Annotated in this window: 50 protein-coding genes and 5 pseudogenes (1 of these 55 cut by a window edge); 25 read left to right on the top strand and 30 right to left on the bottom strand. The window is 56.0% G+C overall.

Annotation, left to right across the window (positions count from 1 at the left end; all coding sequences use genetic code 11):
* The 3 genes from RMR21_RS01725 to RMR21_RS01715 all read right to left on the bottom strand — a co-directional run.
* On the bottom strand, nt 1–100 hold the 5' portion of the coding sequence (locus RMR21_RS01725) for an FAD-dependent oxidoreductase (protein ID WP_498669007.1). 2117 nt of this gene lie to the left of the window's left edge; 100 of the gene's 2217 nt are visible here — the first part of the coding sequence; its start codon is at nt 98–100; its stop codon lies off the left edge, out of view.
* A 254-nt stretch (nt 101–354) separates the two neighbouring features.
* The gene (locus RMR21_RS01720; protein ID WP_498669006.1) at nt 355–1563 is read right to left on the bottom strand and encodes an acetyl-CoA C-acetyltransferase; all 1209 of its coding nucleotides are present in this window, start codon (nt 1561–1563) and stop codon (nt 355–357) included.
* A 37-nt stretch (nt 1564–1600) separates the two neighbouring features.
* Nucleotides 1601–3397, bottom strand: coding sequence for an acyl-CoA dehydrogenase C-terminal domain-containing protein (locus RMR21_RS01715; protein ID WP_498669005.1), 1797 nt, complete (start codon nt 3395–3397; stop codon nt 1601–1603).
* A 364-nt stretch (nt 3398–3761) separates the two neighbouring features.
* Between RMR21_RS01715 and RMR21_RS01710 the strand changes: the two genes are divergently transcribed.
* From RMR21_RS01710 to RMR21_RS01695, 4 genes are all read left to right on the top strand, one after another.
* Nucleotides 3762–7505, top strand: coding sequence for a peptidoglycan-binding protein (locus RMR21_RS01710; protein ID WP_498669004.1), 3744 nt, complete (start codon nt 3762–3764; stop codon nt 7503–7505).
* Nucleotides 7506–7703: 198 nt separating this feature from the next.
* Nucleotides 7704–8630, top strand: coding sequence for a sulfite exporter TauE/SafE family protein (locus RMR21_RS01705; protein ID WP_174152039.1), 927 nt, complete (start codon nt 7704–7706; stop codon nt 8628–8630).
* Nucleotides 8627–9448: a TIGR02186 family protein gene (locus tag RMR21_RS01700; protein ID WP_498669003.1), complete on the top strand. Its 822-nt coding sequence runs from the start codon at nt 8627–8629 to the stop codon at nt 9446–9448. The genes RMR21_RS01705 and RMR21_RS01700 overlap by 4 nt, the downstream gene beginning before the upstream one ends.
* Before the next feature lie 70 nt (nt 9449–9518).
* Nucleotides 9519–10802 carry a histidine-type phosphatase gene (locus RMR21_RS01695; RefSeq protein ID WP_498669002.1) on the top strand — a complete coding sequence of 428 codons (1284 nt, stop codon included), beginning with the start codon at nt 9519–9521 and terminating at the stop codon, nt 10800–10802.
* A gap of 7 nt (nt 10803–10809) precedes the next feature.
* Here RMR21_RS01695 and pdeM read toward each other — a convergent pair whose 3' ends face one another.
* The 5 genes from pdeM to RMR21_RS01670 form a co-directional block, all read right to left on the bottom strand.
* On the bottom strand, nt 10810–11538 hold the full coding sequence (gene pdeM, locus RMR21_RS01690) for a ligase-associated DNA damage response endonuclease PdeM (protein WP_498669001.1): 729 nt from the start codon (nt 11536–11538) through the stop codon (nt 10810–10812).
* 38 nt (nt 11539–11576) lie between these two features.
* Complete coding sequence (locus RMR21_RS01685) at nt 11577–14075, bottom strand: ligase-associated DNA damage response DEXH box helicase (protein ID WP_498669000.1); 2499 nt, start codon at nt 14073–14075, stop codon at nt 11577–11579.
* Nucleotides 14076–14135: 60 nt separating this feature from the next.
* Nucleotides 14136–14777: a YitT family protein gene (locus RMR21_RS01680; protein WP_498668999.1), complete on the bottom strand. Its 642-nt coding sequence runs from the start codon at nt 14775–14777 to the stop codon at nt 14136–14138.
* A 58-nt stretch (nt 14778–14835) separates the two neighbouring features.
* The gene (locus RMR21_RS01675) at nt 14836–15447 is read right to left on the bottom strand and encodes a YitT family protein (RefSeq protein ID WP_498670210.1); all 612 of its coding nucleotides are present in this window, start codon (nt 15445–15447) and stop codon (nt 14836–14838) included.
* A 200-nt stretch (nt 15448–15647) separates the two neighbouring features.
* Nucleotides 15648–16592, bottom strand: coding sequence for a class I SAM-dependent methyltransferase (locus tag RMR21_RS01670; protein WP_498668998.1), 945 nt, complete (start codon nt 16590–16592; stop codon nt 15648–15650).
* 156 nt (nt 16593–16748) lie between these two features.
* Here RMR21_RS01670 and RMR21_RS01665 point away from each other — a divergent pair, with 156 nt between their 5' ends.
* On the top strand, nt 16749–17015 hold the full coding sequence (locus RMR21_RS01665) for a DUF6460 domain-containing protein (protein ID WP_498668997.1): 267 nt from the start codon (nt 16749–16751) through the stop codon (nt 17013–17015).
* On the top strand, nt 17015–17512 hold the full coding sequence (locus tag RMR21_RS01660) for a CAP domain-containing protein (RefSeq protein ID WP_498668996.1): 498 nt from the start codon (nt 17015–17017) through the stop codon (nt 17510–17512). The genes RMR21_RS01665 and RMR21_RS01660 overlap by 1 nt, the downstream gene beginning before the upstream one ends.
* 138 nt (nt 17513–17650) lie before the next feature.
* On the opposite strand, the gene RMR21_RS01655 is transcribed toward RMR21_RS01660, so the two are convergent.
* Both RMR21_RS01655 and RMR21_RS01650 read right to left on the bottom strand, forming a co-directional pair.
* Entirely contained in the window at nt 17651–18739 is a 1089-nt protein-coding gene (locus RMR21_RS01655; protein WP_498670209.1) for a quinone-dependent dihydroorotate dehydrogenase, read from the bottom strand.
* Nucleotides 18739–19104: a DUF952 domain-containing protein gene (locus tag RMR21_RS01650; RefSeq protein WP_498668995.1), complete on the bottom strand. Its 366-nt coding sequence runs from the start codon at nt 19102–19104 to the stop codon at nt 18739–18741. Before RMR21_RS01650 ends, RMR21_RS01655 begins: the two co-directional genes overlap by 1 nt.
* A gap of 224 nt (nt 19105–19328) precedes the next feature.
* Here RMR21_RS01650 and RMR21_RS01645 point away from each other — a divergent pair, with 224 nt between their 5' ends.
* Both RMR21_RS01645 and RMR21_RS01640 read left to right on the top strand, forming a co-directional pair.
* Nucleotides 19329–19979 carry a response regulator transcription factor gene (locus RMR21_RS01645; protein WP_498668994.1) on the top strand — a complete coding sequence of 217 codons (651 nt, stop codon included), beginning with the start codon at nt 19329–19331 and terminating at the stop codon, nt 19977–19979.
* Between the two features lie 110 nt (nt 19980–20089).
* Entirely contained in the window at nt 20090–20755 is a 666-nt protein-coding gene (locus tag RMR21_RS01640) for a S24 family peptidase (protein ID WP_498668993.1), read from the top strand.
* 7 nt (nt 20756–20762) lie between these two features.
* Here RMR21_RS01640 and RMR21_RS01635 read toward each other — a convergent pair whose 3' ends face one another.
* Nucleotides 20763–21524, bottom strand: a complete 762-nt coding sequence (locus RMR21_RS01635; protein WP_498670208.1) for a transporter substrate-binding domain-containing protein — start codon at nt 21522–21524, stop codon at nt 20763–20765.
* Nucleotides 21525–21698: 174 nt separating this feature from the next.
* On the opposite strand from RMR21_RS01635, the gene RMR21_RS01630 reads away from it, so the two are divergent.
* The gene (locus RMR21_RS01630; protein ID WP_498668992.1) at nt 21699–23633 is read left to right on the top strand and encodes a glycosyltransferase family 2 protein; all 1935 of its coding nucleotides are present in this window, start codon (nt 21699–21701) and stop codon (nt 23631–23633) included.
* A gap of 39 nt (nt 23634–23672) precedes the next feature.
* Here RMR21_RS01630 and RMR21_RS01625 read toward each other — a convergent pair whose 3' ends face one another.
* On the bottom strand, nt 23673–23996 hold the full coding sequence (locus tag RMR21_RS01625; protein ID WP_498668991.1) for a BA14K family protein: 324 nt from the start codon (nt 23994–23996) through the stop codon (nt 23673–23675).
* Between the two features lie 656 nt (nt 23997–24652).
* On the opposite strand from RMR21_RS01625, the gene RMR21_RS01620 reads away from it, so the two are divergent.
* The 13 genes from RMR21_RS01620 (at nt 24653) to RMR21_RS01560 (ending at nt 41401) form a co-directional block, all read left to right on the top strand.
* Nucleotides 24653–25351, top strand: a complete 699-nt coding sequence (locus RMR21_RS01620) for a helix-turn-helix transcriptional regulator (RefSeq protein ID WP_498668990.1) — start codon at nt 24653–24655, stop codon at nt 25349–25351.
* A gap of 222 nt (nt 25352–25573) precedes the next feature.
* The gene (locus RMR21_RS01615) at nt 25574–26893 is read left to right on the top strand and encodes a nucleotide sugar dehydrogenase (protein ID WP_498668989.1); all 1320 of its coding nucleotides are present in this window, start codon (nt 25574–25576) and stop codon (nt 26891–26893) included.
* On the top strand, nt 26874–28355 hold the full coding sequence (locus RMR21_RS01610) for a glycosyltransferase (RefSeq protein ID WP_498668988.1): 1482 nt from the start codon (nt 26874–26876) through the stop codon (nt 28353–28355). Before RMR21_RS01615 ends, RMR21_RS01610 begins: the two co-directional genes overlap by 20 nt.
* 22 nt (nt 28356–28377) lie before the next feature.
* Nucleotides 28378–29496 (top strand): hypothetical protein, encoded by a 1119-nt coding sequence (locus tag RMR21_RS01605; protein WP_498668987.1) that lies wholly within the window; start codon nt 28378–28380, stop codon nt 29494–29496.
* Between the two features lie 2 nt (nt 29497–29498).
* Complete coding sequence (locus tag RMR21_RS01600) at nt 29499–30956, top strand: mannose-1-phosphate guanylyltransferase/mannose-6-phosphate isomerase (protein WP_498668986.1); 1458 nt, start codon at nt 29499–29501, stop codon at nt 30954–30956.
* On the top strand, nt 30949–32349 hold the full coding sequence (locus RMR21_RS01595; RefSeq protein ID WP_498668985.1) for a right-handed parallel beta-helix repeat-containing protein: 1401 nt from the start codon (nt 30949–30951) through the stop codon (nt 32347–32349). Before RMR21_RS01600 ends, RMR21_RS01595 begins: the two co-directional genes overlap by 8 nt.
* A 1-nt stretch (nt 32350) precedes the next feature.
* The gene (locus RMR21_RS01590) at nt 32351–33784 is read left to right on the top strand and encodes an MBOAT family O-acyltransferase (RefSeq protein WP_498668984.1); all 1434 of its coding nucleotides are present in this window, start codon (nt 32351–32353) and stop codon (nt 33782–33784) included.
* A 10-nt stretch (nt 33785–33794) separates the two neighbouring features.
* Nucleotides 33795–34913, top strand: coding sequence for an alginate O-acetyltransferase AlgX-related protein (locus tag RMR21_RS01585; RefSeq protein ID WP_498668982.1), 1119 nt, complete (start codon nt 33795–33797; stop codon nt 34911–34913).
* The gene (locus RMR21_RS01580; RefSeq protein WP_498668981.1) at nt 34900–35658 is read left to right on the top strand and encodes a hypothetical protein; all 759 of its coding nucleotides are present in this window, start codon (nt 34900–34902) and stop codon (nt 35656–35658) included. The genes RMR21_RS01585 and RMR21_RS01580 overlap by 14 nt, the downstream gene beginning before the upstream one ends.
* Nucleotides 35651–36985: an alginate O-acetyltransferase AlgX-related protein gene (locus RMR21_RS01575; protein WP_498668980.1), complete on the top strand. Its 1335-nt coding sequence runs from the start codon at nt 35651–35653 to the stop codon at nt 36983–36985. Before RMR21_RS01580 ends, RMR21_RS01575 begins: the two co-directional genes overlap by 8 nt.
* A gap of 1 nt (nt 36986) precedes the next feature.
* Entirely contained in the window at nt 36987–37610 is a 624-nt protein-coding gene (locus RMR21_RS01570; protein ID WP_498668979.1) for an alginate O-acetyltransferase AlgF, read from the top strand.
* Between the two features lie 9 nt (nt 37611–37619).
* A complete protein-coding gene (locus tag RMR21_RS01565; protein WP_498668978.1) occupies nt 37620–40355 on the top strand; it encodes an SEL1-like repeat protein in 2736 nt (911 codons plus the stop codon).
* Between the two features lie 11 nt (nt 40356–40366).
* Entirely contained in the window at nt 40367–41401 is a 1035-nt protein-coding gene (locus tag RMR21_RS01560; RefSeq protein ID WP_498668977.1) for an alginate lyase family protein, read from the top strand.
* A gap of 39 nt (nt 41402–41440) precedes the next feature.
* On the opposite strand, the pseudogene RMR21_RS01555 reads toward RMR21_RS01560, so the two are convergent.
* Nucleotides 41441–41699: pseudogene (locus RMR21_RS01555) on the bottom strand (transposase); the annotation flags it as partial.
* 168 nt (nt 41700–41867) lie between these two features.
* Between RMR21_RS01555 and RMR21_RS01550 the strand changes: the two are divergent.
* Complete coding sequence (locus RMR21_RS01550) at nt 41868–42053, top strand: hypothetical protein (RefSeq protein ID WP_498668976.1); 186 nt, start codon at nt 41868–41870, stop codon at nt 42051–42053.
* 3 nt (nt 42054–42056) lie between these two features.
* Here RMR21_RS01550 and RMR21_RS01545 read toward each other — a convergent pair.
* From RMR21_RS01545 to tnpB (RMR21_RS01535), 3 genes and pseudogenes are all read right to left on the bottom strand, one after another.
* Nucleotides 42057–42610 (bottom strand): annotated as a pseudogene (locus RMR21_RS01545) (integrase core domain-containing protein); the annotation flags it as partial.
* A 26-nt stretch (nt 42611–42636) separates the two neighbouring features.
* On the bottom strand, nt 42637–44292 hold the full coding sequence (tnpC, locus tag RMR21_RS01540) for an IS66 family transposase (RefSeq protein ID WP_498667440.1): 1656 nt from the start codon (nt 44290–44292) through the stop codon (nt 42637–42639).
* Between the two features lie 45 nt (nt 44293–44337).
* Entirely contained in the window at nt 44338–44598 is a 261-nt protein-coding gene (tnpB, locus tag RMR21_RS01535) for an IS66 family insertion sequence element accessory protein TnpB (protein ID WP_498668975.1), read from the bottom strand.
* A 51-nt stretch (nt 44599–44649) separates the two neighbouring features.
* Between tnpB (RMR21_RS01535) and RMR21_RS01530 the strand changes: the two genes are divergently transcribed.
* A protein-coding gene (locus RMR21_RS01530) for an IS3 family transposase (RefSeq protein WP_498668974.1) occupies nt 44650–45839 on the top strand; the annotation gives its coding sequence in 2 pieces (ribosomal slippage) (nt 44650–44902 and nt 44902–45839; 1191 coding nt in all).
* A gap of 15 nt (nt 45840–45854) precedes the next feature.
* Here RMR21_RS01530 and tnpB (RMR21_RS01525) read toward each other — a convergent pair.
* The 11 genes and pseudogenes from tnpB (RMR21_RS01525) to tssI form a co-directional block, all read right to left on the bottom strand.
* Complete coding sequence (gene tnpB / locus RMR21_RS01525) at nt 45855–45959, bottom strand: IS66 family insertion sequence element accessory protein TnpB (protein ID WP_498668973.1); 105 nt, start codon at nt 45957–45959, stop codon at nt 45855–45857.
* The gene (tnpA, locus tag RMR21_RS01520) at nt 45956–46366 is read right to left on the bottom strand and encodes an IS66-like element accessory protein TnpA (RefSeq protein ID WP_498667442.1); all 411 of its coding nucleotides are present in this window, start codon (nt 46364–46366) and stop codon (nt 45956–45958) included. The genes tnpB (RMR21_RS01525) and tnpA overlap by 4 nt, the downstream gene beginning before the upstream one ends.
* A 79-nt stretch (nt 46367–46445) precedes the next feature.
* A pseudogene (locus tag RMR21_RS01515) lies at nt 46446–46985 on the bottom strand (transposase); the annotation flags it as partial.
* Between the two features lie 71 nt (nt 46986–47056).
* Nucleotides 47057–47188 (bottom strand): annotated as a pseudogene (locus tag RMR21_RS01510) (recombinase family protein); the annotation flags it as partial.
* A 220-nt stretch (nt 47189–47408) separates the two neighbouring features.
* Nucleotides 47409–47849: an SMI1/KNR4 family protein gene (locus RMR21_RS01505; protein WP_498668972.1), complete on the bottom strand. Its 441-nt coding sequence runs from the start codon at nt 47847–47849 to the stop codon at nt 47409–47411.
* Between the two features lie 24 nt (nt 47850–47873).
* Complete coding sequence (locus tag RMR21_RS01500) at nt 47874–48311, bottom strand: tetratricopeptide repeat protein (RefSeq protein ID WP_498668971.1); 438 nt, start codon at nt 48309–48311, stop codon at nt 47874–47876.
* Nucleotides 48304–48753: a tetratricopeptide repeat protein gene (locus tag RMR21_RS01495; RefSeq protein WP_498668970.1), complete on the bottom strand. Its 450-nt coding sequence runs from the start codon at nt 48751–48753 to the stop codon at nt 48304–48306. Before RMR21_RS01495 ends, RMR21_RS01500 begins: the two co-directional genes overlap by 8 nt.
* Before the next feature lie 7 nt (nt 48754–48760).
* The gene (locus RMR21_RS01490; RefSeq protein ID WP_498668969.1) at nt 48761–50383 is read right to left on the bottom strand and encodes a PAAR-like domain-containing protein; all 1623 of its coding nucleotides are present in this window, start codon (nt 50381–50383) and stop codon (nt 48761–48763) included.
* A complete protein-coding gene (locus RMR21_RS01485) occupies nt 50383–51438 on the bottom strand; it encodes a DUF2169 family type VI secretion system accessory protein (protein ID WP_498668968.1) in 1056 nt (351 codons plus the stop codon). The genes RMR21_RS01490 and RMR21_RS01485 overlap by 1 nt, the downstream gene beginning before the upstream one ends.
* Before the next feature lie 12 nt (nt 51439–51450).
* Complete coding sequence (locus tag RMR21_RS01480) at nt 51451–51888, bottom strand: hypothetical protein (RefSeq protein WP_498668966.1); 438 nt, start codon at nt 51886–51888, stop codon at nt 51451–51453.
* An 827-nt stretch (nt 51889–52715) separates the two neighbouring features.
* Nucleotides 52716–54819: pseudogene (tssI, locus tag RMR21_RS01475) on the bottom strand (type VI secretion system tip protein TssI/VgrG); the annotation flags it as partial.
* Between the two features lie 206 nt (nt 54820–55025).
* Here tssI and RMR21_RS01470 point away from each other — a divergent pair.
* On the top strand, nt 55026–55973 hold the full coding sequence (locus tag RMR21_RS01470; protein WP_498668965.1) for a hypothetical protein: 948 nt from the start codon (nt 55026–55028) through the stop codon (nt 55971–55973).
* 5 nt (nt 55974–55978) lie between these two features.
* On the opposite strand, the gene RMR21_RS01465 is transcribed toward RMR21_RS01470, so the two are convergent.
* The 3 genes from RMR21_RS01465 to RMR21_RS01455 are packed head-to-tail and all read right to left on the bottom strand — an operon-like array spanning nt 55979 to nt 57555.
* Nucleotides 55979–56602, bottom strand: coding sequence for a hypothetical protein (locus tag RMR21_RS01465; RefSeq protein WP_498668964.1), 624 nt, complete (start codon nt 56600–56602; stop codon nt 55979–55981).
* Nucleotides 56603–56657: 55 nt separating this feature from the next.
* Nucleotides 56658–57311 carry a hypothetical protein gene (locus tag RMR21_RS01460; protein ID WP_498670240.1) on the bottom strand — a complete coding sequence of 218 codons (654 nt, stop codon included), beginning with the start codon at nt 57309–57311 and terminating at the stop codon, nt 56658–56660.
* Nucleotides 57220–57555: a phage portal protein gene (locus RMR21_RS01455; protein WP_498670207.1), complete on the bottom strand. Its 336-nt coding sequence runs from the start codon at nt 57553–57555 to the stop codon at nt 57220–57222. Before RMR21_RS01455 ends, RMR21_RS01460 begins: the two co-directional genes overlap by 92 nt.
* Between the last annotated feature and the right edge of the window lie 116 nt (nt 57556–57671).

Here is a 57671-nt window from a genome sequence, read left to right as displayed (position 1 = left end):
CAGCCGTAAAGACGTTCATGGATTTGTCAGGCATATCCCAGGTAACGAGGGCAATGCCGTCTGCGTCTGTTTCGAGGGTGAAATTTTTGTACGTGCTCATATTGGGATTCCTCTTCCCTGAATTTCTGTGAGTTTAATACAGCCAGACAGCAAACCCGAAGCAACCAAGCACCAGAACGAGAAACACAAGCAGCCCTAGGTTTTGAGCCTTTAGGCTTTGGACATGGTCTCTGGGCGAGATACGAGTCGATGCCTCGTAATCCTGCGCCATGTCCTTATTCAGATTGTGCCGAGCGAGCTGTTGCTCGATTTCGTTCTTTGGTTGGTCGTAAACCTCGCGTCTCATGACAGTGACTAAACCCGCTCGATGACCGTTGCCGTACCCATGCCTGCGCCGATGCAGAGCGTGACCAGCGCGGTGTTGAGATCGCGGCGTTCCAGTTCGTCCAGAACCGTGCCGAGGATCATCGCGCCCGTGGCACCCAGCGGGTGGCCCATGGCAATCGCGCCGCCGTTGACGTTCATCTTGTCATGGCTGATGTCGAAGGCCTGGAGGTAACGCAGCACCACGGCGGCGAAGGCTTCGTTGAGTTCGAACAGGTCGATATCCGCAATCGACATGCCAGTCTTGGCCAGCAGCTTTTCGGTGACATCGACAGGGCCAGTCAGCATCAGCGCCGGGTCGGAGCCGATATTGGCGAAGGAGCGGATGCGGGCGCGTGGTTTCAGACCCATGCTCTCGCCGCCAGCCTTGGAGCCGACAAGAACGGCGGCAGCTCCATCGACGATGCCAGACGAGTTACCCGCATGGTGGACGTAGGTGATGCGCTCCACCTCCGGGTGGGCCATGATGCCGACGGCCTCGAAGCCGCCCATTTCGCCTGGCATCTGGAAGGATGCGTTGAGCGAGGCGAGTGCCTGCATATCTGTGCCGGGGCGCATATGTTCGTCGCGGTCGAGAATGGTGATGCCGTTCTGGTCTTTCACCGGAATGACGGAATTCTTGAAGTAGCCGTTTTCCCAGGCGTGAGCGGCACGCTTCTGGCTTTCGACGGCAAAGGCGTCGACATCATCACGGCTGAAACCGTATTTGGTGGCGATGAGATCGGCCGACACGCCCTGCGGCATGAAATAGGCCGGGAAGCTGACGGACGGATCCATGTACCAGGCGCCGCCGGACATGCCCATGCCGACACGCGACATGCTTTCCACGCCACCGGCAATGACGATCTCATCGGCGCCCGCCGCGATCTTTCCGGCTGCGAAGTTGATGGCATCCAGACCCGATGCGCAAAAACGCGAAATCTGCATCCCCGGTGCCTTGGTGGAATAACCGGCCTCGAAGGCCGCACCCTTGGCAATGACGGCACCCGCATCCATGACCGGATCGACACAACCCATGATGATGTCATCGACGGTTGCGGTATTAAGCCCGTTGCGGTCGCGGATCGCTTCCAGCGTCTTGGCGGCCAGACGAACGGACGGAACTTCGTGCAGCGAACCATCCTTCTTACCGCGTCCACGCGGGGTGCGGACGTGGTCGTAGATATAAACGTCAGTCATGTCTCATCTCCCTGTCGGCATGTGAATGCCGTTATTCTCAAAACGCTTCCGCAGCCAGTTCCATCATCGTGTCGCTACCTGCCTCGATACGGGTCTTGCGCAGCGCGGTTTCCGGCAAGATACGCTCCATGAAAAACTTGGCCGTGACGAGCTTGGTCTTGAGATATTGCTCATCCGACGCAGAACCAGACGACAGAGCAACCTGTGCGGCCTTCGCCATACGAGCCTGCATGTAACCCAATACGACGAGGCCGAAGAGGTGCATGTAGTCGGTGGAACCGGCACCGGCATTATCCGGCTTGGCCATCGCATGCTGCATGAACCACATGGTGGCCGCCTGCAGGTCGTTCAGGCCTTTCTTAAGGCCCTTGGTGTAGAGCGTAAGGCTCTCGTCTGCGCGGTTTTCCTCGCAGAAATCACCGATTTCCTTGAACAGCGCCATGACGGCGCGGCCGCCATTGAGGCCGAGCTTACGGCCCACGAGGTCAAGCGCCTGAATGCCATTGGCGCCTTCATAGATCATGGTGATGCGGGCATCGCGCACATACTGGCTCATGCCGTGTTCTTCGATATAGCCGTGACCGCCGAAGACCTGCTGCGCCATGACGGCGTGATCGAACCCCTTGTCTGTCAGCACACCCTTGAGGATCGGGGTAACGAGGCCGAGAATGTCGTCGGCCGCCTGACGTTCCTTCTCATCGGTGGCGCGATGGGCGATATCTGATTGCAGCGCTGTCCACAAAAGGAACGCACGGCTGGCTTCGTTATAGGCCTTGATGGTCATCAACGTGCGACGGATGTCCGGGTGGACGATGATCGGATCGGCTTTCTTGTCCGGCGCTTTCGCACCGGAGAGGGAACGGCCCTGAATACGCTCGCGCGCATATTCAACGGCGTTTTGATAGGCGATCTCACCAACCGAAAGACCCTGAAGACCAACGCCGAGGCGCGCTTCGTTCATCATCACGAACATGGCCGAAAGGCCCTTGTTCTCGGCGCCGATCAGATAACCGGTCGCGTCATCGTAATTCATGACGCAGGTGGCGTTTCCGTGGATACCCATCTTGTGTTCGAGCGCGCCACAGACGACACCGTTGCGCGTACCGACCGAACCATCATCGTTGACGAGGAACTTCGGCACGATAAACAGCGAAATACCTTTGGTACCCTCTGGCGCGCCTTCGATCCGGGCGAGAACCAGATGGATGATATTGCTGGTCATGGAATGTTCGCCAGCCGAGATGAAAATCTTCTGGCCGGACAGTTTATATGAGCCATCGCCCTGCGGCACGGCTTTGGTGCGCAGAAGACCTAGATCGGTGCCGCAATGCGGTTCGGTCAGGTTCATGGTGCCAGACCATGTGCCCTCAACCATTTTCGGCAGGTAAGTCTGCTTCTGTTCCTCGGAGCCATGCGCCAGAACCGCTGCAATCGCCCCCTGCGTCAGGCCAGGATACATCATCAGCGACAGGTTGGCCGACGACATATATTCGCCGATGGCCGCATGCAGCGTGTAGGGAAGCCCCTGCCCGCCATATTCCGGTGGTACGGCCAAACCAGTCCAGCCACCTTCACAATAGGCGTCGTAAGCTTCCTTGAAACCATCCGGCACGGTAACCGAACCATCGGCGCTCCGCTGACAGCCCTGCTGGTCACCAGACAGGTTCAGCGGGAAGAGCTGCTCCTCGGCTACCTTTGCGGCCTCGCCCGTGATCGCTTCGATCATATCAGGCGTTGCGTCTTCAAAACCGGGCAGATTGTTGTAGCGCTCGATGCCGAGCACGTCATTGAGAATGAAAAGCGTATCTTGAACAGGGGCCTTGTAAACAGGCATTACCGATGATCCTCCGCATCGTTTGCCGGACCACTCCGGCGTCAACATAACAATCACAATATTTGACGTGCGCGTAAACGTCAAATGACATTCGTGAGAAATCTCGCAGCGATTTCAAGCTTGCGCGAAGCTTGCATGACTGCGGTTAATTGGTGGTTTCGTTCACCTTCATGAAGAAAGCGTTAAAACAGCATTTGCTAATTCACTATTTGTTAACCATATTCCGGCCATTGTAGCGTTCGGCGGAACTGCTTCGCGTCCTGAAGAAACCTCCGTCACCCGAGTATTTAAAAAAAGACCTCCGTTCCACAAGCCATTTTGTGGCCGGGATAGAAAACAACAGGGCAATGAAGCGAGCAGGAAGATGAACGGATTGCGATCGAATTCCCCTCAGCACAGCGACAGATCGTCTCTGGATGCGCTCAATCGCACCATCGAGGGGCTGGAAGCCCGGATTGACGATCTTCTTGGCGCAACCGCGACCCGCCCTTCATACGATAATCAAACGACACGCATCGAAGCCGAAAGGCCGATCCCTCAGTCCCGCCCGACCAGAGAGCCCACCTCTAACCGTTTCGATCCCGTCAATGAAATCCGCCAGCGCCAACAGGCGCTTGATGCCCGTTGGGAACGCCAGAAAACCGAATCGCCACGCGCGGAGACCGTGCTCGAGCGCGATCTGGACCGCCGTTATGTCGAGCGTGACTATCGCACCTCAACCGCTATTCCTCCGGCACGTCCGCGCCCCACTGCCCGCTTCGAACGCACCGCCCCTGCCCCCCAACAAAGCGACGCAGCGCTGCGCGAGGTCGCAGAAGCGCTGGTTAGCCTGCGCCAGGAACTGAAGCACGAGATTACCGAAGGTGTCGCCCGCGAGATGCAGGGCGTGCGCTCGGAACTGCGCAACATCCGATCGTTTGCCGAAGACCAGCATTTTGCAGAAGACATTCGCGAGGACGTGGCGCGTCTGGCTGCCAGCATCGAGCGCATGGGCGCAAGCGCATCGCCAGACGCCGAAGCGCTGCGCAGCGAGTTTGAAGAGCTTCGCGTGCTGATGGACCAAGTTGCCCGTGAAGACAGCGTGCACCGCATCGAACGTCGCTGGGAGACGGTTGAGGACACCTTGCGTGGCTTCGATCCTGCGCCGCTGCAGGAGGAAGTCATCGGCCTGGCCTACCGGCTGGATGATATCAAAACACAGCTCGCTTCCATGAACCGCAGCGGCCCGGTGCGTGCACTGGAAGAAAAGCTACTGACCATTGCCAGCGCAGTCGAGCATCTTGGCAAACACATTCAGCCCAATGACCAACTGTTCTCTGAGCATTTCTCCGGCCTAGACCAGCGTCTGGACGAAATCAGCCGCGCCATCGCTGCTGCCGGAAACAGACCAGCCCCTGCTTTCGACCCTGCACTTGCAGAGCGGCTGGAAAGCCGTTTGAGTGCGCTGTCGTCGCAGATCGATACGTTGAAGGATGTTTCCGAGGCGCAGGACAAGCCATCGGACGCGTTGGGCGCACGCCTTGATGCGTTGACGACCCGCATTGAAGAGCTTTCGACCGAACGCAGCGTTTCCGAACTTGGCGAGCGGCTGGATCAGCTTTCCAAAATGATGGAGCGCTCGCAACGCACGTCCAGCCAGCCGGAACTGACATCTGCCCTCACAGATATTTCCCGCAAGATCGATGAGCTTGGCGAAGGCGCCGTCAACGACAAGCTGGCCGAACGATTGGAAAAAATCGCGCGCCGGATCGAGGAGATCGAATCCAAGCCTGCACAGGCGAAGGCTGCGTCTTACGAGACCGCATTCAAGCGCCTTGAAGATCGCTTGAGCGATATTGCCGCCAAGCTGGACGAGACGAAAGCGCCTGTTGGAGCGGACGCAGCTGGGATGTCGCCGGAACTCGACCAGCGCATGGCCGCAATCGAAGACTATATGGCGTCCAGCGATGAATACATCATCGAAGCGGCCCGCCAAGCGGCAGAGGCCGTTCTGGAAGCGCACACGCGCAACAACCTGGCCCAGACAGCCAGCAGCTCCGATATCGCCATTCTGACTGAACTTGCCAACGACCTGCGCAAGCTTGAAGGCTTGAGCCGCAACACGGAAGAGCGCACGCACCGCACCTTTGAGGCACTGCACGAAACACTCGTGCAGATTGCCGGCCGCCTCGACAATCTCGACAACCGCAACGCGCCGCGTATGGCTGCCTCCGTCTCCGCCAACGGCGAGAATGGCTGGGCCGACTATGATGGCGCGCGCATGCCTGCTGCCAGCTTTCCAGAAGATGGCCTCATCGGCAAGCAGGACCATAAGTCTTTCGAAAGCAATCTGTCGCGACAGCTCGATGCTGATATGGCGACAGATACGCTGGTTCCACCTGCAGCCGCAAAGCCCGCAGCCCAAGAAAAGCGCGGCCTGCTGTCCAGCCTGACCAGCCGTTTCAAGTCCAGCGCTGCCAAAACCGAAGAGGCTTCGCAGCCCGAGGTCAACGCACGCACACAGGTTGACCCTACGCCCTCGATCGACCCGGTCGATGCCTTGCAGGCCGATATAGAAACGGAATTGCTGGAGCCCGGCTCCGGTGCTCCGGATATCAAGAAAATCTTGGAGCGTGTGCGCGCCAGCCAGACGGCAGCAGCCCGTGCAGGCGCTGGCGACAGCGACAACCGCGCTGACTTTATTGCCGCTGCCCGCCGCGCCGCACAGGCCGCTGCGCAGGAAAGTGTGCCGGACAAGAGCTTTGCCTCACGTCCACAGCGCACGACGACTGCCGAACAGCAGGGGTCTGCCCTGTCTCGTTATCGCCGTCCGCTTCTGCTCGGTATCGGCGCCATTCTTCTGGCGATGATGGCGGTGCCCGCCGTCAAAACGCTTATCGGTAGCGAACCGGCCTCTGTTGCGGTCGAGCCGAAGGTGATCGAGCCCAAAGCTGCAGAGCCAACGGTAACACCTAGTGCCCGATCCGATGCACCGCCAGCCGGCGTCGAACCAGCCGTGACCATTCCGTCCGATTCGATGATCGACGAGAATGTAAAGGCGGCGGCAGAGCGCATGCAGGTCGGTGCCGACGCGAAGACGGACCAGATCGACCCGCGCCCGATTGGCGGCTCGCCTCTTCCCGAGGAAGCACCTGCCGTTCAAGCACCTGCGCCTGAACGTGGTGCCGATGTTGCAGAACAGGCTCCAGTGCCGGCCACAGCGCCCGCCTTGGACGAGGTCCAGCAGCAAATCATGGCAACGGCTGACACCATCGCCGTGCCAACAGTCATCAAGCCGACATCCCTGTCCGAAGCGGCTGCCAAGGGTGATCGTCAGGCCCTGTTCGAAATCGGCGCTCGTTACACAGACGGTCGCGGCGTTGCAGCCGATCGCGCGGAAGCTGCCAAGTGGTACAAGCTTTCCGCCGACCGCGGTTTTGCGCCTGCGCAATACCGCCTTGGCAACATGTATGAAAAGGCGAACGGCGTAGAGCGCAATCTTTCCGAAGCCAAGCGCTACTACCAGCTTGCCGCAGATCAGGGCAACGCCGGCGCCATGCACAATCTGGCCGTTCTGCTTGCCTCCGATGCTGCCGGTGCCCCTGACTTCAAGGCTGCGGGCGACTGGTTCATCAAGGCATCCAATCTCGGCGTTCGCGACAGCCAGTTCAATCTGGCCATTCTTTACGCACGCGGTAGCGGTGTTCCCCAGAGCCTGGAAGAATCCTACAAGTGGTTTGCCATCGCGGCCCGTGATGGCGATGCCGATGCTGGTCAGAAGCGCGACGATGTTGCCAAGGCCATGCGGCCGGAACAGCTGGCCAGCGCCAAAGCAAAAGTCGAAACCTGGCAGGCAACGCCGATGAACGATGAAACCAACTCGGTGAACCTGCCGGCCGAATGGACTGGCGGCGAAGAGGTCAAGACATCGTCTGTCGACATGCAGAAGGCAATCCGCAACATTCAGGCCATTCTCAACAACAATGGTTTCAAGGCTGGTGAACCAGACGGGAAGCTTGGCCGTGCGACTGTGGCAGCTATCAAGAACTTCCAGAAGTCCATCGGACAGGCGCCGGATGGCCGCATTACCGACGAGCTGGTGACTGCGTTGCTGGCCCGCAACAAGTAATTTTGGTCTTTGCCGATCTTTTCAAATTATCAACGTATTTGCCGTTGAATAATTGACAGTCATGTCCTCCACGGGCATGACCGGTAAAGGCCGCAGGATTTGCTGCCTCCGCCACCCAGACAGATACCGCCTTTCGTGGCAAAGCCCGCCTTCCGGCGGCTTTGTCGTTTTACACGGAACCATGCCCGAGGTCCTGATGTGACTGTCTACCTGCCCATCGCAGAACTATCGGTGAATATCTTCATCATTCTTGGCATGGGCGCCGCTGTGGGTTTTCTGTCCGGCATGTTCGGCGTCGGCGGTGGCTTTCTCATCACTCCGCTTCTCATCTTCTATAACATTCCCCCTGTCGTCGCCGTGGCAACCGGTGCCAACCAGGTGGTCGCTTCTTCCGTTTCAGGATCGATCAGTCACTTCCGGCGCGGCACCTTGGATATGAAGCTCGGCGGCATGCTGCTGATCGGCGGCCTTTGCGGGGCGACGGTGGGTGTTTGGCTGTTTACGCTGTTGCGCAGCATCGGTCAGCTCGATCTCATCATCTCGCTTCTCTACGTCATTTTGCTGAGTACCGTCGGTGCGCTGATGCTGAAAGAAAGCATCTCGGCCATCCGGCGGTCTGCCCGCAACGAAACAGTGACATTGCGCCGCCCCGGTCACCACAACTGGGTCCACCGCCTGCCGTTGAAGATGCGTTTCAAGAAATCGAAACTCTATCTCAGCGTCATCCCCATCATCGTCTTAGGTTTCGGTATCGGCGTGCTGACATCGGTCATGGGCGTCGGCGGTGGGTTCATTATGGTTCCGGCCATGATCTATCTCCTGCGCGTGCCCACCAACGTCGTTGTCGGCACCTCGCTGTTCCAGATCATTTTCGTCACTGCCTACACCACCATCGTCCAGGCGGCGACGAATTTTTCCGTCGATATCGTGCTGGCTTTCATCCTCATGCTAGCGGGCGTGGTCGGCGCCCAATATGGCGTTCGCGTCGGCCAGAAACTGCGTGGTGAGCAGTTGCGTGCATTGCTGGCACTGCTGGTGCTGGCCGTTGGCGTGAGACTTGCGATTTCGCTGGTGCTGAAGCCTGAAGACCTGTTTTCCGTGGCTGTCGGAGGGCTGGGCTATTGATCCGCGCCGCCCTTCTTGCAGCCGCCTTCAGCGCGCTGTGCACGCCTGCCTTTGCGCAGACACCGCCGTTGCCGATTTCACCCGATGCAACCGGCCAGGCCCGAACCTTGCAGGAAAACATCGAGATCGGTGCATCAACGACCGAGATTTCCATCGCCTCTGATTTTCGTGGTGCCGATTTCACCATGTTCGGTGCGCTGAACAATGCCGACCAGCTTTTGCTGGCAATCGGGCAGTATGACATCGTGGTAACGCTGGAAGGCCCCAACGAATATTCCACCGTGCGCAAGAAAAGCCGTGTTGGTGGCATCTGGATCAACACCAGCGCGATCACCTTTGCGCCACTGCCGGAATCCTACTCCATGGCCAGTACCCGCAGTATCGACAATATCGCGACGGCGGGAACCCTTAAGGCCATGGGTCTGGGCGTGGACCATCTGCCATTGCGCAGTGCTGTCTTTTCCGGCGTGCCGGACAATGTCTATGATTTCCAGGAAGCCTATCGTCGCCTGAAACTGTCGAGCGGCATCTATCGCAACGACACCACAGGTGTTCGGCTGGAACGGACGGGACTGTTCTGGGCCACGCTTCGCCTGCCCGCAAACGTGCCGAACGGCGTCCACACGGCGCGCGCCTATCTCTTCAAGAGCGGCATGCCGGTGGCGCAAAAGGAACTGCGACTACGCGTGGTGAAGACCGGCATGGAGCAGGCCATCACAGATGCCGCGCATCAGACCCCAGTGGTTTATGGCTTTCTCTGCGTATTGCTGGCAATTGTGACGGGTTGGGGTGCCAGCATCCTGTTCCGCCGGGACTGAGTGCGGTCACAAAAGGTTCACGAAGCGATCCTATCTGTGGTGTTTGCTTTCATGGCCACAGGACGACGACATGGACATCAAACGGACTTTGTCTGCCGCGTTTCTCCTTTGTCTGATTTCAGCCCCCGCGGTTTGCGAGACGCTCGTCAGTGATAAATATATCGCCGTGATGCGACACGGTGTGCGCCCGCAGACCAGCAGCAAAGAGCTTGCCCGCATGTCGGCAAAGCAGTGGCCCGTGTGGAATACGCCAGATGGCGCGCTGACGCCGCACGGCGCCACGGCAGCGGCGCAACTGGCCAGGTGGGAACACGGTATGCTGGCCGCCAAAGGGCTGGTGCCGGAGACTGGCTGCCCTGCAAGGGAGAGCGTTTTCTCTTGGGGTAACAGCACCGTCCAGCGCACCATCGATACCGGCAATGTCATTCTTTCGACCATGTTTCCGGGCTGCGGCCTGACGGTCGGCCATGCATCCGGCGATGGCCCGGACGCGCTATATGATGCGTCCGAGACGGCACTCGGTGCCGTCGATACAGACACAGCAGAGGCGGCCATTCTGGAAGCGGCGGGCGGCAGTTTCGATGCGGCCAAGCAAAAGGCAGCACCGCTTATGAAGGAGATGGACGCGATCCTCGGATGCGATACAGCCGGTAGCGACTGCTCCTTACAGACCCGACCGTGGTCCATCGAGGTCAAGAAGGCCAAGGGCGACAAGCCCGCAAGCGTCAGCCTGCAAGGACCGCTCGCCGAGGCGGGCACCCTTGCGCAGGTCTTTCTCCTGCAATATGCCAACGGTTTTCCAGCTGATGAAGTGGCCTTCGGCAAGTTACCCGCAGCAGCCGATATCATCCGCTTATCGCAACTGCGGCAGATCAAATATGATCTCGGCAACCGCGTGCCCTACATTGCGCAACGCGATGGTTCGAATTTTCTCAATCAGATCCTTCTGGCGCTGGACAAGAACACGCCAGCGGGTGGCCCACCGGACGCGAAGTTCCTGCTGTTCATGGGCAGCGACACCCAGCAGGCCGAATTGGCGACACTGCTTGGCATCCACTGGAAAATCCCGCCCTATCTGAATGATGAGACGCCGCCGACTGGCGCCTTAACCTTCGAGCGCCTTCATGACGCAGACGGGAAATCCTATGTCCGAATGGGTTTCGTTGCGCCGTCGCTCGACCAGATCCGCAATGCCTCGGTGATCAACGACACATCACCACCCCTTCAGGCTGCGGTAGCCATGCCCGGATGCGAAGGTGACGCCAAAGACGGGGCCTGTCCGCTCGATCGTTTCCTGACACTGGCAAAGGTGAAGATCGACAAAAGCGCCGTCGCGCCGAACGTCTATCACTGAGACGTTATCATCCCAGAAGATTGGCGAAACGCACCGAGTAAATCCGCTCCCGACCGAGCAGATGCGCAACGAGAGACGTGTGATCGAACAGGCCCTGCATTGCCTTATGCCGCAAATCCAGACCGCCGCTCAAGACGCCGAAGGCAGGCATGAGCATACGCGTGCCATCGGTTGCGAAACACGGACGGCGAACCGATTTATCGCGGCGACGCACCGTCGCGGCTGGGTGAAGGTGGCCGGCGATTTCACCTTCGGAGACACCGGATTTCGGCTCATGCCGGAAGACGAGGTTGCCGTAGAACATCTCGTCGGTCGAGGCGCCCGGCAAATCGACGGTACCATCGGGATCGTGGTTGCCGTTGATCCAGATCCACTCACGCCCCTTCGCCATCTCCTTGATGAGGTCACGAAGGGGCAACGGCAAATGCGTTGAGCCGATGCGGTCATGGAAATTATCGCCGAGGCTGACGACGATTTTCGGATCGTAGCGAAAGATAAGAGAGGCAAGGATCTTGAGGGTTGCGATGGTGTCGTAGGGCGGCAAAAGACGTCCACGGCGGGCAAAAGCTGCCCCTTTCTCTAGGTGCAGATCAGACACGACCAGCAAAGACAGGTCCGTCAGATAGAGACCGCCCAGCGGATCGCACCAGCCAGCGACGCCATTGATGGCGGTTTCCGAGCCCAGGCATTCAAAGCCGGTGGCAAATTTGTCGCTCAAGGCAAGTCTGCTCAGCACGTTTCGGTTTTGTCCTTCATCTTCCACTGGCCGATGCATTATGACATCGCATCCGCAATCAGCTCATCGGCGGCTTCGGCCAGCACGTCATCCATAGCTTGGCCCGGTACCGTCTCACGGCCGATTTCCATCATGACTGGAACGGCCAGCGGCGAGACATGCTCCAGAGCGCAATGGGTGGTATGGCCCTTGATTCGTCTTAGCATATCGCCAAGACGGCCAATGTCCAAAAGTCCCGATGCGGCATCGCGCCGCGTGGCCTCCAGCAGGATGTGATCGGGCTCATGGCTGCGAAGAACGTCATAGATAAGATCAGCCGACACCGTGACCTGCCGACCGGTCTTTTCCTTGCCGGGGTGACGTCGCTCGATTAGGCCGGCGATGACGGCGCAATTGCGGAAGGTGCGTTTGAGCATGAAGGATTCGTCCAGCCATGCTTCCAGATCGTCACCCAGCATATCCTCGTCCAACAGGTCGGGCAGCGACAGGCGGTTCGATTGCAGACGCAAGCCGATATCTTCCAGCGCCCAGATGGCCAGAGAATAATCGGTGGCGACGAAGCCCATGGGTTTCGCCCCTGCCCGCTCCAGCCGCCGTGTCAAAAGCATGCCGAGCGTCTGGTGCGCTAGCCGCCCCTCGAACGGATACATGACCATGAAGAAACGTTTGCGGAACGGGAAGGTCTCGACCAGCAACTCATCCCGTTTCGGAATGATCGACTTCTCCTGCTGGATGGCCAGCCAGTCGCGTACCTGATCCGGCAGGGCGTTCCAACGCGCAGGATCGGCCAGCATGGAGCGCACCTGGTCTGCCAGATAGGTGGAGAGCGGAAACTTGCCGCCCGCATAGGACGGGATTTTCGGATCCATGGAAAAGGCCTGGCTGACGAGGCATTCGTTTTCACGGATGCCCTCGAAGCGCAGCACCTTGCCTGCGAAAAGGAAGGTATCGCCCTGCACCAATTGTTCGAGAAAATGCTCCTCTACCTTGCCCAGCGACATGCCACCGCGCCCGACCGTGCCTTTGGCATTACGCTTGACCATGCGGACATTGAGTTCCGCCGCCTCGACGATGGTGCCGAGGTTGAGACGGTACTGCATGGCGACCTGCTGGTTGGACACGCGCCAACGACCATCCTCCATCTGGCGGATACGAGCGTAACGCTCATAGGTGCGCAGCGCGTAGCCGCCAGTCGCGGTAAAATCCACCACGCGGTCGAAGGTTTCGCGGGGTAAGTCGGCATAGGGAGAGGCACTGGTGACTTCGTGGTAAAGCTCATCGGCATCGAACGGCTCGGCGCAGGCCATGCCGAGAACGTGTTGCGCCAGAACATCCAGCGCGCCCTCGGCAATCGAGGGCGTATCCTGCGCGCCGACATAGTTCGCATCCAGGGCTGCCCGGCACTCCATGACCTCGAAACGGTTGGCGGGCACCAGAATGGCCTTGGAGGGTTCATCCATACGGTGATTGGAACGGCCGATGCGCTGGGCAAGGCGGCTAGCGCCCTTCGGCGCGCCGACATGGACTACCAGATCGACGTCACCCCAGTCGATACCGAGATCGAGCGTGGAGGTGGCGACGACCGCCCGCAGCTTGTTGTCAGCCATAGCCGCTTCGACCTTGCGGCGCTGTCCCGCATCCAGCGAGCCGTGATGCAACGCAATCGGCAGATTGTCGTCGTTGATGGTCCAGAGTTCCTGAAAGATGCGCTCCGCTTGCGAGCGCGTGTTGACGAAGATCAGCGTCGTCTTGTGGGCCTTCAGGGCCGGATAGAGATCCTGCATGGCATAACGCGCCGAATGGCCGGACCACGGGATGCGCTCTTCGGTGCCCAAAATGGCGATATCGGGTTTTGCACCGCCATCGACCGTGATGAGACCGGCAGGCGGCTCGCCCTCCACCTGCGGGCTAAGATAGCGTTGCAAATCCATGGGATCGGCCACCGTGGCAGAAAGACCGATCGTGCGCATGGCGGGGGCATGTTTGCGAATGCGGGCAATCGCCAGCGACAGGAGATGACCACGCTTGGAAGTGACAAGCGAGTGTAGCTCATCCAGCACCACATATTTCAGGTCTTTGAAGAAGCGTTCGGCTTCCTTGTTGGCGAGCAGCAGCGAGACCTGTTCCGGCGTCGTCAGCAGAATATCCGGTGGTTTCAGCTTCTGGCGCTGGCGTTTGGATTGCGGCGTGTCGCCGGTGCGGGTTTCGACCGAAATGGGCAGACCCATCTCCGTCACCGGCTTCATGAGATTGCGCTCGATATCCACGGCTAAGGCCTTCAGCGGCGAGATGTAAAGCGTGTGGACGCCAACAAAGGCAGAGCCCGGCGGCACCTTGCCGCGCTGCGCAAGGTCTGTCAGCGACGCCATGAAACCGCCGAGCGTCTTTCCCGCTCCAGTCGGCGCAATCAGCAGCATGTTTTCGCCAGCGTGGGCGCGGGCTGATAACTCCAGCTGGTGGGCGCGCGGGCTCCAGCCCTTTTCGCCGAACCATGTCTGGAACGAAAGAGGCAAGGTGCCGACATCTTGGCCGGTCATGGGAGGCTCTGTGTGTTTCACACCCCTAAAGTAGGGAAAGCGGGTCGAAAAAGAAGGGCCCTACATCGCGATATAGCGGTCGTTTCGGTGATTAACGGCGATGACGAGGTTCATGATCAACGCGCCGAGGATGGAACACAGGATGATGAACGGCGTAGCGACGAAGAAAGCGCAGAAGAGCACCGTACAATCAAATGCCATCTGTGCCAGCCCAGCACGGATGCCAAACCGATCCTGCAGATAGAGCGCCAGAATTCCAAAGCCTCCGAGGCTGGCACGGTGGCGAAACAGCGCCAGCATGCCTGCCGCCACCGTCAAGCCGCCGAACAGAGCCGCGATGACGGGGTTGACGTTTTGTAGCACGATCAGATGCGGAAGATATTCCGACAGGACCGATGTCAGCGCGACGGCACAGAAGGTCTTGATGGTGAAAGAAAGGCCAAGGCGACGAAACGCGATGTAATAAAATGGCAGGTTGGCGAGGAAGAAGAGAAGACCGAAGCTGATATTCGTCGCGTAGTGCAGAAGGAAAGCCACACCCACCACACCGCCAGTCAATAGTCCACCGCCGGACAGAAGTACGACGCCGAGCGAGACAAGCATGCTGCCCGCAATCACGGCCTGTGTGTCTTCGACCACAGAGTGCTTATCCGAGGTGGATGCCCAAAACCTGTTGCGCTTGCGCTCTGCTACATCGCTCATCATCGTTCCCACATTGCGTCTCTCCTCCTTGCGCCGCATGGGGAGAAATTTCAAGCGTTCAACGCACGACGATGTAGCGATCCGAGCGATGGTTGATAGCAAGGAAGAGGTTGAGCACGAAAGCACCGACGATGGAATACAGCACCGTCTCAGGGTTGATGACCGCGAAAGCGGCAATCATCACGCAACTATCGAAGGCAAGCTGAATGAGACCTGCGCGGATGCCGAAACGATCCTGAATGTAAATCGCCAGAATGCCGATGCCGCCAAGACTGGCGCGGTGGCGGTACAGTGCCAGAAGCCCATAGCCCAGAAGCAACCCGCCGAGCAAAGCGGCCCAGAGCGGGTTGATGCTTTCCACCACCATCCACCGGCTTTCCAGTTCCGTCAGCACAGAAACGAAACCAATGGCGATGAAGGTTTTGAGCGAAAAGGCGAGACCAAGACGACGGAAGGAGAGGTAATAGAAGGGCAGATTGACGAGGAAGAACAGCAGGCCGAAGCTGATACCGAAGGCATAGTGAATGAGAAATGCGACACCTGCCGTACCGCCGGTGAGCAGGCCAACCCTGGCAAGGAGATAGAAGCCAAGCGCCGACACGATGCTGCCTGTGACGATCCCTTGGATGTCTTCCAGCGGCGCATGCTTTGCGGGATCGGCACTCCACATGCCATAGACGCTTCTCGTGAATGCCATGCGTGCTACCCCGAAATGAAACTGTGTGTGCTGTTTGAAACTGCATAGCCGTGTCACTTGATTGCAGGTGAGATCGGCTGAATACGCTGTATTTTGCACCGCAACAGGCTGCGTTTCAATATCGATATGTAAGCATGGCTGACCTATCGATAAAAAGGCAAGAAACGAAAAGCTCAGCTAGGTTTTCTGGCAAGAAACAGAATGCCGAAGACGGGTTTTCCGGCGTCCTTGCGAATGGTGGTTTTCTGGACTTCTACCGTTTGCAACCCAAAAACCTCCAAGAGGGTGTTGATGTAGTGTTCCGCATGGGCGTACCGCAGGGATGGCAGTAGGACGAAACCATCTTCATCACCGGCATCTTCCACTGAAAACGCAAATGTGCCGCCGGGTGCCAGCAGTGCCGAAACCAGCGGCATGACGGCTTCCAGACTGCCCAGATACATCATCACATCCGCAGCGGCGACCAGATCGGCGCGGTTCCTGGGCAGTTCATTGCTGAACAGCCCAGACGCTTCTGCTTCCAGCGATAGATCAGCTTGGGCGAGATGGTCATAGATATCCTTCTCCTGCGCCTTCGCCAGCATGTTGGTGGAAATGTCGAAGCCTTCCAGACGCTCTGCCCATGGATGGATTTCCCCACCGAGCAGGCCAGTTCCGCAGCCAATATCCACGACGCAGCAGAATTTTCCGCTTGCCGGTTTTGCTGTTTCGATCAGAGCAGCCAGCTTTTGCGGTACGCTGTAATCCAGTTTCTCCATCAGCGAGGTTTCGAAACGGTCTGCGTAATCGTCAAACAGACCTTCGACATAGCGGCTCGGCGGTTGCTCCGGCGTTTCAGCCGCGCCGAGTACGGCGAGCTTCAGAGGTGCTGCGAAAATGCCTTCACCGTCCAGTTGGGCCACCGTCTCGTAAGCCGCTATGGCCTTTTCCGTCAGTCCGGCTTTTTCACGATAGTCCCCCAGCAGAGACCAGCCTGCCGCCCATTGCGGTGCAAGTTCCAGCGCCTGCTCTATCAACTCTACGGCAGCGGCGTGATCTCCGCTTTCGGCCAGCATGCGGGCATAGTTCGCGCGTCTGTCTGCAATGACATCGCCGGAAGAAAACTGGTTTGGGGCCATGCATGATTTCCTGAAAGATAAAAGTGGGCCCGAAAGAGGTTGGCTCTCTTTTATCAGGCCACAAAAAAACTCAAGTCCTATTTCATGGCAGCGTTGAAAAGCTTGCATATAAGAGGTGCTCTTCATATGTCTTGGCTTGAATCAGGAGAGATGTTGATGGCTGGTGAGGTTGATAAGGTGCTGGGTGACAGTGTAGCGCGCACAATCGTAAAGTTGCTTGTCGTCTCGCTGATCGTTGGTTTCGTCATGGCTGTCTTTGGCCTGACACCCTGGAATATCATTTATGGCATTCGGGATTTCATACTCGATATCTGGCACAGCGGATTCCGCGCCTTGGGCAGCATTGGCGACTATCTGCTGGCGGGCGCCATCATCGTTGTGCCAGTCTTCATAATCCTTCGCCTTTTGAGCTTCCGCCGCTAATGACCCAACAGTCCTTATTCACCTTTTCACGGCGCGGCTTCGTGCTGGTTTCCGCTGGTGCCGCCCTTTCCGCCTGCGTCTCGACGCCCACCAACAAAGGTATCGCCTCGGGTACGCGAGACGAGACCTCTTCGGCGCTGCCCATGGTCAATGAGCTTCGCCGCTCCAAGGGCCTTTCCACGCTCTCTGCCAACAGCGCCGCGCAAAAGGCCGCCATCTATCAGGCCAGCCGCATGGTCAAGGCGCAAAAGATGGCGCACCTAATTGGCCTAACGGACAGCTTTCTCATTCGCATGAAGGATGGCGGGGTGCCGCTTCCAGCAGCTGAAAACGTGGCTGCCGGGCAAGATACTGTCGAGCGCGTGGTCAAAGCCTGGATCGGCTCTCCGCACCATCTGGAAAACATGCTGGGCAATTATGGCGGACTTGGCGTGGCCGTGGCTTACGACGCCAGCGCGAAGAATCGTCCTTATTGGGCGATGGTGCTTTGCGCTTAATATAACAAACGAAGTTTTCCTTGGTCAGGCTCGGGTTTGTCCCGATCACCCGCTACGTTGCGATTTTGGAGACGTGATTGGATCCTCGGGACAAGCCCGAGGATGACGGAGGCGAGGTTGTCACCTCGAATTCATCTCTTAAAGCGTCCGCTCCGCCCATTTCTCCACAGCGCTGTCACGCAACTCTCTGATATTGCCAACCCGCTCACGCTCCACAAGGGTGGAAAGGCCGCGCACGATGCGGCCCGGCAGGGCCGGTCCCTCGTACACCATGCAGGAATAAAGCTGCACGAGGTCGGCACCTGCGCGGATTTTTTCCAGTGCGGTTTCAGCCGATGAAACGCCGCCAACGCCGATGATGGGCATGGCGGGGCCGACGCGCTTGCGCATCTTGGCGAGAACCGTGGTGGACAAATCAAACAGCGGCTTGCCGGAAAGACCACCGGTTTCACCATTGTTCTGGCCGGGTCTGAGGCCCGCACGCGAGAGCGTGGTGTTCGAGACGATCAGGCCATCGAGATTATGCGCCAAGGCTTCTGCGGCGATATCGTCCAGCCCTTCCTCGGTCAAATCGGGTGCGATCTTCAGGAACACCGGAATGGGGCGGTTCAGCTTTTCCACTTCCGCATCGCGCGTCTCCAGCACGGCTTTGAGGAGTGCGGACAGGCTGTCGCGCGCCTGCAGATCGCGCAGGCCGGGCGTGTTGGGAGAAGAGATATTGGCGGTGAAGTAGGATGCGACCGTCGCGAAGGTTTCGATGCCCTTCACATAATCGGCGATGCGATCTTCGCTGTCCTTGTTGGCACCGATATTGATGCCGACGAGGCCGCGAAGCCCTGCCGCGATCAGCCGGGCAAGTGCCGCCGCATGGCCTTCATTGTTGAAGCCAAGGCGGTTGATGACGGCTTCATTTTCCACAAGGCGGAAAATGCGCGGCTTGGGATTGCCCGACTGCGCAAGCGGCGTCACCGTGCCGATTTCGGTAAAACCGAAGCCGAGCCTCAAAAGCTGGCCCGGCACTTCGGCGTTCTTGTCATAGCCCGCCGCCATGCCGAGCGGATTGGGGAAAACGAGCCCCGCAACGGTCTGTTGCAAGCGCGGATCGTGCGGCACGTGGCAAGTGGGAATGAAGCCTGAGCGCAATGCAGTGATGGACATGCCATGCGCCACTTCAGGGTCCATCAGAAAAAGACCGCGCCGACCGATCGAGGAAAAAATTCCGCTCATCATGCAATCTCCGGAAACTGGTGGGCACCGTCATCATCCAGCGTCAGCGGCGTTTCCCACAAAACCGCACTCAAGGGCAATGATGCGTAAAGATGCGGAAATCGGTCGCCACCCCGGGAGGTTTCGAATACCAGCTTATCGCCTAAGGCCGCGCCATCGACGGCGACCAGTAGGAGATCGTCCTGACCGGCGAAATGCTTGAGCGCTGTTTCCTTAACCTGGGCTGCGGTGGAAAAATGGATATAACCATCTATGAGGTCGATGGCCGCACCCTCGAAAACACCCGCCTGCTTGGCATCCCGCCACAGGTCGCTCGGGACGATTTTATAAATGACCTGATTGATAATCGGGGGCGTTTCACTCATGCGGCGTCTCCTTCTTATCAAGGCGGTTTGCCGCAAATGCCCGGGGTTGTCCACCGCTTCACGCAGTTTTTTGGGCATTGACGGCGCGCGATCAGCATTGTTCACCATTGAGCGCTTGTGTTGCGTCGTTATTTACGCAATCCTTGGTTTGTGGGGTATTCACGTCTGGTGACGTCCACCGAGAAATGATGCGCACATGAAATGCTCTTGGGAGGGGGCGCGGCATGTCACAGATGACCATCATCATCGCAGATGACCATCCTCTGTTTCGCGGCGCTCTGCGTCAGGCGGTAACAGGGCTGGAGGGCAATAATACCATCATAGAGGCTGGCGATTTCGAAGCGGCAAAAATGGCCGCCGCAGATCAGCCGAATGCCGATCTCATGCTGCTTGACCTTGCCATGCCAGGCGTCAGCGGGTTTTCCGGGCTGATGGCGTTGAGGGCCGAGTTTTCCAGCCTACCGATTGTCATCGTATCGGCTACGGATGATCCAGCGACCATGCGCCGTGCCATAGAACTCGGGGCCTCCGGCTTCATTTCCAAATCCTCAGGCATTGAGGACCTGCGCGCAGGTATGCGGGCGGTGCTGGAGGGTGATGTCTGGATACCGGCGTCCTGTCAGTCCGGGCAGGATCACGACCCTGACATGGCCGACCTCATCAACCGGCTGCGCACTTTGACACCTCAGCAAAACCGTGTGCTGGGCATGTTGGGCGAAGGCTTGCTCAACAAGCAAATTGCCTATGAGCTCAGCGTTTCGGAAGCCACGATCAAAGCGCATGTCTCGGCGATATTGTTGAAACTGAAAGTCGATAGCCGCACACAGGCCGTCATTCAGCTTTCCAAGATCAATATGTCGACTTTGGTTGCATAAAAACAAGGATTTTATTCCTTTAATACTTTACTCCGAAGGCATAATTGGCTAGGTTTTGCGTTATATTAAAGCGAGCCGCGTGACGACGCCGCTCCACCCGGGCCCTGAACATGCTGTCACACGATGATATCTGGAGTGCAATCGATACGCTTGCCGATCGGAACCAGCTTTCGCCGTCCGGCTTGGCGCGCAAAGCGGGGCTTGACCCGACATCCTTCAACAAATCCAAACGGGTAGGACCGGACGGGCGCCAACGCTGGCCCTCCACAGAATCCATCTCGAAGGTTCTGGACGCGACGGGCGCGACGATCGATCAGTTCTTTGGCTATGCCATGGGGCACGCGAACAAAAACGCATTGCCTGATGGCAATTTTCCACCACAGACAGGGGCTATCCCTCTCATCGGTTTTGCTCAGGCAGGCTCAGGCGGCTTTTTCGATGATGGTGGTTTTCCTGCAGGCCAAGGCTGGGACGTAGTAGACTTTCCCGCCTCCCCCGCCAACAAGGCTGGAGCCTATGCTCTGGAAGTGCAAGGCGACAGCATGATGCCACTGTACCGCGATGGCGATGTGCTGATCGTAGAGCCGGGCGCACAAGTGCGGCGCGGCGACCGCGTGGTGGTGAAAAGCCGGGATGGCGAGGTCATGGCCAAGGTTCTGGCACGCCAAACGGCCAAGACGATCGAGCTTTTTTCGCTTAACCCGGAACATCCCAATCGCAGCTTCGACCTCAAAGAGGTTGAATGGATGGCGCGGATCATCTGGGCCAGCCAGTAGCCCTGGATCAAAACATGCCGTAAGGAAAATAGCGGCGATAGATTTCTTCCAGCCGCCCGTTGCGCGAGAGGGCAGCGAGGGCCTGATCGAAAGCGGGAACCAGCTTGTTTTCCGGATCGACCGTCATGATAGACAGGCCTTCTCCTAAAAAGCGGTCCGACATATAGGGACCATCGAACAGGGTGCAGCAGCCATTCGACGCCGTACCGGCAACCCAGAAAGGCAGACGCAACCCGTCGGCAAAGACCCCATCTATCTTGCCGGATTTCAGTGCCTCATACATCGGCTCATAACCATCGAAGCCGGTGGCCTGAACGGCGGGAAAAAATGCCTTCAACATGGCCTCATGCCGGGAATTGCTGACGACGCCGACCTTTTTTCCCGAGAGTGCGCTAGCCGTTTGTCCTTCCAGCCTGGCCGCCTTATTGACTGCAAAGCGCGCGGGCAAAAGCGTATAGGGCCTGGTAAAGCTGAAGCTTTTTCGCAGATTTGCGCTCGAGGCGATACCTGACATGACAGCCTCCCCCTCGCCCATTTCCACAGCCGCTTCCAATTCATCGAACGGCAGCGCCTGCACCTGACATTTATTCTCTATCTTCAGTTGTGCGCATATTTCACGTGCCAGATCGACATGAAACCCCGTCAGACGCCCGTCCTGATCGGTGAAATTGAAGGGTGGAAAATCCACCGACATCAAGAACCGAACACGCGAGACCGTGGATAAATCCGCACCTGGCATGCGTTCCTGCGCATCGAACAACACAGGCAAGCGCCCGCTTTGCACCAACTCCTGCGCTCTGGGCTGAGCAGGCAGTGAAAAAATCGCCACGCCGATCAATAAAGAAAAAATACTACTGAATTTCAGGGGTGCAACTGCAAGGCGCATGTATATCATCCAAACGGGCATTGTTGGGGCGCCACCGGTTACGGTGGCTGAATGTGTATGTCGCGTTTTGAAGAGTATACACAAGTCTCGCAAAACGCGATGCTGGTGCAGGGCGAAATTCTTGCCTTCGATCCCATATATGATGATCCCTTCATGCTTCTCGGCAAAGCCGCCCCAGAGCGCGACGATATCGCCTTTCTAAAATCGCTCGGGCTCGGAAAACCCCATATAGACCGCTACACCGCAAGAGCAGCACGCAACGGTTCCACGTTCGAAATGGAGTTGCTGGCAGACGGGCTGGTGACGGAAGACGCCTATTTCGGTGCCTTCGCCCGCTTTCTGCGGCTGCCCTTCCATGCCGATCTGGATGCTGCCATCGTTGTAGACACGCCGTTACTCGACATTCAGCTTATCGAGACACGCATGGTGCGCCTTTCGCCCCCTGACGCAAAACCCTATATCGCGGTTACGCCTGACATAGAGAGCATTGAACGACTGAAGGCAGCGCTTGAAACCAATCCGACGGTCGCTGCAGATCTTGTCGTGACGACACCATCAGCCCTTCGAAAAGCGGTGTGGAGGGTGGGCGAGGAGCGACGGACCCGGCAGACCATAAACTCATTGTTCGAGACAGCGCCGCTCTATTCGGCGCGCATTACCCTGCACGGGAAGCAGGGGTTTCTGCTGGGTATCTGCGCGGCACTTCTGTTCGGGTCGATGCTTTTGGCGCCCACACCGACATTTCAGCTTTTACACATTGTGACGGCCGGGCTTTACATGGCGGCCATACTCTTTCGCGCAACCCCAGCCGAGGAAAATTCGAGACGAAATCTTGTTCTTCTCGATCAAACAAACGATGAGCAACTGCCGGTCTACACTATTCTCGTGGCGCTTTACCGTGAGGAGGCGGTGGTGGAACAACTCATCAACGCGCTTCATCGGCTAGACTGGCCGAAATCCTGTCTCGACATCAAGCTCGTCTGCGAAGACGACGATGCCACGACCATAGATGCAATCACCCGACTCAACCCGGCTTATCACATCGAAATTGTCCACGTACCGCCGTCATTGCCACGCACAAAACCAAAAGCGCTGACCTATGCCCTCGCTGGGGCACGCGGAGAGTTCATCGCGATCTATGATGCAGAAGACCGACCCCACCCCAAGCAATTGCGTGAGGCCTACGCCCGCTTTCGCACCGGATCAGACCAGCTCGCATGCCTGCAGGCACCTCTCATTATCAGCAACGCCAGTGCCTCGTGGATCACCGCCTCTTTTTCGCTGGAGTATTCCGCCCTTTTCCGGCGCATGTTGCCCATGCTGGCACGGATGAAGATGCCGCTTCCGCTTGGCGGAACATCAAACCATTTCCGCGCCTCGGTTCTGCGCAAAGTTGGCGCATGGGATCCCTACAATGTTACTGAGGATGCCGATCTCGGGCTTCGGCTCCACCGGCTGGGCTACCAATCCGACGTCATCAGCTGCCAGACACTCGAAGACGCGCCGACCGACATTTTCGTATGGCTGAGCCAGCGCAGCCGATGGTTCAAAGGCTGGCTGCAAAGCTGGCTTGTCATGATGCGATCGCCGTTGGCAATCTCTCGCGAAATGGGGTGGAAAGCCTATCTGGTGTTCCACCTCTTGATTGGCGGTATGCTGCTCTCATCGCTGACGCATCCGATGTTTATTCTCTACATCTTATACATTTTGCGATTGATCTGGATCGAGGGAATATCGGCACTCTCACCGATGCAAATCTTTCTTTTCACGGTTGATATCGTCAACATTGCCGCCAGCTATACGGTCTTTCTACTCATGGGCACACGGGCCATGATTCCGCATGAGCGCAAGTTGATTGGTAGACGCTGGCTCTATACGCCTCTGTACTGGCTCTTGCTGTCAGTCGCAGCGTGGCGCGCGCTTTACGAACTCCGTTACAAACCGTTCGTGTGGAACAAAACACCACATAAGCCGACGTCAAGAAAACATTAAAAAATGAGATCAGTTATACTTTGTTGCTTCAACGCATTGTTAGTATGGCGACGTGCATACTGCACGAGTACCATTCTTAGCCTGGTATGTATTGTCGATCGCGTGGTAGGAAACGTACGCTTTAGCGCACCACTTCACATGATTGATTTCCTGCTCGGAAAGATTAAACCCGGTCGAGCCTGCATTTCCAGAGGTGCCTCCGGTGAAGGCAACGGGAGAGTTATCATATCCCGAAGCCTGCGCCACCGCCTGATTTTCGTACGCAGGCGCTATGAGGCTAAGTGCGCTCGCGGGCGACGTAAAGCTCGCTGTCAGACCAGCGCTCAGTGCAAATGCAGAAATGATTTTTACCATATTGATCATTGGTAATTCCTTTTCTCTTCGGGAAACCAACGTAGGTCGAACGGATTTTGTTCCAACTGAAGAAAGATTAGCAGAAGTAGAAGTAGATAACGCCCCAAGTGGCGACGTTAAGGTTTAGGACCGATGCCGATCTGAGGCGGGGTTCAATGAACGTAAGAAGCAGGTTCAAATTAGACGCCACGCAGCACTGGCGCGTGAAGAGTTTATGACCACGTTCCTTCAAACTCAAAAATTCCAGAAATTTGGAGCGGGTGAAGTGAATCGAAATTCACAAACAACGGTATGAAAAAGGCTGGCTCACAAATACAGTTCCGAGATGCCTAAGCGCGCGCCTTATCGGTGCAGCCTTAAACTGGCAGAACCAAATAAAGCTCAGAGCTACGTCGAGGACCACTCTGAAATACAACTTAATAATTAAAAATTTCACTCTTCATTCATTATGCAATCTAAAGTAACAAATATTATTAAAACAAGCGACTAATAATGTAATGTTTTCTTCTATATTTATATTGACATATATTTGAAATCAATGCAGCTTAAAAGTGCTCTCTTGTAAATATGATAATATCTTCGGTAACGCTCTGCATCTTAGGGGATGGAGGCAGGTCGTTCTATTTAATTTTTGGGAGGAAGTTTCGCTATAGTGGGGGACTTCAATGATTGATCAGAACAGGCTCCGGGTTGCGACTGTGGGAGCTAATAGAGAGACTATAACAAGACTTCGCGACAACGTTTCACTCAGTGGAACGGCAATATTCGTTGATGAGATACGCGGACTCGAAAAACTTTCTGAGTTCGTTATCAGAACGTTGCCGGATATTGTTGTGGTGGGGATAGGAGACCAGCTATCCGAATTTGATGGACACATCGTCGTGCGCGGACTGCGCAGTGCGCGTAGCACTGCGTCGGTAATTTGTGTTGTGAACGACGATCTCGTCGAGACCGTACCGGATATCTATGCGGCGGGCATACACAATATCCTGCTTGTGTCTGACATAGCCATGGAGTTTTCTCGCGCAATCGGCATCATTGGCGGCGGCGGCAACTATATCAGCCGCCGTATATTCGGTCTTATTCGTGAGCCTAACATCCGCTCGTTCTATGCCGCCCTTAACAACACATCCTTAGCATCGATAGGCGCTGAATCCGGGCCGCTTAGTCGGCGTGAGGAAATGGTGCTGAAATTATTCGCTTTCGGCTTCAGTACAAAAGAAATCGCCGCTGAATTACGAGTCAGTACCAAGACTGTTGAGACATATAAAGCGCGTGCTTCAGATAAACTAGATTTGAGATCTCGTGTCGCAATAGTAAAATATGGATGCACTAGCGGCTGGTTCTCGGTCCTGTTGAGCTAATTATTCAAAAATATTTCTATATTTGGACTGCGTCGAAATATCGACGCGGTCTATTGCTGTTTTCATCGATTATTTGGTTAATTTAATCTTAAAATTTCGCTTTTTCCTGACTTGAACAGGATTTTTACCGACATAAGCTGACACACATGGGCCGAACACGAAGTAGAGAGCCGTGCCTCGGACCCGCTAGGTGAACCAAGCTATGACGGGAGCAACGTCCAAATGGCGCGTATCAGTATATTTGGCATCGGTTATGTGGGGGTAGTTTCGGCTGCATGTCTTGCCAGTGATGGGCATGACGTTGTTGCAGTCGACGTTGACCCCAACAAAGTCGACAAGGTCAACCGCGGCGAAACGCCGATCGTCGAGCCTGGTCTCGACATCATGATTAGAAAAACGGTGGAGCTCGGGAAACTCCGGGCATCGCTGGATATCGCAGAGGCCATCGCTGACACGGACGTATCGTTCGTTTGCGTTGGCACGCCAAGCGATCCGGATGGCGGCGTGGGCTTGGCTTATGTCAAGCAGGCCTGCATCCAGATCGGCAAGGAAATCTCTTCCAAGGGACGCTACCATTCCGTCGTGATCCGCTCGACAATCGTTCCGGGAACGATGGAAACGGTGTGCATACCACTTCTCGAACAGGCATCAGGACTGGTCGCAGGCGTCGATTTCGGCGTCGGTTACTACCCGGAATTTCTGCGCGAAAGCACGGCAATCGAAGACAATTACAATCCTGGCCTGATCGTCTTTGGCGCACTGGATGAGCCAACGCTTGATGTCCTGAAGGAGGTTAACTCCGGGCTCCCATGCGAGCTCAGCATTGTCTCGATCGCGACGGCGGAGATGATCAAATACACCAGCAATTCCTGGCGCGCGACCAAGGTTACGTTCGCCAACGAAATTGGCAATATCGCCAAGTCCCTGGGTATTGATGGCCAGCAGGTCATGCGTGTCCTTTGCTCGGATGGCAAGGTGAGCATGTCGCCTTACTTCATGCGGCCAGGCTTTGCGTTTGGCGGATCCTGCCTTCCAAAAGACGTGCGAGCACTGCGCCATCTCGCAGCCGCCAACGCTACCAAGACGCCGCTTCTTGATGCGGTGCTTGTCGCCAATGCCCGGCAGATCGAACGTGCTGAGACGATGGTCGAAAATACCGGCGGAAAATCGGTCGGTCTTGTCGGCATCAGCTTCAAGGCGGGAACGGACGACCTTCGCGAAAGTCCACTGGCAGATCTTGCCGCCCGTCTCATCGCCAAGGGTTATGGCCTGAAGGTCTATGATCCGAGCGTTCGCGAGGCCTACGACAACCAGATGACGGGGTCCGGGCGCGGCAACAATACCATTCCTGATCTTCAGGACCGCCTCGTTGAAGGCATTGGCGAGTTGATCGACACATCGGACATCATCCTCATCGGCAATCGTTACGATGAGACTGTTGATCCGTTGAGCGAGGCCGTTACCGAAAAGTCCTGCGTCGATCTTGCGCGTCTGACGGCAAGCCTTCGTTCGAACGGTCGGTATGAAGGCATTTGCTGGTGAGGTCGTAACGATGATGAGACATGCGCTCTATTTGACGACAGTTTGCCTTCTGCTGCTGTTCATTCCTTTTGAGGAACTCTCCAAACATATCGGTCTTGCGTTGACCATCGGTGTCATCGGCGCTTGGCGTTATAGCTGGGGCGCCGTCAACTTCGTCAGAGCGCATGTCTTCGTTCGTTTCGTACACCCGCGCCGCCGCGCGTTGGTGGAAGGTCTTTACAGACAACAGCAGGTGCCCGCCCATGCTTTCTTTCTGGCGACCAGCTACAAGATCGAGCCTGAAATCTCGACCACTGTCTACCGGTCCATCTTTGCCGCTGCTGGAGCATCAAGAGGGGGAGCAACAGTCGTGGCTTCCGTGGTTGAAGGCGCGGATGAACGCCTGATCCGCAGCATCTTCGAACTGACCCCAAACATGCAGGGGAAAGTCCGCTTGATTGTTGACCGTATTGCCGGAACAGGCAAACGTGATGCGCTTGCAACATCTCTGCGTATTATCGCACGCCAATGCCCGAGTGAAAGAGACGTCGTCATCTTTGTAGACGGCGATAGCTGTCCACCTCTCGATATCGTTGAAAAGTCTGCACCTTTCTTTTGTGATGACAAAGTCGGAGCTCTGACGACGGACGAGCGATGCGAAGTGCCGCAACCAGGTCTGTTCCGCGATTGGTTCAACCTGCGTTTCACGCAGCGCCAGATGATGATGTCGTCGATGGGTCTTTCGCGACGTATCCTGACATTGACGGGCAGAATGTCTGTTTTCCGGGCGACACTTGCTTGCAACAGCGACTTCATCCGCATGGTGGAACGCGACAGCATGGACCACTGGCGTCTGGGACGAGTGACGTTTCTGACCGGTGATGACAAGTCGACTTGGTTCTGGTTGCTGAAAAATGGTTGGCGGATGCTTTATCTTCCAGATGTCAGCAGCTTGTCGATGGAAACGCAGCCACATCCGGGTTTCGTGCAGTCTGCGGTGGTTCTGATGGTGCGCTGGTTCGGCAATATGCTGCGCACCAATGGGCGAGCGCTAGCCCTCGGCCCTGGCCAGATCGGTGCTTTCACATGGTGGTCGCTGCTCGACCAACGCGTGTCGATGTGGACGACCTTGTTGGGTCCGGCAACAGTTCTGGTTTCTGCAATCTTTGTTCATCCGCTGATCCTGGCGGCCTACATCACCTGGGTGATGATCACGCGCTATATCTATTGTCTGGCCATTATGAGTTTCCGGCCAAACTTCCCGATCAGCTATCCCTTCCTACTGTATTTTGGTCAGCTGGTTGGTGCCGCGGTGAAAACCTTCGTGCTGTTCCGCCTCGACCGTCAGAAGTGGACACGGCAGTCCGCCAGCAAAACGAAGGTGCGACAGCCACTGTCGCTGCGGCTGAGATCCCTCACTTCAATCTATCTTCATGCAGTTGCCACGGGTTGGCTGCTGCTCACCGCAATCGCACTGAGTTGAACCCAAGCAACAAGGAACGCGCATGACTACGATCGAGCACACTGGCCAAGAGCGGTCAAAAGAGGTTTTTTCGGAAGCGGCATCGGCTTTGCATTCCGGCAATGAGCACCCCTCCATCAACCTTCCTTTCAGCGTCGTCATCGATGGTCGGAGCTATGACGGTATTTCGGTGTCCATGGCGCAAGCCAAGGTCAGTGGCCTTGCTGCCCCGGGGCTGACGCAGGCAGCACGTCTGGCGATGTTCCGTTTCGACTTCGGCGCGTTTGTCTTTTCACTTCCCATCGCCGTCATCGTCGATGCGGCAGATTCAGAGACTGGACAGCTCGCCTTGACCTTTTCGGAGCCCGCAGGCCCTCACATGCCTCAGCTTCGTTACATCCTGAACGCCTGGCTGGCAGGTGATGTCGTCAACCTGCATGATATGTTGCAAGCCAAGTCAAGACTGCCGAAGACTGCTGGTGGCGCGAGCGCTCATATGACGTCCGGTCGATTGCTGAGCAAGCTGCTGGGCATCACCGTTTCCGCCGTCGCGTCCGTTCTTTTCATTTTCGGCGCTTCGGCGCTGGTGTCCAATCGAGTCTACCAGCAAAATATCGACGGGCCGGCTCTCGCAGTGTGGGACGGGTCGGTGTTGCGTGCGACGGCATCCGGTCAGCTCTCCTTCTTCGCCAGCAACCCGGCGATCAATCAACCGCTTTATACGATTGAAAGTTCGTCCGGAGCATCGGTCACGGCGGTGATGCCATGCGACTGCACGTTGAGAGATCAGTACGTTGATCAAGGTGCAACAGTTCTCGCAGGGGATCCCGTGGCGCAGTTGAGCAGCGCTGGCGATACGCTGGTGGTCGAGGCCCGCTTCTCGTCCAAGGACCTCAATGCGCTATCCGACGATGCTGCTATCAAGATGACCATGGCGGATGGCACCGTCCTGCCCGCTCGTTTGAACAATGTGAAATCCAAGGGGGCGAACGTCGACCCCTCCCCAACGATGGTTGTCACGCTAAAGCCTGAAGCAGCCATTCAACCTTCCAACGCCAACAAGCCGGTGCGCGTGTCCATCGATACAACGCCCACCTGGCTCGCCGCGATCAACGATGCGGGTACGCGGTTGATCGCGCCAATCAGCAACTGGAAACGATGACCATGAAAACCTCCAAAATCTATCCTCTGATTCTTTGTGGTGGTTCAGGAACCCGGCTGTGGCCGATGTCACGCGAGGAACAGCCCAAACAGTTCCAGTCGATTGAAGGCAAGGGCTCCATGTCCTTCTTTCAGCAGACCGTCCAGCGCCACCGTGGCGGTATGTTTGCAACGCCGATCGTGTCTGTTGGCGAGCGCCATCTGGAGACGGCATCCCGCCAACTGGCCGAGATCCAGTGCAAGGCGCATATCATCACCGAGCCGATGGCTCGTAACACCGGTCCCGCAGTGCTGGCCGCATCCATGTACGTGGCTGGTGCGGAGCCGGATTCTGTCATTGTCGTTCTTCCCTCGGATCATGTCATTCAGGGCGATCTCAACGGCATTGTAAAGTCGATGCACAAGGCAGCGCTTGACGGCTTGATCGTCACATTTGGCATCCGCCCGACATTTGCTGAAACCGGTTACGGGTACATCATGGATGGGGGCGTTTTCGATAATTATCCAGGTCTTCACCGGGTCGAGCGCTTTATCGAGAAGCCCGAGTTGAGCGTTGCCCATTCGTTGTTCGAAACGGGTTCGGCATATTGGGCGTCCGGCATCAGCATGTTTCGCGCCGACAAGCTCGTTAGCGAGTACCGTTTGCATGACCCTGCCACTTACGAAGCGTTGCAGACATCTTTGAATGATGCGGAACCTCTGTCCGGCAACCGTGGCATTGCTCTTTCGGCCAAGAGCTTTCTGAAGGCCCTTAACCTGCCAACGGAGAAAGCAATCTTCGAGAGGACAACCGATATCGCGCTCGCACCAGCCGACATCAAATGGGACGATGTCGGGGCTTGGAATTCGCTGCACTCCATCGGTCAGAAATGTGAAAACGGTAACGTCATTTCCGGCGATGTGGTGATGCACGACACGCAGGATTCCCTAGTCAGAGGAGGGGATCGGCTCATTGCGGTCGTCGGTATGACGGATGTGATCGTTGTGGACACCGATGATGCAGTTCTGATTGCCTCGAAGCACCGCTCACAGGACGTCAAGAAAATCGTCGAAAAACTGGTCCTGTCGAAACGTTCGGAAGTCAGCACCCACCGTAACCAGTTCATGGAATGGGGAACGTTCAAGTCCATTCACACCGCAAACGGTGTCACTATGAATTTGCTGACGATTGCACCTGGAAAGCAGGCTCGCATTCTGGGGGGCTCCAATCGAAGCCACATCGTCACGGTTTTAAGCGGCACGGTTCACTTGAAGTCGGGCGCTATGGGTATGCCGGTTCACGCAGGCAGCGCTGAAATGTTCCTCAGTGCCGATTACGCGCTGGTCAGCAATTATTCCGACTTGCCTGCCGAACTCATCGAAATCACCTGCGAGATCAAACCTTCTATTCAGCAATTGCCGCTTCCCACAATGTCGGTGGGCGCTTTGCAGCAGGCGATTGGAGTGGAAGATTATGTCTAAAGCTCTGATCCAGGCATTGATCTTGTGTGCCACTTTTTCTGCCGTTTCACCGCAGCCATCTCGGGCCACGGATGCGACAAGCACTTTGCCGATACCAGCAGCATCTCAACAACGGCTTAGCACCGCAAAATTCGGCACGGTCATACCTATTGCCACGGTCGGTGCAAGTCAGGGGCTGTTTGGCGAACTCGAAAAACACGTCGATCCAAACATCACGGCCATTGTGATCGAGAGCGGTATTTTCACCTTATCCGACCTGGTTGTTATCGCTGCCGGAAAACACTTGGAGGGCACGGTTCAAAAACGGGATGACATTTTTCAGATCATGGCACCGCTGGTGATCTGGAAAGGCGCAGAACTTCGCATCGGGAAGGGCGAACGGCTTCTTCTCAACGGAGCGAAGTCAGCACTCATCCTCAACGCTGGAACGTTGATAATCACAGAGGCTTCGATAGACGCCAGCGCGTCCTTGCAGCAAGGCAATCCCTTCAGGCCGTTCATCCTCACCGTTGCTGAAGGCGGTGCGTCAATCAAAGGCAGCCACATTAGCAATCTCGGTTTTGGGTCGTTCGCGGAAGCATCGGGGCTGTCCTTTCTTGGGCGTGGGTTCTCTCTCTCCACACCCAATATTCAGGTCGCGAACAACACCATATCCAACCTTGTCAGCCTCAGCTTCGTCAAGGCGAACGGCAGTGTCATCGATGGCAACAGCCTTACCGGCATGCGGTCTTCCGGCATTGTTGTGCAGTCGACATCCAATGTGAATGTGCTGAACAACAACCTAAGCATGTCAAAAGGACATGGCATCCGGATTACGAGCCGCAGCCAGAACGTAAAGCTCCAACGCAACGATATCATGGCCAGTCAAGGCCACGGCATATTCGTGGATGACGGTTCTGTTCTCGTTCACGTGCAAGACAACCGCGTCGAGAAAAGCGAACTTTCCGGCATCGTCATCAAGGGAAGTGGCTGCAGTATCGTTACGGATAACCTTACTGCCCGCAACAAACTCAGTGGCATTCGTGCTGAGGGAAGTTTGAGCGTTGAAATTTTCGGAAATTCCATTGTCAAAAATCACGATGGCATTTCGCTTGAGGAACAGGCTGGAGCGATGTCGACAGACATTCACGACAATCTCTTCTCGCGAAACGCCACCGGTATCCGATCTGACGGGCACGGTGATTTACGGCTCGCAGCTAACGACTTCTCCGCGCAGTGGCCACGCTTGTTCGCAGGCAAAATGGCAGGTGCGACGGGTCGATACCTAAACGCAAACGATGCTCAGCCGAACTCCGCATTCATTGTGAATGGCGAGCAGAGGCCTGCCACCGTCCAACTGGCATCTTTCTCCGCTTTCGGTCTCGCGGCCTGCTACAAAACGATAGGTGGTTGAAATGGTATTTTCTTCCGAAATCTTCCTCTTCATGTACCTACCGTGTTTTCTCATCGCCTACTATCTGACGCCGCCGCGGTTTCGTTCGCTCACGATCTTGATCGGTTCTTACGTTTTTTACGCATGGTGGAGGGTCGACTTTCTCGGCCTGTTGTTTGCAACGACCGTCTGGGTCTATTTTTTCGCAATTTTCATCGAGAAAAATCTTGGCCGTCCATTGGCGAAACCTCTGATGGTCGTTGGCATCACGGGTTGTTTGCTCGTCCTCGGGATATTCAAGTATCTCAATTTCTTCATGGATAGCATTGCAGCCCTTGGCGGAACGACGCCTGAGGCAATGGGCTTTCACTGGCGGCTCATTCTGCCGATCGGCATATCCTTTTATATATTTCAGTCTGTCAGCTACCTCATTGACGTCTATCGGCGCGACACGCCTGCAACCCGGAATTTTATCGATCTTGCGGCGTTCAAGGCACTGTTTCCGCAGCTGGTCGCGGGACCTATTCTGCGGTTTCGCGATCTTGCCGGTCAGTTCAAACATCGTGAGCACAGCCTTCAGAAATTTGCCGATGGAACAGCGCTTTTCACGATTGGTCTCGCCAAAAAGGTGCTGATCGCCGACAGTATCGCACCGCTTGCGAATGCCGTCTTTTCTGACCCATCGCCGACTCTCGTCGAATCCTGGACGGGTGCCATTGCCTACATGCTGCAACTTTATTTCGACTTTTCGGGATACAGCAACATGGCTTGCGGTCTTGGCCTGATGATTGGCTTTCAGTTCGTCAAGAACTTCGACATGCCCTACACGAGCCGCAGCATCACGGAATTCTGGCGTCGCTGGCATATCAGCCTTTCGACATGGCTGCGTGACTATCTCTACATCTCGCTCGGCGGCAGTCGGCTTGGGCCTCTGCGCACCTACGTCAACCTTTTCCTGGTCATGTTGCTGGGTGGCTTGTGGCATGGCGCCAATTGGACATTCGTGATCTGGGGTGCCTGGCATGGCGGCTTGCTGGCGATCGAGCGGGCAACGGGTTGGGACAAACAAGCCACACGTCACTGGGTTTCTTTACCACTGACATTGCTGCTTGTTTTGGTCGGCTGGGTCGTCTTCAGGGCGGAAAATCTGTCGATTGCGGCGAACGTCTATACCGGCATGCTCGGCTTCAACGGTCTGCCACTGACCTCCGCTCTGTCTCTCGCCTTCACCCGCGAAGCGCTGCTGATGCTTGTCGTTGCAACAGCGGTTGCAGCATTCGAGCCGTGGCTGCGTGATCTCTTCCAGCCTGAGCAGGACGTCACCTTTAGCTCCGATGGGACAATGGTCATGCAGACGTCAATTGCCCTGCCCCTGACCATCCTTCTGCTGGGTGTCGTGACGGTTCTGAAGCTTGCGGACAGTGCCTACTCCCCCTTCCTCTATTTCCAATTTTAGGAGCCAGACCATGACGGCTATTCGTTCGTCTCTTGCAATCCAGCTTCTGATACCTGCCGCGCTGTTTGGCTATGCAGCCTTCGCCAACTTCGGCATGCCGGAGCGCTTGCAGCCCGCCCATCTTGAGAACGATCTGTCTCTCACATCGGTTTTGAATGGTGGCGTTACGGTTCATCTGGAGAAACTCTATCGCGACGGTTTACCGCATCGGCAGCTCGCAGTTGAAATGATCGGCGCCGCCCGGTACATTTTACTAGGAGAAGGGCGGCGAGGCGTTGTCGCTGGACAAGACGGCTACCTCTTCACGGATGAGGAATTCCGTTCGCCGGCTAATATCGATGCGTATGTGACGGCCTCCGTCGAACAGATTGTAACGATCTCCAAGACCTTGGGCGAAAAAGGCGTGCAGCTTGCCATGGTTCCGCTGCCAGCCAAAAACGATGTCTACTCAGATGAGGTGGAGCAGGCCGGAGCCTCTTCCTACAGCCAGAAACTCTATGATGATTTTAGGGCAAGACTCGAGGCTCGGGGCGTCAAGACCGTCGATACTCGCTCGGTTCTGATGTCCGCGCGGCAGGATCGCCAAGTGTTTTTGAAGACCGACACACACTGGACACCTGCCGGTGCACAGGCAGTCGCAGGTGCTGTTGCGACACAGGTGCTTGGGGAGACGTCCGGACATTACGAGATTTTGGAAGGCGCCGAGGACCGTATCGAGGGAGATCTGGTCAAATACGTCACCGGCGGTATTTTTGCGTCGCTCGTCGGTCTCGGAAGCGAGACTGTGACGCCCTATCATTTGGCGCAGAAATCGGGTGATCAGCCGGTCGATGATATCTTCGGCAATGCAACGAGCATTCCCGTAGCACTCGTCGGCACAAGCTACAGTGCAAACGAACTCTGGTCCTTCGCATCCTTTCTCTCATTCCAGAGCGGATTGGATGTCGCCAATGCCGCGCTGGTTGGCCAAGGGCCTGTGGCGCCCATGCGCCACTATCTTGCCTCTCTGGAGAACGCTGAATCTCTCCCACAAACCGTGTTGTGGGAGTTTCCGGTCCGTTTTCTGACCGATGCAAAGCTCTGGGCTGACGCGTCAGCAGCCAAGGAGGTCGGCCATGCAAAGCTTTGACACTCCCTGCATTCGGATTTGCAGCGTCGCATTCCTGGCATCTGCCGTGATTTTAGGAGCAGTGTCCGATGGCAACGCCCAACCGCGCCGGAAGGCTGGTTTTATCTCCGGCATTACCCGCACTGACCAGCTTCCCACAACGGAGTTGCGGGATGCCCGTAAACGCATGGTCAAAAACCAGCGCATCTCCTACCGGCAACTTCAGGTTCTAGCAGATCGCGGGGATAGTCTCGCAGCCTTGCTGGTTGCCAAGCAGCTTTATCAAAAACCGGAATTTGCAAAAGATTCCCTGCACTATTTCACCATGGCTGCCGCTGCCGGTCGTTCGGGCGCCGTCAAGCCGCTTGTTGCATTGGTGCGCAAGATACAGCCGGATTCTGCCAATCAGAAGCGTCTCGATGCAGCTGAATCTGCCTTGCGGGCGCATGCCGCGCGTGGCGATGAGGCCGCGTTCGAAGGGCTTATGACCGCTTATCGCTCCGGTACACCTTTCGAAAACAGCCTTGCAAAATATGCCGAGTTCCGCGCCAGCGCTGCCCATCGTGGAAATGCCACTGCCGCGCTTGAAGAGGCGATCAGCCTTATCTCGGCCAGTGGAACCACCGCCAAACGCAGTGAAATCGAAGCCTATCTCGTGGTTGCTGAACGCTCTAGCGACCTGAAGACCCAGAGTGTGGCTGGCGCGCTCCGACGCAAGCTCGCTGTCGCAACGGAAACTCCGACGTCTGGAGATGTGAATGAATAGCATTTTGAACGTTCATACACCGCTCATCATTTCTTTGATGTGCATGGCTTTTTTCTCAACTCCGGTCATTGCTTCGGATTTTGGCTGCACGGGTTTGGAAGAAGATCCTCTCGTGGCATCCGTGGAAGGCAAGGACGGATATTTTTTCCGCGTACTCGCCGACATCCGGATGCAACATCAGTTGGGCGAGCATACCGCAAAGCAACTGGCCGAACTGGCAAGGGCGCTGGAAGCCAATGGTACCACGCTGATCTATGTTCCGATCCCCACCAAAAGCCTGACGATGCCGCAGTATCTACCGGATCGCACCTACGAGTTGGGCTTCAATTACGATATCGCCAAGGTCGCTTATGACGAAACGCTTGGAAAATTGCGCCGTAACGGGGTGGTGACGGTCGATGTCCTCAAAGCCCTTCAAAATAATGACCGCAAGCATCCGCCGTTCCTGCAAGCAGATTTTCACTGGACAGCATGGGGCGCGCAAGCCGCCGCAAGCGAAGTCGCCGCGACTATAAGGGCTTTGCCCGGCGCAGACGGCTTGATGAACGCGACGTTCGAAACGAAGCCTGCCGGTCGCCAGCAGATTATCTCCACCATGCGACGTTTTCTTCAGGCATCGTGCGTGTCTTCTTTGCCAGCTGCTGAAATGGACGCTTTCGAAACGACGGAAGTCATCGCGTCAGGTAGCGCGCAGCTGGATATTTTCGGCAATACGGATGAAGGGGAGCAGGTCGCGCTTGTTGGTACCAGCTTTTCCGATCTCGCTCCGGCAAATTTTGCGGGCTTTCTCTCCCAAGAACTGGGAACATCCGTCAACAATTATGCGGTGTCAGGCGGAAACCAGTTCGGGTCCATCACCGCATATATTACCTCTTTGAATTTTGCAGAAAAGCGGCCGCGTTTCCTGATCTGGGAAAACCCGATCTACAACAATCTCGGTAAATTCGGAGATGCGCCTTTGCGGGAGCTTGCCGCTGCCGCAGTCAAAGTATGCGATGGCGGGGTATCGCCGGAATTTTCCACGTCGACCGAAAATGTACTCGACGTAGCACTGCGGCCCGAAAGTCTTGAAGGCCAGTCTGTCATTCTAGCCTATGCCGGTAATGAGAATAGCCGTTCAGCCATGCTGCGTGTCGGACTTGAAGACGGCGACGTCATTGAAACACAGATTTCACGTCCTGCTCGCGCGGCATCAAGTGGGCGCTACTATTTCCCCTTCGATGCCAGATCCAAATCCGTCAAGAACGTCCAGATTACGTTCGACACCCTGTCTCCCGAAAGTGCCGGTGTGAGCATTTGCCACTCGGCCAGCACAAAGGACAACTGACATGAACAGTAAAACAATGTCTTCTATCGCCGTCCTCATCGCAGGGTTTTCCGTGACGGTTGGTCACGCACAGGATGCCGGACTGTATGGCAAGGCGGCCGATCCCAAAGCTTCCTTTGTACGGGTCGTAAGCTTTGATCAACAAGCCGCGACGATCGGTGGGAAATCCGTGCCGACGCAAGGTGTCTCAGCCTATGTGAATGTCGATGCCGGCCCCGTCGAGATTTCCTCTGGTGGACAAAGTACGGTGATGACGGCCGAGCCTGGCAAATATTACACCATGACGATGGGGATGAACGGTGAGCGCATTTTTAGCGATGCGGTCAAAAACGACCCGGCGAAGGCGCAGCTTTATCTCTACAATCTGAGCGACCTTGCCAGCGCTGACTTGTTTGTACCCGCAGCAAAGGCTGTCGCGCTTAAAGGCGTGGCGGCGGGTGAGAGCAAGGATGTGGCATTAAAGGCGCCGCTGTCGCTGGCCTTCGAGATACAAAAAGACGGTTTAGCTGTTGCGAAGACCGAGACGATCGATCTCAAGCGCAAGGCGGCCTACTCGATCGTCATCACCGGCGCAAATGGTCGCTACAGCGCCGTCGCACTCGAAAACAACCTTTTGCAGCGATAGGAGGCCTTCATGTCTTTTTCTTCCAGAAACCATCGCACGATCGGCTTCCTGCTCTCTTCGGCCATACTCGCGGTTTCGACTGCAACCGGATGGGCCGCGCCGTCAGAGCCGCTTAAAATCGAATTTTTGCCTCCGGCGGTGGAGCCCGCAAATATCTGTGTTCAGCGTGCAACCGATGATGATATCATGAAGCGTTGGACGTCCTGGGACCAGAAGGCGCTGCCGACCACGAAAGGCTGGATCATCCTGCGCGAGGCTCAACGCCTGCGCGACATGGACGCGACGCGTAATTTCCAGATTGTCGATAGCATGATTGCGCGTCTGGGCGAGCGGAGCGATCTGTCTGCCAATGACGTTACGGCGGAACGCATCTCGCTTTACCTGCGTGCGAGCAAAATCACAGAACTTGAGCAGTCCGGCCTCCTGAAAAAGCTTTTCGAGCTTGGCAACGGCATGTCGGCGCGTGAAATGAAAATGGCGGCGGACCTCATCACGGGCGGCATCGTAAAGGATCAAGGCGGGCAAGAGGCAGTCGAAAAACTGCTCGTAAGGGCAGCATCGAACGGGCATGCCGATGCCTTGCTGACGCTGGCGAAGGCGCAACTGGATGGGAAGCCGACACCCGGCTGGGATATGGAGCCGTCATTGGCAATCACCATGGCGCTAGGCTCGATGGTCGGAAAGCTGGACGACAGAATTTGCGAGCGGATAGGGCGTATCGCGCGCGAATTTGAGAAGGGCGAGGTCGTTGCTGCGGATCGTCACATTGCCGAGGCATGGCTGAGGGTCGCAGCCGATTTGGGTGACGGGACGGCGGCTTGGAAAGTCGCCCGCTACCACATGGAAAGTACGGCTATCGAGAAGGATAACGACATTCTGTTGCGTTATCTCAAAATGGCGGCGGACCGCGGTATGATACCGGCCATGGTGGAACTGGCCAAGATTTATAGTGCAGGGGCCATTGTCGAAAAGGACGAAGCGCTTGCCCGCCAATATTTCATCAAGGCTGCGGATGAAGGCAACCGCGCCAGCCTGACCCATCTGGCTGCTCTTTATCGGGCTGATACCGATAATCTCCGCTCCATCGAGGCCTATGAGGAAACGTTACGCAGGCTGTCGGAACTGCCTCAGCCTCCCGCATGGGCATTTTCGAGACTTGGGAATCTGACCCTTGAAAAGAAGGGGCAATGGGCGGGTGAAGCAGAGGCAACCGCCCTGTTTGAACAAGGGGCAAAGCTGCGCGATGTCACATCGATGCACAGCCTCGCGGAAATGCGTCTGCGACACGTCGACGAGCCTGGTCGGTTCAATGAGGCCACAAACTTGCTTCGTTCGGTGCTTGAGAATTTTGGTGTGACCGGCACCGTCAATGATCTGAAGGCAGCCTATCTTTGCCGCAAACCGGGTGGCCCCGATTTTCAGGAAGCTGCCAAGTGGCAACAGATGAACGACGAGGATGCCTCGGCGAACTGGCCGCTCTGGCGTATCGTAAAGCTGGTGCGCCGTCCCGATGCGGTTGAAATTGCAGCCTTACAGTCAGAGGCGCTTTATGGTCGGGCAGATGCACTGGCTGCCTATCTCTATTACCTCAAATCGACTCGTGCCGATGACGCTACGGTCAAGGAATGGACGGCCAAGGTTGCAGCCGATGGTGATGCTGGCGTTGGCCATGCCAAGCTGTTGCTGGCTGCCTCAACAAACGATAAAATGACGCAGGAAGCCCTGAAACTATACGTTTCGGCTGCGGAAACCGGATCGGTCGCCACCCAGGTTGCCTCTGCCATTGCCGTCATCGCTAACCTTCCCGAAAACGAGACGCTGCGAGAACTGGCACTGAGTTACCTGGACAAAGCAAGCGCGCAAGGCAATGGCCGTGCCATGCGCGCCTTGGCGTCATTGCGCGGTACAACCAGTGTTTATGCACAATATATCAGTGTCATCTCGACCAATGGCGATGCGACCGCGTTGATGTTTGCTGCGGAAGCCGAAGACTCCGTCGTTGAAAAAAACCGACTTCTGTCGATGGCGTCCTCCGTCATGGACTGCAACTTCGAAAACAGCTTTGCGTTGGCAAAGGCCTATGTGCCAATCGACCGCACAAAAGCTGAAAGCTGGATGACCGTTGCGAATGAACTGACCGAACGTCGCGGCTGGCGCTTCAGACTTCTTGGAGACTTCGCATCGGATGGACAAGGAAAGAACATTCCTGAAAGAGCGCTCGCTCTTTACGAAGACGCGGTGCGGTTCGGTGATATAAAAGCCGAAATGGTTCTGTTGAGCCACTACTCAGACCCTGCAAAGCAAAGTTACTCGAAGGACAAAGCCGCCAATGTCGTTTTGTCCTCCGTAAAAAATGCCACGCCTGACCAGCTTTACGAGCGCGTCGCACGGATCAAGAAAATGAACGCACCCGTGCGCTCGCTTGTGCTGTCCAAGCTCGATCTCCATACCATCTATAAATCTGCGGCAGAGAGCGGCGATCCGGGTGGTATGAGAGAATATGCCAAGGTCATCGTGGCGGAACCGAGGCCCGGAGAAGATGTCAAACAGGCGCAGATGTTGCTTGTAGCGGCCGCGAGTTTCAACGATGTGCCAGCGATGCTGATATTGGCCCGAAATCACGCCTACGGAATTGGCGGGCCCGTTTCTCTCGATGACGCCCGTATCTGGTTGCGCAAAGCATCCGATCTCGGGAGTGACGAAGCAGCAGAAATGCTTGCAGGCATGAATGCGAAGATCAATTGAGGAACAGTACTATGACCGGATTTATCCTCAAATATGTGGCGCTCGCCGTGGGTTTAGGCACCTGCTTTTTCCAAAACAACGTATCGGCGGCAGAAGAGTGCGCCACGCTTGTGCAGCCCGTCGTGAATATCGACCTGCCCTCGCGATACAAGGATGATGACAAGTCACGATCGGAAATCGATGAGAAACTGAATGCCGAAGTCGAAAAATCGCTCGCGCCGATCGACGGCTTCATTCGCAATCTGGCGGATGCGGCCAATAAAACACTGGACGAAAAGAAGGCCAGCGCTGCGGCAGAATGCATTTTTAGCAGCTTGGCAAGCTGGGCACAGGCTGGTGCGTTAACGCAAGCCGAAACGATGAATGCGCATCTCGCGCTCTCCTCGCGAATTGCCGGTATCTCGGCTGCCTATGCCAGAGCTTTGACTGTCGAAAAACCTTCCGCCACAAATGAGAAATCCATTCAGGACTGGTTGGTCACACTCACAGAAAAACAGATCGTCTATTTTGATACGAAAGCCCCGCCGATGGCGTCCCGGAACAATCACCGGGCATGGGCGGGCCTCGCTGCAGCGCAGGTGGGTGCAATAACAGGGCGGCAAAACCTCATGGACTGGGGAGCGCAGACAAATCAGATGCTGATCTGCTCGGCAGGCCAGAACGGCAGTTTACCTGAGGAAATGAAACGCAAGGACAAAGCGCTTCACTATCAATTGCACGCCGTCGCCCCCATCGTGATGACAGCGCGTATTCTTTATCCCTCAAGACCTGACAGCTTGAGCGTATGTGACGGCAAGCTCGACACGATAGTCGACTTCACGATTTCTGCCTTAGCAAATCCTGAAATCGTCGCGGATATTGCCGGTACAAAACAGAGCTTCCAGACCCGTAAAGAAAAGTTGAAGGCTTTTCAGATCGCCTGGCTTGAACCGTACCTCTTCTTGCAAAATGACGACGTTGCCCTGAGCCTCGCCAAGTCTTACCGGCCCCTCGCCAATTCCTTTCTGGGTGGAAATCTCACTAGGTATTATGAAAATGCCGATTAGGACATTCCCATTGAGAGCACGTCCGTATTATTCCGGTTCCTATCCGCAGGCAGCGAAGTAATGTGCGCATTCTTGGGGTGTGAAGACGACGATGATTTCGCCAACTGTGTTCACAGGTCTTCATGGAACGCTCGGCATTTGCTCTACGTTGCGTTCCGCTCGGAAAAGGCATTTTGGATCGGGTTGCAGGACCGTAGGGCGGCAGGAGCAGCAAGCTAAATCCGGCGACATCGATGGCGAGGCGGACATCCTCGTTTTTGTGGGCAGGTAGATTGTCCATGACGACGATACCACCGGGGATGTGAGGGCTTGGAACGTATCGATCGTCGGTGGCGTAGTAGATTTACCGTCAACCAAGCAATGCGGCAGGTTCAGAACATGGGTCTTGGTCGGAACCCCGAACTTAAAGGCGATATCCACGGCCGAAAGCACAGCCTGCTCGTCGTGCTGGAGGTCGAGCGTCAGAATGCCAAACATCCTCTGCCCGGCAGGTGACGCAAGCATCATTGAGAAAATCGCGATCTTCGCCCGGCTTTTTGAGCAGATCCTGCTGCAGTATTCTGAAGGCTTTCGAAAGCTCGATCAACTGCGCAACGTTGCGAAGAGCGTATGGTTTGGTAATCCCCCCATTCTTAACGGGGCTCCGCAGTAGAACTCACGCGGCCATTTTTAGTTTCTGTGCAGGCGTTATGCCGCCGATGCCCATATTGGGCCGTTCGCTGTTGTAGGTCCATAGCCACTGCGTGGCGAATTCCTGCGCCTCCTCGATGCTTTCAATGATGTACTGGTCAAGCCATTCATGTCGGACGGTGCGGTTGTAGCGCTCGACATAGGCGTTCTGTTGCGGCTTTCCGGGCTGGATGTGGCTCAACGCAATTCCTTGCGTTTCGGCCCATTCCATCAGTTTGCCACTGACATACTCAGGCCCGTTATCCACACGAATGGCGAACGGTTTACCGCGCCATTCGATGATCCGGTTCAGGCTGCGGATGACGCGTTCAGCAGGCAGCGAAAAGTCCACCTCGATACCAGCCCCTCCCGGTTGAAGTCGTCCAGGACATTCAACAGTCGGAATTGCCGACCGTCCTCCAAACGATCCGCCATAAAATCCATGGACCAGACCAGGTTCGGAGCTTCCGGCACGGTCAACGCATCGGGCTTGTCCCGCTTCAAACGCTTGCGTGGCTTGATCCTGAGGTTCAACTCCAGCGTAAGCATCCGGCGAAGGCCGCAGGTCAGGCCGCCTGAGCACTCAGCGTCTTGGGTGTCCAGTTCCACGGCAGGAGTTGCTCAAGCCTTCTGATCGGCGTGTCCGCAATGTTGGCGAGGACGTCTGCAAGCCAGGCCTGCGGGTCGATGTCATTGAGCTTGGCGCTCATGATCAGTGTCGCCATGAACGCCGCACGTTCAGCACCACGATCCGATCCGGCAAACAGCCATGACTTCCTGCCGAGTGCAAAGCCTCTGAGCGCTCGTTCGGCAGCATTGTTCGCCAGGCAAATCCGACCGTCATCGAGGAATGACGTAAAGCCATCCCATCGCTTGAGCATGTAATCTATCGCCTCGGCGACGGGAGAACTGCGCGACAATTTTGCCCGCTCGGTTTGGAGCCAGTCATGCAGCTCTTCTACGAGTGGCTGGCTGTCTTTGCGGCGGCGCTCCAGACGCTGCTCGGCGGCAAGACCGTTGATCTCCCGTTCGATATCGAACAGGGCATCGATCTGTTTGACGGCCTCTAATGCCATTGGCGAGATCGGCGCAGCTTTGCTGCCACGTTTGGCGTTCGCGGCGATGTCGGCCAGCACGAAGAACTTTCGGCGTGAATGTGCCCAGCAGAGTGCTTGGCGCAGAGGCGCGGGATCGCGATCTACCTTGAACAGCGGATTGTAGCCGCCATAAGCATCCGCCTGCAGAATGCCATAGAAGGCCTTCAGGTGGCGTACGGGATGCTCTTGTCGCCGGTCTCGCGACGCGTAGAACAGAGCTGCTGGCGGTGACAGCCCGCCAAACGGCCGGTCATCCCGGACATAGGTCCAGATGCGGCCCGTATCGGTCTTTCCCTTCGCCAGGATCGGTACGGTCGTGTCGTCGCCATGCAGTCGCTCGGCGGCCAGGACATGGGCCTCGATCAACGAATGGATTGGCTTCAGGGCCGCGGCGCACGCGCCGACCTGATCGGCAAGCGTCGACAGGCTGAGGTCGATCCCCTCTCGGGCATAGCGCTCGCTTTGGCGATTGAGCGGCTGATGCTGGGCGAACTTCTCGAACAGGATCATCGCCAGAAGGTTCGGGCCGGCAAAGCCGCGCGGCGTCACGTGGAAGGGTGCTGGCGGCTGCGTGATCTTCTCGCATTCGCGGCAGGAGAACTTCTCCCGCACGGTCTGAATGACTTTCCACTGACGCGGGATGACCTCCAGCGTCTCTGTGATATCCTCACCGAGCTTCGAAAGCTTGGCCGAGCCGCAGCAGGAACAGTTTGTTGGGGCAGCAATGACGACACGTTCGCGTGGCAGATGCTCGGGAAACGGCTTGCGTGACGGACGCTTGCGCTCGAAGACCCTAACGGTCGAGCCCTTGGCAACCATCTCCGCCGCGAGCTCGTCTTCGCCAGCATCAGCCTCCAGTTCCTCGAGCTGCAGTTCCATCTGTTCGAGAAGCCGCGCTTTGCGCTCGGAGCGACTGCCATAAAGCTCCCGGCGGACTTTCTCGATCTCCAGCTTCAACCGCGCGATCAGCGCCTCGGAGTGCGACACGAGCGCCTTTGCACTGGCGGCTTCTGCCTTGGCAGTCGCTGCTTCTACCTCGGCAGCAACACGCCGGGCACGCTCCGCCGCCAGGGCCGCAAGTGCGCTGGCAAGATCGTCGGGAAGCTGTTCGGCCGTATCGTTCATGGACTGATGGAATCATATTCTATCCAGCGATTCCAGCGTTTTTGCTCATCCGGCTGAGGTCGGTCTCCACGTTTTTTTTGGCATCCGCCAGTCGATACCTTCCAGCAAATAACTGAGCTGCGCCGGCGTAATCACGACCGTCCCATCGGCCGCCGACGGCCATATGAAGCGTCCCCGTTCCAGCTTCTTCGTGAACAGGCATGCTCCCTGGCCATCATGCCAGATGACCTTGATCAGGCCGCCGCCACGACCCCGGAAGACGAACAGATGCCCGCACATCGGATCGCGCTTCAGCTGACCTGCCACTGAGAATTTCCTCCAGATTCGATTATAGTCCGGCTCATCGAGGACGGACTTATGAAGAAGCAGAGATTTACGGAAGAGCAGATTATTGGTGTGCTGAAGGAGCAGGAGGCGGGCGTTAAGGCCGCTGATCTTTGCCGCAAGCACGGTATTTCCGAGGCGACCTTTTATAATTGGAAGGCCAAATACGGCGGCATGGAGGTGTCGGAGGCCAAGCGTCTGAAGGCGCTTGAGGACGAGAATGCAAAGCTGAAGAAGTTGTTGGCCGAGCAGATGCTGGATGTTGCCGCTCTTCGTGAGCTTCTTGGAAAAAAATGGTAGGGCCTGCCGCCAAGCGTGAAGCCGTCACGCATCTGAAGGTCACAATGGGGCTTTCGGAGCGGCGGGCCTGCCAGATCATATCTGCCGACCGCAAGACGGTCCGTTATCAATCCAGTCGACCACCTGAGTTAGAGCTGCGAGCGAAGTTGCGCGATCTGGCCAATGAGCGCCGCCGGTTCGGCTATCGTCGATTGTTCGTCTTGCTTCGACGAGACGGAGAGCCGTCTGGTATCAATCGCATCTACCGGCTATATCGCGAGGAAGGTCTTTCCGTGCGCAAGCGGAAAGGCAGGCGTCGTGCTGTCGGTACGCGTGCGCCGATCCTCGTCGAAGCAAAGGCAAATGCCCGCTGGTCGCTGGATTTCGTCCACGACCAGTTCGCCTGCGGCAGACGCTTCCGTGTCCTCAATGTGGTCGACGATGTCACGCGCGAATGCCTGGCGGCGATCCCGGACACATCGATCTCCGGCCGCCGTGTCGCGCGAGAACTGACGACGCTTATCGAGCGACGGGGCAAGCCCGGCATGATTGTCTCAGACAATGGGACCGAACTAACCTCGAATGCCATCCTTGCCTGGTCAAAGGATCATAAGGTTGAGTGGCACTACATTGCGCCGGGAAGACCGATGCAAAACGGCTATGTCGAGAGTTTTAACGGCCGCATGCGCGACGAACTGCTCAATGAAAGTTTGTTCTTTGGGCTCGATCATGCCCGCAGCGCCATTGCGGAATGGGCCGACGACTATAACAATTTCCGGCCGCACTCATCGCTCGGATACCAGACCCCGGCGGACTATGCCGGGATCATCGCCGCAACCGGCTCCAACGCTACGCAAAGTGGAAGCTTCGCGTTGCCGCCGGTTGCTCCCACCGCGCCATTTGGCGTATCAAAAACCGCCGAGGCTCTAATCGCAGCCGGATGAAACTTCAGTGGCAGGTCACAGCGTCTCTTGCACCATCAGCGACAAACCGGGAAAGCCTTTGCGCATGTCCGTATGGCCGGTTGCCAACCAGACCTTCACACTAGCAGGAACAGGGATCATCGTCGCCCCAGCACACAATCGAGAATGCGGCCAAGCGCCTCCGCGTCTATGTCGCTGTCCACGCGGACACGGCGATCGCGGCCCAGCTCAATCGTCACATCGCTACGCTTCCGACGGGGTTGCGATGGGGCTGGCGCTTCTAAGGCGGCGGGCTGGGCTGCCGGCGCGGCCTCCGAAACGATCACGGGCACCAAGGTGCTCGATACCTGCTTCGACGGCTCCTCGATCCGGCAGAGTTCCTTGCGCCACCGAAAGAGCTGGCTAACGTGGATGCCGGCCGCACGGGCAATCTCGGAAAGAACCGCACCAGGCTCAAGGCAGGCTGCAACCAGCCGCTCTTTGTCCTCGCGAGACCAGCGCCGACGGCGCTCGACAGACGTGATCACTTCAATCGGATGCTTGGTCATAGGACTACTCCTAGTGTTTGCACTAGGACTTCCGATGTTCGCATCAACCTCGCAAGACGGCCCTCACCGTGGGCTTACACTCCAGCTCGCGGTAGATGCGGTAGACACGCTTGTGGTTCCAGCGATGTCCTCGGACATTCCGTAGGTATAGAAAGCACAGGCCAAAGCCCCAAGTCTTCTTTGCCCGCGTCAGCCCGATCAGGAGATCGGCGATCTGCTCGTTCTCGTCGTTCAGCTTGGCGCTGTAGCGATAGCAGGTCTCGCTGACCTGGAAGGTGCGGCAGGCAAGCGCAATGCTCACCCCGCGTAATGCCACTGCTTTCCCGGCCATCTCTCGGCGTTGAGATGGCCGCGTCATTTTTTTCCCAAAGCCTCCTTCAGCAGTTCCGCTTGCATGCTCATCTCCGCATACATCTTCTTCAGCCGACGGTTCTCATCCTCCAGAGCTTTCATCTGGCTGATCATCGATGCGTCCATGCCCCCATACTTGGCCCGCCATTTGTAAAATGAGGCCGTGCTCATCCCGTGCTCCCGGCATAGCTCGGGAACGGGAACACCTCCTTCTGCCTGACCGCCGGATGGCCATTATCTGCGGTTCGCTAAATCTGCTCGTCTTCATCAAAAATCTCCTCGATCATAAAGCCCGAGAAAATTCTACTTTTGAAGCCCGTTAATTTGCGGGGGGATTACCCGACTTTCGCGAGCGCCGCCGGATACCTTTTCCGAGCGAACGATCTCGCAGCCTTCATTTCGAAGCCGCTCAAGCTGAACCTCCAAATCCTGATCAATGGTGCTAACGCGTGCGTAACCGATGCGAGCCATATTGTAACCTCAAGGTTTAGGCCTCAGGCTACCCTGTCACAAATAGTCGCTGTCAACCCAGATGTTACACCAAGAACAGTAACATGCCGCCCGTCACGTTAGGGTATACCTTAATGTGACACGACCAACATTGGCGCCCCTCGCCGAATGCTGGTCGTGCATACGAGTAATTCAGCCTATGCCGACTTCGATTACGTTTGAATACGAGTTTTTATTTCATTCAAGAAAAAATCACCGAAGCGATCAGTTCGGGCGGGTTGCTTTCGTCGTTAGATGGCGACCACAAAACTACTGCGTATTCTCCATCGTTTGACCTATTCGACGCATCAAAGCAAAACATAGGGCCGTACCCACTGCTCATAATAGGTACAAGATGGTGAGGGAGCCCAGCAGACTCTCTGTCGTCTAATGTCCGCCACGTCATACTTGACACACAAGTGCCGGGGACTTTATTTGCAATTATCCCATAAAACTCAGCGTCGCTCAATGCGACTACTCCAAGATGTTTGAGAAACGCTTCATCACTTGGTGGAAACTTTAACCCGATCATCTCAGAGGATTTCAGTAAATCGTCTTGGCTTGCGGGGCCAAAAAAATCCGCTTGTGATTTTTTGGCGTCGAGGATTTCTACTGCGTCTTCGAAGCTGCCTAATCCGCTCATTCCATGTCACCAACTAAAGCGGGATTACACGAGCTTTTCATGCACTAGAAATGAAAGATATTTTGGGTCTGACTCACCAAATATCTCCTCACCTTCTAACATATACGCGCGTAGTAGGTGATCCTTTGCCTCATCAGTGAGCCCCAACTCATAAAAAGAGGCTCCGAGTCCGAATTGAACGAACGCATTGGAAAATCCATCACTGCTTGATTCTGCTTCTCTAAATGACAACAATGAGCTGTCGAATTCATTAAGCTGAAGAAACGCGTCTCCGATTGAGGCATTTAACCAAACTGACGCATCCCATATTCGTTTCGGATTTGGCAAAAGGTCAAGCGCCTGTTGCCAGGCACTTATCGCTTCAGTTGAGGAGCCGAGCTCGATATGCTCGTCACCTATTGCTGAAAGACGAACTACCTCTTGGTAAATGTCATCTGGGAGTTCGTTTTGATTTTTACTCACTGTTTGCCTTCTCTTTCAAATAAAATTCCAAATATTGTTTTTGTTCCCCAGCAAATCCTTGCTTTCCAAACAACTCATATATTCTTGAAAACACGTAATACGCTCTCTCTTTGTCTCCAAGTTTGTACATAGCTTCACCTTCAGTCATCAAAACAAGATGATCCTCATGATTTGGATCGCCGTACATTTTCGCCATGATATCGATCCATTTTGAAGCATTGTCCTTATCACCGAGATCGACGTAGTCTTGGACAAAACTAGCTGAAAGGCTTTGAGGGTAATAATCCCACGTTTCCTTGGGTTCCGGTATTAGCTCCCAAGCTTGCAACCCTAGTTGAATGGACACCGCAAGATCGCCGTCCTGGAATCTCGTGCCGGACAACTCTAACAGGTTGTCAATTTGAGCTTTTACGTCTTTCTCTATCTCGGGCTTTCTGGTCATATGATCCTCAATTTGCAGGCGGCAGATACCGAGATGGGGTTTGGCCTCCACGGCTCGAATTTGATGGCCCCCATTCAAACCTATAATTGTCAGAGTTCAACATCCAATCTCGAACTTCTTGTGACCGAGCACCTTGGAAGCGTCCAGTAGTGTTCCAATAATCAACGGCGTCTACGGGATTATGCCCCATATGTGTCTGGGGTGAGTCCACAGGTCTCCACACATTGTTTTCCTTGTCAAAAAACTCATCCTGTCCTCTGCGGTTCGTGCGTAACAAACCCTCCTTACGCGTTCTCTTTCGGACTTCGTTGCCGGTACGTGATGTCTTGGACGGTGTGTTGCCAAGATACTGTCTGCGGAGGCTAACGCGCCGAGTGCTTCTAGCACCCCCCTCTCCACCAAGACTCGCTACAGCTCTGTTGGCGCCTTTAACATTTTTTGCTGCTGTTTCGGCGGCTTCCTCCGCAGCATCAACGGCTGCCTTTTCAGCGGCCTTTACACCAAGCTTCTCGGCGACCTTTGCCGCCCCAGGAATCGGTATCGCGCCTATCGCATGTATTGTGCCCAATATCGGATGGCCTGAAGCGTAGGCACGATATGCTTCGTTCCCTGAAAGCGTGTTTCCAACACCGGGAGCGAAACCTGCGATACCGCTGACTTTCTCACCCCATTGCAACGCTTGGTATCGATCTACACCCCACGACATCAATCTATCTTGGACAGAGCTTTTGATACTCTCTGTCCAAGACGGCTCATATGGCTTAATTTCAGACGGGCCAGAGCCAAGCGAGAAAGGCTGTACATTACCTTTTCCGCTGTTCACATAATCCATTTCCTCGCCGAGTTTATCGTTAGATGCCCAGCCGACGCCGTTCGGATTTGTGTTCCAGCCTCCATCATCCGCACGTTTGTAGCCCTTGGACGCGGCATAATCCGCGATCTGCTCTTCACGGGTTTTACTTTTATCATGCTCATCGTTTCCATCCGGCGCCGGAGAGGTTTGCGTAGATTTGACGTGGATATACTCTCCGGGACAATTACCGCTATTCAGAGTGCAGCGATCGGAATGGCGTTGCACCGGAATGCCATTTGCTCGCACGATAGCCGACGACGTAACTGGCTCAACGACATCTTCAACTGTACCAGACTTTACACCTTTCCCTATGCCGGGCTCGTCACCATAGCAGCAGGAAAACTTCGAATCGTGCCGCTTGATCACCTTGCCGTTGGAGCGGACGTTTGGAGAGTAGTTCGTCTTGTCATCCGCCTTGCCCCAACTCATATATGGAATGGGCTTGTCAGGTGTGCGGCAGACATCCGGTGAAAGACAAACGGCGTAGACATCGCCCTCATCAGGGACTAGCTCCGGGGGATGTGGGTCAGGAGCGGTCGGAGGGGGCTGTTTGGCTTTGGCCACTTCATCTTCGCGAAGTTTCTTTTCAAGTGCTTCGTCTTGAAACTCTACGTACGTATCTACATCGTAAGGGTCTCTAGCCTGATAGAAGTGATTACCGCCGCGGTTCCAGTAAACAGGTTGGTTTGTAACGAGATTATTTCTTCCAATTGCACCTGTGCTGAACGCTTCAGCCGTAACATCTCGCCGATCCAAGGTGATAGGGGTCGTTTGCACTAGGCGGACTCCCTTTTTCGATGCAAAGAAAGAATTGGTAAACCGCGCCGATCAGGCCATGGAAACCCGACACGCCAAGTTAAGAAAACGCGGCCAACGCCAGGGCGCATATCGAAGTGTACGCCATCCAAAACCATAGGGCCGACGTCCATTCCCTCCCCCTGATCTAACGAGATCATCGGTACGATTTCCGGCAGGAACCCACTTAAACGCTCGAACCCCGGCAGAAGACGATGTAATTCAAAAGGCTCGTGACCGTACAGCCATTGGTCCGTGACTTGATCCCGTGGAGCGGCTTGCCAGAAAGAGTAGTTAAAATCCGGTGGTAGAAGTGGGTGGCATCTCTGCAACCACTCATCATCGTATGTTCCAGCGAGGTCAGCTCGATCTTTCCAAAACGGAGAGATCGGACCAAGACCGGCAGGTTTCGGCCTATCGCTAACTGCACGGATTGGCTCAGCCTCATCCTCGATTTGTGGGGCAGGCCAGTCATGCTGCTCTTTAAAGCGGGTCTCGTCCACGAGGCCGATACCGACAGGATTCGCCTCTATCGTTTCATCTTGCAGCCGACCGCCAAACGCCAAACGCCAGTCCAATGGGACATAGGGCACTGGATCCCCTGCGGTCAGCTCCCAGCCGTCCAACGCATCTTCTTGTTGGCGATCTATCAGCCCGCGCCAAGTTTTACGTGTTTTTGCCCTCCAATAACGCGGGCCGTGAACACGCAAACGTTTTTCGATGGGCCCAACCTGCAGGCCACATGTCCATGATGACGAGGGCGCGCCGTTCGGGGGAAAAGCGGCACCTATGAAGGTTACGTCGGTTCCGGGTTTAAACGGTGCGAGGTCTGTGCAGGCCATCTGCGGCGTCTGGTGTGGATCTCCATCGTAGACATCAGACATGACAAGAGGTTGTTGCTCGTCCGCTAGTTTCAAGGGACCACCATTGGTCAGCTTGAATGTTCCCCGTGCGACGACCACACCCATAAGATCGCCGACCAAGTTGTATTGGCGAAAAGCAAGAGCTGGGAATGGTGTGTGATTGTCGACAGACATGGAATCGACCTATTACCGCTTAAGGGAGAAAATAATATTTCTCAGGCAGGCTTCACTGCCTGTTGAAAATCCGAAGGACAGCGATGTCAAACTCGTTTCTTCGCTAAAATACTGGACCGGATTAGGGTTTTCCGGAGATGGGGGAGCATCTATTTTCATCATAGGATAGGCAGCCAAAACGTCATCAAGATCAAAGCATGCGTCAGACTTTAGATGGATAATGAGTATCGCTCCTGCGATTGCGCCCGAACCTTCAATCGGCTCGCGATAGGAAATTTCATCAGTCGGCAAACCTCGTAAATCTACGTCGCGAGCCTGAAATAGGTCGAACGCTGAGGTTTGCCCATCGGGAGTAAGCGTGAAGCCGAATGTCTTCTCCAGCGCGTCCTTCGTGCCAATATTTTTGGAGTTAAGGTCAGAAACAACATTCTGCAAAACTTCCAATGACATCTTATTTCCCGACATATCACTTTTCCCAGAGCGAACCAATTTGACCGTCAATTACTTACCCCCAAAATTTTTATCGTAGGCATCTCCGTAGTAGTCTTTATATAACTGCCCAGTCCGCGAGTTTTTTGTATTGCTCCCCATATCCCTTCCAATGACTGCTCGACCTGTCTCGGTCGACCATTTTCCACTTTGAACGTTGTCAAAAACAATATTGTAAGAGGGGATGCTTGAGGGGTTACCGGCGACGTCAATCTTTGTCTTGCTGTTCCAGTATATTTCCCGCTGAACCTGAATGTTGTTCATGGTGGCTGCACCCTCGCCTGAGAGCATCCCGTTAACATAGGCCGCGCGGCTGGTGGGGTTTTCAGCATATGGATTTACTGCATGACCCGCCTCATGAGACAACGCCATCGCCAATTTTTTCGGATTTTCATAGTTCTCAGCGGCGATTGTGATCACCTTTGCTTTGTCGTCGGTGTAGCTTCCTTTGCCTGCTGGTCCCTTCGCAATGGTCCATCCAAGCTTTTCAAGATTTTGAAGCTGTTGTGTCAATGTTGGTGATTGATTGATCAGCGATTGGCTATTCTTATCAAACGCGCGGTTTGGTTTGGGATTGGCTCCTTTAGTCGCCGGGGCCGGGGCCGGGGCCGGGGCTAATTGACCGGATGGCTTGTTAAGATCAACGACTGAACCATTTAGCTGAGCAGGTCCTGAAGCCGTGAAATTAAAGTTCGTACCGAGAATAATAACGGTGCCGTCTTTTCTCATAATGAACTTTGACGCACCGCATTCGATGACGAACTCTTCTCCGACAATCGTTTTCTTGAATTTCCCGATATTTTCAATCGACGTTTGGCCGACATTGGTAACCTTGCTGACCCCGATCTGCTCCGTTTGTGCGACGCCAACCGACGTGGACTGAAACGCACCGATGATGGTGTTCATAATGCCGGGAAGCGGGAACAGGCTCGATGCATCCGATCCAATACCCGTGCCTGACCCCGCAAGCGCTGTGCCTGCGTCGGAACGGGGGCTTGGGCCGGAGACGACGCCCTCGCGCGATGACATGCCACCAGCGCCGAGGAAGCCAAGCGCCGATGATGCAAGTGACGTGGCAAAAGCTGCAACACCCGGCCCCCCAGCGCCTGCAATCTGGGCGGCCTGACTGAGGAGACCTGCTGTCTGGCCTGACAGCGCCTGCACGCCTGCCATGGCCATCATCGCCATCGGCCCAGTGCCACCGACGACTGTATTCACCGATCCACCGATCTCATGCTTCTGGTTGCCTGAGACCTCTACAGCACGGTTGCCGCCGACGGATGCGACTTCATGACGGTCGATGCGCTTGGTACGGTCGTTCAGGACACGGGTCGTCTGGTCCTTCTGGGCATGGAAGAACTGGTTCTCCTTGCCTGCTTCATCCTCGAAGGTGATTTCGTTGAAGCCATCGCCCTTGTGCGTGTTGGAGCGCAGGACCATGCGGGTCTTGTTGGCGGGAAGGTCGTAAGGCACCGAATTTTTTGGGTTGTTGACCACGCCCGTCACCAGTGGGCGGTCTGGATCACCATCAACAAAGGCGACCATGACCTCCATGCCGATGCGCGGAATGACCTGCGCACCCCATGTGCCTCCGCCCCATGCCTGACTGACCCGAACCCAGCACGTGTCCGTCCCATCCTTCTTGGCCCTGCGGTCCCACGGGAACCACAGCTTGATGCGGCCGTATTGATCCGGGTGGATTTCTTCACCCTCGGGACCCGCGACGATGGCGACCTGCGTGCCCTCGATCTTCGGGCGTTTGGTGGTGCGGTGAGGGGTCAGCGGGACGCGGGCGGGAATGGCCTCAAACTGGTTGCGGTATTCCGGCTCGTTGCTGTTGGTCTCATAGGAGCGGTCCACAATGGTATGGCTGGCCCTGATGATGACGTGCTCTTCGTATTCGTGCTCGGGATGGGCTTCCTCATAAGGGGTAAAGCGGCGACCGGCTTCCAGAATACGCGATGTTGAACCACCGAAGACCCGGTCATGATCGGCCTCTGTCGCCTGGACCCTGAGTTTTTGGGCTCGTTCCGCCTCTTCGACCGTCTTGATCCGGGAAGGGTACTCGTAAAGCTCCCGCTTGGTCGCATCTGGCATTTGTACCAGAGACGGTGTCATCGTGCCCGGCACCATGCTCGGTGTCTCGAAATTCCAGTCTGCGCCAGCGCGCTGGCCCGGCACATAGGAAAAACGACGGGCCCAGTCATTGATGTGGTTGCGATCCGATGATCCCTGTGCCAATCTCACCCTGCCTTCGCCCTGAGCGGACGGCGATGGGTCAAGCCATCCATTGGCGGTATCGGCCACATGCAGCTTGTGAGACCCATCCTCATGGCTGAACCAGTAGAACAGCCCGTCCTCCTGAAAGCGTCTGAAAAGATAGGATAAATCGTCTTCGTTGAACTGCACGCTGTAGATTTGTGCGGGCGGAGGTTTGATGATCCCCGATGTATCCGGTGCGGGAATGCCGTGCTCGGAAAACAGCGTTTCGACGATATCGATCGAGTTCTGGTTCTGCCAGATACGGCAATCGGAACGGCGGGATAAGAGCCACATCTGAGGACGAATGGTCATCGCGTAGGAGCGCAGGCCGCGCGTGATCGGTGGTCCCTCGTGCAGGTCGGTCACCAGACCGTTGAACGGACGGCGGACACCACCACCATCTTCGCCCTGTTGCACTTCGACCGAGACATCAACCAGACGACCGATCAGCTCTTCTGGCTTGACCGCTTCCTTCTTGGCGCGGACATTCAACTGTATCTCGAAGAGTTGTGAAACGCCTTCATTGATCACCATGCGCTCTGGCAGCAACTGGTCTTCGCCCAGCGGCGACTTGACCTTCAAAACACGGCTGGCCTGGATGAATTCGGACGACGAAGGCTGGTCGGTCATGGGGAACCCCGGTGATCGGATGAGATAAATTATCAATCAGCTGTCAAAATCTGGACGGAATGCAATCAATCATTGTGGCAAAACCAAGGAGGTTTGGCCGTTTGTACAACCAATCAGGCGGAAAATCGTTCCCCAGTCCCAAACCCGCCGCAATCTGCCATCTAGTTTTGTGGGGATGGATGCGGTCGGGATAAGAGGATTCGCTGATGGCGCTTGTTGATGTGGACAGCACAATGCCCAAAAGACGGCTGAAGGCGCACAGCCCGCAGACGAAGCATGATGCCGAGGGCTATGGCCTTCATCGTGAAGAGGCCAACGAGCGTCGCGGGGCCGGGTGGTGGGTAAGCCTCAGACGACGCGGGCACAAGATCGTGCGGCTCTTCAAGGACAGCGTCTATGGTTCCGATGAAGCGACTTACTCCGCAGCCCGCGCCTACCGCGATGCGATGATCGAGGCTATACCGCCCGCCACCAATCATGAGCAGGCCGTTCTTCTGCGCAAGACCAACAAGAGCGGCATCTCCGGGGTGCGCCGGATCGAGAGCCGCGAGGGCGACGCGTGGCAGGCGACATTGATGACAAATGACGGTCAGAAGCGCGAGAACTTCTCCGTGTCGAAGTTCGGTGAACTTGCCGCGAAATCGATGGCCATCGCCCAACGCCGCAAATGGCTGGCCGATCTGCCCGTGACACATCTTGCTTATGCCCAACACGCAGCCGACGTGGCGGAAGAGCACTTTGCCGACGATCTTATTCCGGTTAGCGACGTGATGCCGGAGACGCATCTCACAGAGGACGAGATCAAGGCGCGCATCCAGGTGATCAACGACGACTTCGACAGGACGCGACCGAAGCGGCTACGGGTTCGCGTCATGCGATACCATCATAACAGGCTCTCGGTGTTCGTATCGGATGCGGGCAAGTCTGCCAAACGCAAGCTGATGCAGGTTAATACACGCAAGCTTGGCAAGCTTGAGGCTTTGAGCGAGGTCAAATCGAGGATCGAGGCGACGGTTGCGGAAATCTACGACGCGGATACAGCAAGATGGTTTATGGAAGCGCATGGGGAAGCGCTGCTCAAGCCGGAGCAGTTCGATTTAGCCGAAGGGTTCAACGAGCTCGTGTTTATCAACAACGACCGATCCAGCGCCTGATCCGATCATGGGACGCCCGGGCACAGGCGGACCTTGTTGCTCTTCCAGCATTTGCCGTCGCGCTTCATGTCACCCAGATTTGAATGCGCGTGGGTACTTCCCGGCGTCGCATTCCACGTGCCAGAAGCGGTCGAACCATTGATACCAATGTAAGCGAAATACTGGTTACCCTCCATGACAAAGCTGCCCTTGTCGGTGCCATATGGACCCCAGTAGCAAACGCCGTTGATGGCCTTCTTACCATCAACCTCTAGCAGGCAGTTTTTACGATTGGGTGGTGTTTGCTTCGCAGCGGGGTAGGTGTCGGAGGCTTCCGTGTTCGACGCTGGTTTGGCAAAGCACAGCTGGAACTGGGAAAATGGTATTTCGGCGGTAGCCAAGCTTAGAGTGATCGCGTTGTCATTCCAATCAACGATCTTCAGTTCTTTGCCTTTCTTGGCATCATTGAGGATATCGCTCGAAAGTTCATAAAAGCCGTACCATCCAAAATAATCATCGGGATGGCCGTTGGAGATGGAGTCACTGGTCTCATCGATTTTCCAAGAGGTGCGGACCACATCTTTATACGGTCCGTTTTCAACAAATCCGACGAAGTCCTTGCCGGGCGCGCCCATGAAGCCGATGGTCATGTCGCCCTGCTTGGCCTCCACGAAGCAGGTATCACCCCAGTCTTCTTCGCGTTGCTCAAACGTCCAGGACGAGGCCGAAGCAGCAGCGCTCACTGCTGGTGCAAGAGGCGGGTCCCCAAACATAACGCTGCGACCGACGGGGGTAGGCAGCCCGTTGCGACTGTTCTGGCTTTGTGGCGCGGCAAAGGGCGATGTTGTCGAAGCCCGTACCCAGCCCGATAGCATCTGCATAGCTTACCACCGGCAGATACCAAACGGGTTCATTGCCTTGAAAGGTCACGGCCAAAGGTGCTGGTTTATTGGTCGAGATCGCCGTACCCAAAATGGTGGTCACCATGAAGCCACCGCCATCTTCGGCGGTAGCGCCGGGAATCTCGCCGTACAATTCGTCACTGCTGACAACCTTGGAAACGAATTCGATACCACCTGCCCACGCGGTGCCGATTGCAACGTTCGTCGCTTGGCCGACCGACAAATTCCAGTTTTGCTTCGACACGCGAAGTCGGGGGACGATCTTATCGATGCCGATGAGCGTATACTCAATCGCGACCGACTTTCCCGACCATGCCGTGCTGCGAAATGCACAGAACGCCTTTTCGTCAACATCATCAGGTGTGTTAAGGAAAATCTCCAAGCTGTTGCCCTTGTAGTAGGACTGTTCTTCGGCCGCTGCGTCCGAGGTGACCCTCGTAAGACCACCGGTATTCAAGCGTGCCGTTTTGCAAGCGCTTCACACCGACGAGCCCGGGATTAACAGGGGTCAGCGCCAGAACGCCTCGGCTCCCGCGCTCAATCCGGGCGTAGGCGTTACCTCTCAACTCAAGCGACGCGGAGATGAACTCCCAAAAATCCACAGCCGTCTGGTCAAAATTGGGACTGTCATGCAGCAGGCGATACAGAGGATGGTCACGGTAGACCTCGCGATTTCCCTTACTATCGCGCCGGTAAACCATGAGTGGGAGGCTCGCGATCGTTCCAGAAAGCAGGTTTACGCAAGCCCAGGCAGCGGACAGAGACAAAACACTGGAATCTGAAACATGCTCACCGGCGTCGCCAACATTCCCGTGCC

The organism is Agrobacterium sp. rho-8.1, assembly GCF_033957725.1.
Classification (GTDB): Bacteria; Pseudomonadota; Alphaproteobacteria; order Rhizobiales; family Rhizobiaceae; genus Agrobacterium.
This window is presented reverse-complemented; position numbering and strand designations above follow the sequence as displayed.

What these genes read in the sequence shown, in the direction of transcription:
- RMR21_RS01720 (WP_498669006.1), bottom strand. Translation starts at nt 1,563, where the DNA reads ATGACTGACGTTTATATCTACGACCACGTCCGCACCCCGCGTGGACGC.
- RMR21_RS01715 (WP_498669005.1), bottom strand. Translation starts at nt 3,397, where the DNA reads ATGCCTGTTTACAAGGCCCCTGTTCAAGATACGCTTTTCATTCTCAAT.
- RMR21_RS01710 (WP_498669004.1), top strand. Translation starts at nt 3,762, where the DNA reads ATGAACGGATTGCGATCGAATTCCCCTCAGCACAGCGACAGATCGTCT.
- RMR21_RS01695 (WP_498669002.1), top strand. Translation starts at nt 9,519, where the DNA reads ATGGACATCAAACGGACTTTGTCTGCCGCGTTTCTCCTTTGTCTGATT.
- RMR21_RS01685 (WP_498669000.1), bottom strand. Translation starts at nt 14,075, where the DNA reads ATGACCGGCCAAGATGTCGGCACCTTGCCTCTTTCGTTCCAGACATGG.
- RMR21_RS01680 (WP_498668999.1), bottom strand. Translation starts at nt 14,777, where the DNA reads ATGAGCGATGTAGCAGAGCGCAAGCGCAACAGGTTTTGGGCATCCACC.
- RMR21_RS01675 (WP_498670210.1), bottom strand. Translation starts at nt 15,447, where the DNA reads ATGTGGAGTGCCGATCCCGCAAAGCATGCGCCGCTGGAAGACATCCAA.
- RMR21_RS01670 (WP_498668998.1), bottom strand. Translation starts at nt 16,592, where the DNA reads ATGGCCCCAAACCAGTTTTCTTCCGGCGATGTCATTGCAGACAGACGC.
- RMR21_RS01665 (WP_498668997.1), top strand. Translation starts at nt 16,749, where the DNA reads ATGGCTGGTGAGGTTGATAAGGTGCTGGGTGACAGTGTAGCGCGCACA.
- RMR21_RS01660 (WP_498668996.1), top strand. Translation starts at nt 17,015, where the DNA reads ATGACCCAACAGTCCTTATTCACCTTTTCACGGCGCGGCTTCGTGCTG.
- RMR21_RS01655 (WP_498670209.1), bottom strand. Translation starts at nt 18,739, where the DNA reads ATGAGCGGAATTTTTTCCTCGATCGGTCGGCGCGGTCTTTTTCTGATG.
- RMR21_RS01650 (WP_498668995.1), bottom strand. Translation starts at nt 19,104, where the DNA reads ATGAGTGAAACGCCCCCGATTATCAATCAGGTCATTTATAAAATCGTC.
- RMR21_RS01645 (WP_498668994.1), top strand. Translation starts at nt 19,329, where the DNA reads ATGTCACAGATGACCATCATCATCGCAGATGACCATCCTCTGTTTCGC.
- RMR21_RS01640 (WP_498668993.1), top strand. Translation starts at nt 20,090, where the DNA reads ATGCTGTCACACGATGATATCTGGAGTGCAATCGATACGCTTGCCGAT.
- RMR21_RS01630 (WP_498668992.1), top strand. Translation starts at nt 21,699, where the DNA reads ATGTCGCGTTTTGAAGAGTATACACAAGTCTCGCAAAACGCGATGCTG.
- RMR21_RS01625 (WP_498668991.1), bottom strand. Translation starts at nt 23,996, where the DNA reads ATGATCAATATGGTAAAAATCATTTCTGCATTTGCACTGAGCGCTGGT.
- RMR21_RS01620 (WP_498668990.1), top strand. Translation starts at nt 24,653, where the DNA reads ATGATTGATCAGAACAGGCTCCGGGTTGCGACTGTGGGAGCTAATAGA.
- RMR21_RS01615 (WP_498668989.1), top strand. Translation starts at nt 25,574, where the DNA reads ATGGCGCGTATCAGTATATTTGGCATCGGTTATGTGGGGGTAGTTTCG.
- RMR21_RS01610 (WP_498668988.1), top strand. Translation starts at nt 26,874, where the DNA reads ATGAAGGCATTTGCTGGTGAGGTCGTAACGATGATGAGACATGCGCTC.
- RMR21_RS01605 (WP_498668987.1), top strand. Translation starts at nt 28,378, where the DNA reads ATGACTACGATCGAGCACACTGGCCAAGAGCGGTCAAAAGAGGTTTTT.
- RMR21_RS01600 (WP_498668986.1), top strand. Translation starts at nt 29,499, where the DNA reads ATGAAAACCTCCAAAATCTATCCTCTGATTCTTTGTGGTGGTTCAGGA.
- RMR21_RS01595 (WP_498668985.1), top strand. Translation starts at nt 30,949, where the DNA reads ATGTCTAAAGCTCTGATCCAGGCATTGATCTTGTGTGCCACTTTTTCT.
- RMR21_RS01590 (WP_498668984.1), top strand. Translation starts at nt 32,351, where the DNA reads ATGGTATTTTCTTCCGAAATCTTCCTCTTCATGTACCTACCGTGTTTT.
- RMR21_RS01585 (WP_498668982.1), top strand. Translation starts at nt 33,795, where the DNA reads ATGACGGCTATTCGTTCGTCTCTTGCAATCCAGCTTCTGATACCTGCC.
- RMR21_RS01580 (WP_498668981.1), top strand. Translation starts at nt 34,900, where the DNA reads ATGCAAAGCTTTGACACTCCCTGCATTCGGATTTGCAGCGTCGCATTC.
- RMR21_RS01575 (WP_498668980.1), top strand. Translation starts at nt 35,651, where the DNA reads ATGAATAGCATTTTGAACGTTCATACACCGCTCATCATTTCTTTGATG.
- RMR21_RS01570 (WP_498668979.1), top strand. Translation starts at nt 36,987, where the DNA reads ATGAACAGTAAAACAATGTCTTCTATCGCCGTCCTCATCGCAGGGTTT.
- RMR21_RS01565 (WP_498668978.1), top strand. Translation starts at nt 37,620, where the DNA reads ATGTCTTTTTCTTCCAGAAACCATCGCACGATCGGCTTCCTGCTCTCT.
- RMR21_RS01560 (WP_498668977.1), top strand. Translation starts at nt 40,367, where the DNA reads ATGACCGGATTTATCCTCAAATATGTGGCGCTCGCCGTGGGTTTAGGC.
- RMR21_RS01550 (WP_498668976.1), top strand. Translation starts at nt 41,868, where the DNA reads ATGCCAAACATCCTCTGCCCGGCAGGTGACGCAAGCATCATTGAGAAA.
- tnpC (WP_498667440.1), bottom strand. Translation starts at nt 44,292, where the DNA reads ATGAACGATACGGCCGAACAGCTTCCCGACGATCTTGCCAGCGCACTT.
- tnpB (WP_498668973.1), bottom strand. Translation starts at nt 45,959, where the DNA reads ATGATCCCTGTTCCTGCTAGTGTGAAGGTCTGGTTGGCAACCGGCCAT.
- tnpA (WP_498667442.1), bottom strand. Translation starts at nt 46,366, where the DNA reads ATGACCAAGCATCCGATTGAAGTGATCACGTCTGTCGAGCGCCGTCGG.
- RMR21_RS01505 (WP_498668972.1), bottom strand. Translation starts at nt 47,849, where the DNA reads ATGAGCGGATTAGGCAGCTTCGAAGACGCAGTAGAAATCCTCGACGCC.
- RMR21_RS01495 (WP_498668970.1), bottom strand. Translation starts at nt 48,753, where the DNA reads ATGACCAGAAAGCCCGAGATAGAGAAAGACGTAAAAGCTCAAATTGAC.
- RMR21_RS01485 (WP_498668968.1), bottom strand. Translation starts at nt 51,438, where the DNA reads ATGTCTGTCGACAATCACACACCATTCCCAGCTCTTGCTTTTCGCCAA.
- RMR21_RS01480 (WP_498668966.1), bottom strand. Translation starts at nt 51,888, where the DNA reads ATGTCATTGGAAGTTTTGCAGAATGTTGTTTCTGACCTTAACTCCAAA.
- RMR21_RS01470 (WP_498668965.1), top strand. Translation starts at nt 55,026, where the DNA reads ATGGCGCTTGTTGATGTGGACAGCACAATGCCCAAAAGACGGCTGAAG.
- RMR21_RS01465 (WP_498668964.1), bottom strand. Translation starts at nt 56,602, where the DNA reads ATGACCATCGGCTTCATGGGCGCGCCCGGCAAGGACTTCGTCGGATTT.
- RMR21_RS01455 (WP_498670207.1), bottom strand. Translation starts at nt 57,555, where the DNA reads ATGGTTTACCGGCGCGATAGTAAGGGAAATCGCGAGGTCTACCGTGAC.